This window comes from Pseudomonas sp. PDM28 (assembly GCF_019219115.1).
In the GTDB taxonomy this organism is placed as follows: Bacteria; Pseudomonadota; Gammaproteobacteria; order Pseudomonadales; family Pseudomonadaceae; genus Aquipseudomonas; species Aquipseudomonas laurylsulfatiphila.
In genome coordinates this window covers 112,920-169,503 of the sequence record NZ_JAHUWG010000012.1, presented here as the reverse complement: position 1 = coordinate 169,503, position 56,584 = coordinate 112,920, and the positions used below count along the sequence as shown (strand labels likewise).

The following is a 56,584-nucleotide window of genomic DNA, read 5'->3' as shown; positions in this document are numbered from 1 at the left end:
ACAGCAAGGTAAACAGCGGCACCGTCGCTACCGCCAATGCGGCGACGCCAGAAGCCACCCCTGTGTGCTCGGCAACACTGACTGCGCCATTGCCACAGGCGAGCAGCAACACGCCTATGACCCCGGCGGCTTTCCACTGTGCCCAGGTCGGTGTCGGCGCCCCGCGCCAGCGCAGGAAGGCGTACATCAAGGTCCCGGCAATGACGAAACGGATGCCGGCGAGCAGCAGCGGTGGCCAAAATTCCACACCGATGCGGATCACCAGGTAAGTCGAGCCCCAAATCACGTACAAGGCGAAAAAGGCAGCGATCAAAGGTAAGGGAAAGCGACGAAGGCCGGACATGGGGGGCAGCTCACAGGCAAGGACAAGTGAACGGCTATTCTAGAAAGGCTGGCGACGGAAAATAAGTTACAAAACCTGTTTAAAGCGCCAGTACACTTTTCAAAACACGGAGTTCAGCGCTATAAACCGTGTTTTCGAAAGTCGACCACTTTCAGGAGTCGCCCCATGGACAAATACGACCGCATGCTGCTCAGCGCCCTGCTGGAAAACGGTCGCGCGTCGTACGCCGACCTGGCGCGCAAGGTCAACCTGTCCGCCCCGGCGGTGGCCGAGCGCGTGGCCAAGCTCGAAGCCAGCGGCGTGATCACCGGCTATCAGGCGAAGGTCGACATGGCCAAGCTCGGCCTGCCGATCCAGTGCGTGATCGAACTGCGCCTGAACCAGCACGGCAACCAGAAGGCCTACGACGACCTGATCAAAATCCCGCAATTGACCGAATGCCATCGGGTGACCGGCGATCCGTGCGTGATCATGCAGGCCGCGGTGGGCTCGATGCCGGAGCTGGAAGAACTGATCAACCGGATCGCCACGTTCGGGTTCAGCAAGACGTCGATCGTGTTGTCCAGTGCGATAGAGAAGCGAGTGCCTTTGGGGCATATCGAAGGGAATGGCAGGCCTTGATCGAACGCAGAACCTGTAGGAGCGAGCCTGCTCGCGATGGTCGCCAACGATAACGCGGGAAACCTGACACCCCGCGCTGTTCTCGGGTTCATCGCGCGCAGGCTCGCTCCTACAGGGGAATTGTGGTGAGTTCGGGATCAGCGATAGCGCTTCAGATGTTCACCCACCTTCGCCGCCGGCACCTTCTGCAACTTGCACAGCAAGTCATGGGACAGCTCGCGCAGGCCATGCTTCTGGAGCAACTCTTCCTCCAGGTGCGCCGTCAGGTTGGCCGCCATCTCGGCATCGGCCATGGCCCGGTGAGCCTTGCCGGTGTGCGGCAGGTTGGCAAACGTGGTGAGGGTGCCGAGTTTGTGGTTCGGTGCGGCGGGCATCAGGCGGCGGGCCAACAGCAGCGAACAGGCGAAGTTCTGCAAGCGGGTGCGCTTGATTCGCCCGAGCTCGAAGTCCCAGAACTTCTGGTCGAACGCGGCGTTGTGCGCGAGCAAGGGTGTGGTGCCGACGAACTCATTCACTTCGTTCATCACCTGCTCCGCCGACGGCGCGGTGCGCAGCATGGCGTTGCTGATGCCGGTGAGCTGCTCGATGAAAGCCGGGACGCGCACGCCGGCATTCATCAGGCTTTGGTAACGCTCGACGATGCGCCCCTGTTCAAGGATCACCACGGCAATTTCCGTGGCCCGGCAGCTGCTGCTCGGGGAGATCCCGGTGGTTTCAAAGTCGATGACTGCGATGCGTTCCAAACCTGGTTCAACTCCGTAAAAATCAATTCTTGAGCAGCAACGCGCCTTCGATCGGCACGTAGCGGCTGGCGGCGCGGATCAGCGAGTTGGCCGTCAGCCCCGGTACGCCGTAGGCCACGGCTTGCACGCCATGCTTGCTGATGATGCGTTCGAGCAGCATGTCGAAATCGCCATCGCCAGAAGCCAGGACGATTTCATCGACATGGTCGGCGGCATCCATGATGTCGAGCGTGATGCCCACGTCCCAGTCACCCTTGGCCGAACCATCGCTGCGCTGGATGTACGGCTTGAGCTTCACGGTGAAACCGAGGTTGCGCAGGATCTGCTGGAACTGCTGCTGTTTGCTGTCGCCACGGTCGATGGCGTAGGCATAGGCTTCGACGATCTCGCCCTGCTGGCTGATATCAGCCCACAGCGCGGCATAGTTGAAGTGGCAACCATAAGCCTGACGCACGGTGTAGTAGAGGTTCTGGACATCGGCGAACACTGCGATTTTTTTCACCGGCTTTCCTCAAGGCTGAATCAGGCACCAGGCCCGAAAGGTCGCCCAGTATGCCAGCCCAGAGGATTGTTCCGCGAATAATCGGCTATGTGGCGAGGGAGCTTGCTCCCGTTGGGGTGCGAAGCAGCCCCGTTACTTTGGAGTCCGAGGGGGCCTGCTACGCAGTCCAACGGGAGCAAGCTCCCTCGCCACTGGGTGTCAGACGAAGGAATCGTCGTCGCCGCCGAAGAGCGAGTCATCGCTGTAGTCAGCGTCGCTGAAGCCGCCCTGATCGTTGCTCCAGGAATCATTGCCGGCCATGCGCTGGTCATCGCCCCAGCCATTGTTGCCCTGGTCGTTGACCTGGGCCGGCTCTTCCTTGATGACTTCGACGACTTCCGGTTGCTGATTGTGATGGAACAGGCTGCTGATGCCTTGAGCCAGCATCACGCCACCCGCCACGCCAGCGGCGGTTTTCAGTGCACCACCGAGGAAACTGCTGCCGGCCGCTGCCGGTGCTTGCTGCTGCGGGGCATAGCCCTGTTGTGGAAAATTCTGTTGCGGGCCACCGAAGTTCTGCTGTGGCGCTTGCGAACCGAACGACGAGCGTCCCGGTTCACGCCAGCCACCGCTCGATGGCGCCGAGCTCTGGGTCGGTGCCGGTTGTGGATCACGGGACGCGCCGCCAAAGATACTCGACAAAAAGCCACCGCTGCCCGACGCCGGAGCCGGGGTCGCCTGGGCCTTGGCCTGTTGCAGTTCGGCCTGCAATTGCTGGACTTGCCGGGTCAGTTGCTGGTTCTGCTCATCGAGGCTCTTGATCGCTGCCTCTTGCACCAGAATCGCCTGGGTCATGAAATATCCTGCCGCAGGCTGGCGCGTCAGGTGTTCCTTGATCCGCGCCTCGGCCTGGGCGTCGCGCGGGGCTGAGTCCGTTTCGGCCTGTTGCAGCCGGGAAAACAGTCCATCGATCAGGGTTTGTTCTTCGCTGTTCATGGCGACCTCGTAGATTGCCGGGAAAATCGTTGCCTTTATCCAATGAGGATAAGGTGCCCGACCTTAATGGAGGCTGAAACAAACTGTTTCAATGACCTTTACTGAACGTTTACGTTTGCGTCTCCCGGCACCTGATCGGTTAAAGTGGACCACTGCTTCCAACCTGCGATACCAACCGATGAATCCGTTAGATGTGCTGCGTGACTCCCTGTATTTCTTCAAGCGCAATCTGGGCCAGATCGTGCAGCTGTGCCTGCCGCTGGTCATTTTTGAGGCGTTGCTGCAGCAAGTGGTCGACCACTCCACGGAGCCGGACAGTTTCCCTGGCATCAGTGTGATTGTCGGCTTGCTGGTGTACCCGCTGTACACCGCCGCGCTGATCCTGTTTCTCGACGCCCGCAGCCGGGGCGAATCGCCGCGCAACCGCGACCTGCTGGCGATGGCGGCGAGTCTGTGGCCGCGTTTCGCCCTGCTGACGGCGCTCAATACCGTACTGATTCTGCTGGGCCTGTCGCTGTATTTCCTGCCGGGCATCTATCTGATGGTGACCCTGGCGTTTGGCGAATATCTGCTGGTGTTGCGCGGCATGGCGCCGCTGGCGGCCATGAAGGAAAGCCTGCGCATGACCCAAGGTCACTTCCTGCGCATCCTGCTGTGCATTCTGTGTGTGATGGGCCCGCTGTGGCTGCTCAAGGGGGCGACACTGGCGGTGTACCCTGAACCGCAGAACCCGGTGATCTCGTTGCTGATCGACAGCGCCCACAGTTTCCTGCAGCTGTTTACCAGCGTGGTGCTGTTCCGTTTGTTCATGCTGATCAACCCGTTGCCTGAGAGCAATGACAACTCGCTCTGACCTTGGGTGCGCCCATCGCTCTCGGGTATGCTCGGGAACAATTTTGCAACGCCAATAAGCCGAGCCATGACCCGTCTACTGCGCCACACCCTGCTGGGCCTGCTGATCGTGATCGGCCTGATCGCCGTGACGACCTACAGCCTGACCTGGCGCCCCGAAGCCAAAGAAGAGTTACCCGTGAGTTGCAGCGGCCAGGCCCCCGCCCTGGTCCCCGGGCAGGCGCTGAAAGTGATGACCTGGAACGTCCAGTACCTGGCCGGCAAGCGTTACGTGTTCTGGAATGACCTGGCCGCCGGTACCGACGAACGTCCCACAGCGGAAGACATGGCCTTCAGCCTCGACGAAGTGGCGCGGGTGATTCGCGACGAACAACCGGACATCGTGCTGTTGCAGGAGCTGGACGACGGCGCCAAGGCCAGCGATTACCAGCACCAGTTCAAACTGCTGCAGGAACGGCTCGCCGATTTGTACCCATGCAACGTCAGCGCCTTCGACTGGAAGGCCGACTTCGTACCGGACCCGCATATCTTCGGCAGCGTCGGCCGGCAACTGGCAACCCTGAGCCGCTACCGGATCGAACATGCCCAACGCCTGCAACTACCCGTTGTCTCGGGCAATCCGCTCAGCCGCCAATTCAACCCCAGAAACGCCTTGCTGGTGAGCTACTTGCCGTTGAGTGACGGTGGGCAGATGGCGGTGCTCAATACCCATCTGGAACGTGCGACACAAGCCGACAACACCTTGCAAAACCAGGTGAACGCCGTGGCCAGGACCCTCGATAAACTCGAAAGCCGTGGCACGCCGTGGTTGATCGGCGGGGATTTCAACCTGTTGCCGCTGGGTCAGTATCGACGCCTGTCCGATGCGCAACGCGCACCCTACTCCGCCGACAGCCCGTTGCACCTGCTGTGGGACAAATACCCGATGATCCCGACCAACAACGAAGCCAGCGGGATCGAGCGCGAGCGCTGGCTGACCCACTACCCGAACGATCCCGGGCTAAACGGCCCGGACCGGACCGTCGACTACCTGTTCTACAGTCCGCGGATAAAACGGGTGGAGGCCATGGTTCGGCAGGACGATACGTTGCGCATCTCCGATCACTTGCCGGTGATTGCGCGGTTCCTTCTACCCGCAACACCCTAGCCCCTCATTCAAGTCAGATGCAAAACCTGTGGGAGCGAGCTTGCTCGCGATGGCGTCGTGTCAGTCGACATCATTGTTGAATGACAAATCGCTATCGCGAGCAAGCTCGCTCCCACAGGGATGGTGCATGGGCTGGAATCAGGCTTAATGCACCTCCTCCAAATCATCATGCAGCAGCCCGAAGATCTCGCGCTTCATCTCGATGAATGAGCGCTCCATGACCATGTCCAGGTTGCGCGGTCGTTCGATCGGCACATCGAGGATCTGCTTGATCCGCCCCGGCCTGGCGCCCATGACGTAGACCCGGTCGCCGAGCAGAATCGCCTCGTCGATGTCGTGGGTCACGAACAACACGGTCTTCTTGCTGTTGCCCCACACCCGCAGCAACAACTGCTGCATTTGCAGGCGCGTCTGGCTATCGAGGGCGCCGAAGGGTTCGTCCATCAACAGGATCTGCGGGTCGTTGGCCAGCGCGCGGGCAATGGCGACGCGTTGCATCATCCCGCCGGACAACTGCTTGGCGTAGTTGTCGGCAAAGCCGCTCAGGCCCACTTCATTGACGTAGTAGTCGACAATATCCTTGCGCTGCGCCGCCGGCATGCCGCGCCGCTTGAGGCCGAACTCGACGTTCTGCCGCACGGTCAGCCACGGGAACAGCGTGTAGCTCTGGAACACCATGCCGCGATCCGCGCCGGGGCCCTCCACTTGTTGGCCGCCGACGTAGATCTCCCCCGACGTCGGTTCGGCCAGGCCGGCGGTGAGGTACAGCAGGCTCGATTTACCGCAACCCGACGGCCCCACCAGTACGGCAAATTGCTGGTCCGGCACCTCAAACGACACTTCTTCCAACGCGGTAAAGGTTCCGCCATCCGGCTTCTTGTAACGCAGGCTGACCTTGTCCACCTGCAGCCGAGGCGCGTTCACCGGGGCAGCCTGAGGGGCAACAAAACGATGAGTGGCGGCGGTTACTGAGCCCATGCGGTAATCCTCAGACGAAGGAAACGGAACAGTTGATCGGTGACCAGGCCCAGCAGGCCGATGATCGCGATGGCGAGGAAAATCACATCCACCTGGAAGCCGCGCATGGCCTTGAGGCTCAGGTAACCCAGGCCACTGGAGGCGGCGACCAGTTCAGCCACCACCAGGTAAGTCCAGGCCCAGCCCATGGTTACCCGCAGGGTGTCGAGCACGCCTGGCAGGGAAGCCGGGGCGATCACATGCAGCACCGCGTCACGACGGTTCGAACCGAGGGTATAGGAGGCGTTGATCAGGTCCTTGGAGATGCCTTTGGACACGTCCGCGATCATCACCAGTTGCTGGAAGAACACACCGAAAATGATCACCGAGACCCGCTGCTCCAGACCGATGCCGATCCACAGGATGAACAGCGGTACGAACGAAGTCACCGGCAGGTAGCGAATGAAGTTGACCATAGGCTCCAGGAACGCCTGGACGATGCGGAAGCTGCCCATCAACAATCCCAGTGGCACGGCCACCAGGGACGACACAATGAAACCGACCATCACCACTTCGACGCTGGCCCACACGTGCTGGCCGAGGGTGCCGTCGCGACCGAGGCGCACAGCGGCCTCGACCACCGCGCCCGGCGTCGGCAGGAACATGCCCGGCACCACACCGCCGTAGGACAACCCGGCCCAAAGGCCGACCAACAGCACCCAGGCCAGGCCGCTCGCGCTCCAGATCACCGAGACCGGCAAACCGGTCTTGGGCGTGATGCAGCGGCTCAGCCACGAATTGCGCTTGAACATGCAGCCTCCTAGAGCGGGGTGACGAAGCGGTTGTCGATCAGGTCGTCATTGCTGACGTTGTAGGGCTTGCCTTGCAGCTCGCTGGCGGTCTCGTTGGCCAGTTTGATCAGCGGTGCGCTGTCACCCGGCTTGCCCGGCGAACCCAGCAGTTTTTCGCTCATGGCCTGATCGTAGAAGCGCACGCCCTGGGCGGCCGCTTCCATTTCCTTCGGATCGGCCAGGTAACCGCCGACGCCCTTGGCCATGATTTTGTAGGCTTCCTGCGGATGATCCTTGGTGTACTGCACGGCTTTGTACAAACCGGCGACCAGCGCCTTGACGTCTTCCGGCTGTTTTTCGATGACGGAGCAGTTCAGTGCCACCACGTCGACGATCACCCCCGGTGTGCTGCTGCTGTCGATCAGCACCTTGCCCTGCTGCTTGTCGCGCACCATCGACAGGTGCGGCTCCCAGGTCACGGCAGCGGGTACACGACCGGCGATGAACGCGGTGGCGGCATCGTCGGCCGTCATGTTCTGCACGGTGATGTCGCTCATTTTCATGCCGTTCTTTTTCAGCAGATACGACAACCAGAACTGCGAGGTCGACCCTTCGTTGACCGCCACGGCCTTGCCTTTGAGTTCCTGCAAGCTCTTGACGTCCTTGCCTACCAGCACGCCGTCGCCACCATGGCTGTCGTCCAGCGCGGCCACGGCCTTGAAGCAGAATTGCGGACGGTACTTGAGCACCTCGTCGATGGTCGACGCCGAGCCGGACAATTCGCCGGAAGCTTGTGCGGCCATGTACATCGCCGCTTCTTCGACCACCGGCAATTCGACGGTCAAACCGTTTTCCTTGAAGTAGCCCAGGTCCTGGGCCAGGTACAGGGTGCCGTAGCCGACCCAGGTGGTATGACCGATGGACAGGGTGCCGGCCTGGGCGCTGGTGGCGACCGTCGCGGCGATGGCGGTGACCGCCAGTGGATGGACAACACGGGTAAGCAAGGACTTGATCATGGAGCACTCCCAAAGCTGTTGATTTAGTTTTGTCATGGGCAGTACGGCGAGCCCTGAATCGGCTGCAACCTGTGGTCTCTGAGGGACCCTTCGGCGGGCAGCATTCGGCGGGCTGGCGAGATCGATGTTGGCCCAAGGGCGGGATTAGGAAAATGAGGAAATATGTGGATGCGAACGATGAAAAAACTCGTTAGCGCGCACCGCCAAAAGGCGGCAATGGCGAGGATGCACAAGCTCAGTGCAAGACATGAAAAATGTGTTGAATCGGCCATAGCATTCGCGGGCAAGCCCGCTCCCACAGGTTATGTGTCGTGCCCAAAACGTGCGGCCGACACAAATCCTGTGGAAGCGGGCTTGCCCGCGAAGAGGCCCGCTAGAGCACTACAAAGTCAGAGCCGGCCGTATTCCTGCGCCGTTCGATCCACCGCTTTCAAAGTCTTGGCGATCAGTTCGTCAATCTCTTCACGGCTGGCAATCAACGCTGGCGCCATGATCATCCGGCCCAAGGTCGAGCGAATGATCACCCCCTCCTCAAAGCCAATCGTACGGCAGCGCCAGGCGATGTCGTTCTCATTGGCGAAGCGCTTGCGCGTGGATTTGTCTTCGGCCAGTTGCAGCGCCGCAACCATGCCGGTGCCCTGGATATCGCCCACCAGCGGGTGCTTGCCGAACACTTCGCGCAGGCACTGTTGCAGGTACGGACCGATGTCGTCCTTGACCCGCGTCACCACGCCTTCATCGCGCAGGGCCTTGAGGTTGGCAATCGCCACCGCCGCCGCCACCGGGTGCCCGGAATAGGTCAGGCCGTGGGCAAACACGCCGCCCTGCTCCACCAGCACCGAGGCCATTTTCTTCGACAGGATCAAGCCGCCCATGGGTATGTAACCCGAGGTCAGGCCCTTGGCGATGGACAGGGTGTCCGGCTCGAAACCGAAGTACTCGTGGGCGAACCATTCGCCGGTACGACCGAAGCCACCGATCACTTCATCGGCGCACAGCAGCACATCGTATTTGCGGCAGATGCGCTGGATTTCCGGCCAGTAGCTTTCCGGCGGAAAGATCATCCCGCCAGCGCCCTGGAAGGGTTCGGCGATGAAGCCTGCGACCTTGTCCGCCCCCAGTTCGAGAATCTTCGCTTCCAGTTGCTGTGCCGCGCGCAGGCCGAATTCGGCTGGCGTCAGGTTGCCTTCGTGAGCGAAGAAGTACGGCTCGTCGATGTGCTCGATGTCCGGAATCATGCCGCCCATTTCGTGCATGAATTTCATCCCGCCCAGCGCCGTCGCGGCCAGGGTCGAACCGTGGTAGCCGTTCCAACGGCCGATCATGATTTTCTTCTCGGGCTTGCCGAGCACCTGCCAGTAACGCCGCACCGTGCGGATCAACACCTCGTTGGCTTCGGAGCCGGAGTTAGTGTAGATCGCGTGGCTGTAGTGACCCGGCAGCAGGCTGAACAGCAGTTCGGACAGCTCGATCACCTGCGGGTGGGTGGTGTGGAAAAACATGTTGTAGTACGGCAGCTGCTCCAGTTGCTGGCTCGCCGCGGCCGCCAGGTCCTTGCGCCCGTAACCGAGGTTGGTGCACCACAGCCCGGACATGCCGTCGAGGTAACGGCGGCCATCGTTGTCCCACAGGTGCAGGCGCTCGCCACGGACCATCACCCGTGGTCCCTCGTCGTTGAGGGCTTTCTGATCGACGAACGCATGGATGTGGTGCGCAGCGTCGGCGGCCTGGTAGTCGCGGGTTTCACGTGGTGTGGTCATCGCCTGTTCTCCGTTTTGTTATCAGCGCAATTGAAACCAGGTGGTCTTCAACTGGGTGTATTTATCGAATGAATGCAGGGACAGGTCGCGGCCGAAACCGGACTGCTTGCCGCCGCCAAAAGGTACGGTCACGTCCAGTGCATCGACGCTGTTGACCGACACCGTGCCCGCTCGCAATTGTCGCGCCACGCGGTGGGCGCGGTTGAGGTCGTCGGTCCACAGCGAAGCCGCCAGACCGTAGACGCTGTCGTTGGCCAATTGCAATGCATGGGCCTCATCGTCGAACGCGGTGACGGCCAGAACCGGGCCAAATACTTCGTCGCGAAACAGCGGCATGTCCGGCGTCACGCCGGTAAAGATCGTCGGCTGGATGAAGTTGTCGGAGCCGTTGAAGATCGACTGCCGACCGCCACAAACCTTGGTCGCGCCCTGCTGCTCGGCCTGCTGGATGAACTTCATGATGTGCGCGGTCTGACGGCTGTCGACGATGGCACCGGCAGCGCTCGACGGGTCCAGCGGATCACCCGGCAACCAGCGTTCGGCCTGGGCCTTGAGGCGTTCTACAAACGCGTCATGAATCGAGCGCTGCACCAGCAAGCGCGAGTTGGCCGAGCAGACTTCGCCCTGATTGAAGAAGATGCCGAACGCGGCTTTTTCGGCCGCCAGGTCCAGGTCCTGACAATCGGCGAACACCAGGTTGGCGCTCTTGCCGCCGCACTCCAGCCACACCTGTTTCAGGTTCGACTGGGCCGAGTACTGCATGAAATATTTGCCGACTTCGGTGGAACCGGTGAACACCAGGCAATCGACGTCCGGGTGCAGGCCGAGGGCCTTGCCGGTTTGCTCGCCCAGGCCCGGCAGCACGTTCAACACACCCGCAGGCACACCGGCTTCAAGCGCCAGCTCCGCCAGACGCAAGGCCGAAAACGGTGACTGCTCGGCTGGCTTGAGAATCACCGAGTTACCCGCGGCCAGGGCCGGGGCGAGTTTCCACGCGGCCATGTCCAGCGGGAAATTCCACGGCACCACGGCAGCGACCACGCCAAGGGCTTCGCGGGTGATGGTCGCCAGCACGTTCTGCGCACTCGGTGCGACCTGATCGTAGAGTTTGTCGAGGCTCTCGGCGTACCAGCGGAACACCCCGGCGGCACCCGGCACATCGATGTTGTAGGCATCCGTGACGGGCTTGCCCATGTTCAAAGAATCGAGCAGCGCCAGTTCTTCACGGTTTTCGAGGATCAAGTCGGCCAGGCGCAGCAGCGCTTGTTTACGTTCGGTCGGCGAACGTGCCGACCAGGTGCCGGCTTCAAACACTTGCCGCGCATTGCGCACCGCCGCATTCACATCTTCCTCGCCACAGGCCGCGACATTGGCCAGGCATTGCCCGGTGGCGGGGTTGATCGCGGCGAAAGTCTGCCCCGATTGTGCCGCTCGGCGCTGGCCGTCAATTACGGCCTGGTCGGGAAACCGCAGGGAAGCGGCTGTGCGTTGCCAATACTCAAGCTCGAACACGTTCGGATGCTCCAGAGGACATTCTTGTGTATTGGATAGTCGCTCAGGCCCGAGCGGTGGAAAACCAGTAAAAATGTGTTCGCAGGCCAAGAAAAAACTACGTAGCCAATCTCCCTTCTGGCGCAGCATGTGGTTATTGTTCAACCACAACAAATCGCTACCCGAGCGGATAGGGGTGGCGCGCAAATTGCCTGGATGCCTGATTCGTTCTCCCCCGAGGTTTGCTGTGGCTGCCTACAATCTGCGTCAACTGAAATACTTCATCACCACCGTCGAGTGCGGCAGTGTCGCCGAGGCCTCGCGCAAGCTGTACATCGCCCAGCCGTCGATCTCCACGGCCATCAAAGGGCTGGAAGACAGCTTCGGTGTGCAACTGCTGATTCGCCATCACGCCCAGGGCGTGTCATTGACACCCAGCGGTGCACGCTTCTACCGCAAGGCCCAGGAACTGCTGCGCATGGCCAAGGAGTTCGAACAGAACGCCCTGGCCGACAACGATGTGGTGTCCGGGCAGATCGATATCGGCTGCTTCGAAACCGTCGCGCCGCTGTACCTGCCGCAATTGATCGCCGGGTTTTCGGCGTTGTACCCGGGAGTGGAAATTCGCATCCGCGACGGCGAGCAGCAAGAACTGGTGCAGGGCCTGACCTCTGGCGCCTTCGATCTGGCGATCCTCTATGAGCACGATCTCGACGGCACCATCGCAACCGAACCCTTGATGCCGGCGCAACGGCCTTACGCGCTGCTGCCGGCCGATCACCGTTTTGCCCAGCAGGCACAAGTCTCACTGCGGGACCTGTGCCTGGAGCCGATGATTCTTTTGGACGTGCAGCCGAGCCGGACCTATTTCGTCAGCCTGTTCGAAGAGCTGGACCTGACCCCGCGCATTGCCTTCAGCTCGCCATCGATCGAGATGGTGCGCGGCATGGTCGGACAAGGCTTCGGTTTCTCGATCCTGGTGACCAAGCCGCATTCGGAGTGCACCTACGACGGGCAGAAAGTGGTGTGCGTGGACATCGCCGAAGACGTCACCGGCTCAGGGCTGGTGGCGGCCTGGCTCAAGCGCGGGCAACTGACCAAACCGGCGCAGTTGTTTGCTGACTATTGCCGTGAACAACTGACCGCCAAGTCCGAAAACCCACAGTAACTTCTGTGGCGAGGGGGCTTGCCCCCGTTGGGTCGCGAAGCGGCCCCAAAACCTGTTACAGCGTTCTGTCAGATCCTCCGCATGCAATGTATTGCGACTGCTTCGCAGCCGAACGGGGGCAAGCCCCCTCGCCACAGAGTCCGGTGTTAACCGTTATTTACGCGGTTTGATCCGCGCAGTCGCTTCAGCCACCAGCGGATCATCCGGCCAGTAATGCTTCGGGTACCGCCCTTTCAAATCCTTCTTCACTTCGGCGTAGGTGCTGCGCCAGAAGTTCGCCAGGTCCTGCGTCACCTGCACCGGCCGCCGCGCCGGGGACAGCAGGTGCAGCTTGACCACTTGCCGCCCTCCGGCGATGCGCGGGGTTTCGGCCAGGCCGAACAACTCCTGTAGACGCACCGCCAGAATCGGCGGCTGTTCGCTGTAGTCCAGGCGAATCGACGATCCCGACGGCACGCTCAAATGATGCGGCGCCAACTCGTCCAGCCGCTGCGGCAGCGGCCACGGCAGCAGGTTGTGGACGATGCTCGACAGGTCCAGATTGGCGAAGTGACTGAGACGCGACACCTTGCCCAGATACGGCATCAGCCAGTGTTCCAGGCCTTTGAGCAACGCTGCATCGCTGACATCCGGCCATTCGCTCTCGCCTTTGCCGGCGAGGTCCAGTTGCCGCAACAACGCCACTCGAGCCTGCCACTGACGCAGCTCCGGCGTCCATGGCAACAGCTCCAGGCCTTTGCGCCGTACCAGATTCACCAGCGCCTGGCTGCGGGCGCTTTCGTCGAGGCCGGTGAGCGGTTCACGGCTGAGGATCAATTCGCCAACCTTGCGCTGACGTTCGGCCCGCAGCACACCTTCGCGCTCATCCCAATCCAGTTGATCGACGCAACGCACCTGCTCGGCCAGCACTGAGTCGAACAGCGCCGGATCGAAATCCGTCGCCAGGTAAATCCGCTCTTCACGTTGGCCCTGGCGACTACCCAGATCGGCGATCACCAGCCACGGCTGCTTCATCAGGCTGTCGGCCTCGGCGAACAGCGCGGCACGTCCGTTGGCCAAGCGATACTCCGCGCCACCGGCGCGCCGTTGTTGGGCGACGCGGTCGGGATAGGCCAGCGCCAGCAACGCACCGAGCCAGCGCGGGTGATCCGGATCGCTGACCGGCTCCGAGGCTTTACCGCGCAAGTAACCACGGTATTGTCGCGCCAGTTGCCGTGCGCGTTGCACGCCCCCCTGCGCGCCACGTGCGGCGCGCTCTTCGCCAGACAGCAATACCAGTCGGCTGTGCAAGTCCGCCCCGGCGCCACGCAAGATATCGCGTTCGCCGAGCAGTGCGGCGACGTCGCACGCCATTTCCGCCAGACCCAGTGCCTGGCCGCGCAACAGCAAATGCGCGATACGCGGATGGGCCGGCAGTTCGGCCATGGCCTGGCCGTGACGGGTCAGCGCTTCGCCGTCCAGTGCGCCCAGGCGTTCGAGCAGATCCTGGGCCTGTGCATAAGCGGCGGCCGGTGGCACGTCAAGCCACACCAGTTGCCCGGGTGTCACACCCCAGCGTCCCAATTGCAGGGCCAGCCCGGCAAGGTCCGCCGAGAGGATTTCCGCACCGCCATAAGCCGCCAGTTGCTCGTGCTGGTCCTGGGACCACAGGCGATAACAAACACCCGGTTCCAGACGCCCGGCCCGGCCCGCGCGCTGGGTCGCACTGGCCTTGGAAATGCGCTGGGTGTCGAGACGCGTCATGCCGCTGCCCGGGTCGAAACGCGGCACCCGCGCCAGCCCGGCATCGATCACCACGCGCACGCCGTCGATGGTCAAACTGGTTTCGGCGATGTTGGTGGCCAGCACCACTTTGCGCTTGCCCGGCGGCGCCGGATCGATCGCTGCCCGTTGCGCTGTCAGGTCCAGTTCACCGTGCAACGGACACAACAGAACCTGTGGGTTGTCACCCAAGGCATCGGCCAATTGCTGATGCACGCGGCGGATTTCCGCTTGCCCCGGCAGGAACACCAGCACGCTGCCAGTCTCGTCGTTCAAAGCTTCGAGGAGGGTCTGCACCAGGCGCGGCTCGATGAATTCACCGGCCTGGAACGGCCGGCCCCAGCGCATCGCCACCGGGTACATGCGCCCTTCGCTGCGCAGGATCGGTGCGTCGTCAAGCAACCCGGCCAAGCGTTCGCCTTCAAGCGTGGCGGACATCAAGAGGATTTTCAGCGGCTGGTCGTCACGGAACAGTTCGCGGCCATTGAGGCTCAGGGCCAAGGCCAGGTCAGCATCGAGGCTACGCTCGTGGAATTCGTCGAAGATCAGCAGGCCAACACCTTCGAGCGCCGGGTCATCCTGGAGGCGCCGGGTGAGGATGCCTTCGGTGACCACTTCGATTCGGGTATTGGGGCCGACCTTGCTGTCGAGGCGAATGCGATAGCCCACGGTTTCGCCGACCTTTTCCCCCAGCTCACTGGCCAGCCGCTCCGCCGCTGCCCGTGCGGCCAACCGGCGGGGTTCGAGCATCAGGATGGTCTGCCCGGCGAGCCATGGCTCGTTGAGCAAGGCCAAAGGCACGCGGGTGGTTTTACCAGCACCGGGCGGTGCTTCGAGCACGGCTTCGTGGCGTGTAGCGAGGGCTTCACGCAGGGCGGGTAAAACTTCATCGATCGGCAAAGAAATCATGCTGGCTCCAAAACAGAGGCGCGAGTATAACGGCGAACTGCCAGGCGTTCGTCAGGGTCTTAATTCATACCGACGACGTTTCGTTTTGAGATTACCCAGGAGATTTCATATGCGTGCTCCCTTTCGCCTGATTGGCGGTGTTCTGGTCGCAACCTTGCTGACTCAAGTGACCGCCTGCGGGTCGATTTTCTACCCCGACCGCCGTGGCCAGATCGAAGGCAAGATCGACCCGGCCATCGCCGCGCTCGATGCCGTGGGCCTGCTGTTCTACATCATCCCCGGCCTGATCGCGTTTGCCGTGGACTTTGCCACCGGCGCGATTTATTTCGAGCCGGGCAAGACCGCCCAGATCGATCCGCAAAAACTCAAGGACGCCATCGGCCCCGACGGCCAGGTCGATAACCGCAAGTTGCAGACTATTCTGGAAAGCGAGCTGGGCCGCAGCTTCCCGCTGGACGATCCACGCCTGATCCAGAGCAAAGGCAGCGCCCAGCAACTGGCGATGTTCGGCCTGCAACCGGCCGCGTAATCCCTACACGCGAAAGGACTCTTCAAGGAACGATGGCCACTATGACCTCCAGCTCCGAACACGCCCGCCTGCTGCGGCTGGCGACCCGTGCCTCGGTGGCGGTGGCGTGCACGTTGATCATCGCCAAAGCCATCGCCTGGTGGCTGAGCGGCTCGGTGAGCATGCTCGCCGGGCTTACCGACTCGACACTCGACGGCGTCACCTCATTGCTCAACCTGCTGGCGGTGCATTACGCCCTGCGCCCCGCCGACGATGATCATCGCTACGGGCACGGCAAGGCCGAGTCACTGGCGGGCATGGCCCAGGCGTTGTTCATTGGCGGCAGTGCGGTACTGATTGCGTTGCAGGCCTATGATCGGCTCAAACACCCCGAACCGGTCGGCGCGCCGTGGATCAGTATTGGCGTGATTGTGTTCTCCCTCGTACTGACCCTGGCGTTGTTGATGTTTCAACATCGGGTGGTCAAGGCCACCGGCTCCAACGCGGTGCGCGCCGACTCCCTGCACTACCGCTCGGACCTGCTGCTCAACGGCAGCATTCTGATCGCGCTGGTGTTGGCCGGGTTTGGCCTGCATCAGGTCGACCCCTGGTTCGGTCTGGGAATCGCCGCCTACATTCTGTGGAGCGCCGTGCAGATCGCCCGGGAGAGCTTTGCGGTATTGATGGATGAAGAACTGCCGCCGGAGGTCAGCCGGCACATGCTGGAATTGGCGTGCAGCGTGCCCGGCGTGCTGGGTGCCCATGACCTGCGCACGCGAATCTCCGGCAACCAGTGGTTTGTACAGTTGCATCTGGAGCTGCCGGGGGAACTGACGCTGTCAGTCGCCCACGGCATCAGTGATCAGGCTGCCGCGGCCATTCACGACGCCTACCCGCGAGCCGAAGTGCTGGTGCACGCCGACCCGCAGGAAGTGGTGAAAACCGCTCGGGCTCAGTAGTTCACCTGATAACCACGACTGCTCAGGCAACTGCCCTGGGCCTGTCGGTAGGCTTGCACCACCGACGGGTCTGGCTGGTAGGTGGCAGTGCGTGGATCGAAACCACTCTGCTGCACCGCGTATTGATAACACTCGAAACCATCGCGACTGACCTGCTCCGGCGATTGGCCGTTGGCCGGGTACGCTTCCACGTCATAACCATTGCTGGCGGCCAGGGGTGGCGACTGCGGCTGGCCAACCGGCGGCTCGACCACAACGTAATCCCGGGTGCTCTCCTCATAGGCGTAATACGAACCGGCCGCGAGGAACAGCAGCGCCCCGCCGATCCACACCTGCTCGGCATAATCAGGAAGGTAGCTGACGCGAATCCCGCGTGGCGGCTCTACCACCTCATAACGCGGACCCAGCGGGCGATACCAGTAGCCACCGGAATAGTAGTAATCCATGCCACGGTAAGGCACGCGGAAGTTACGTTCGGGGAAGCGGTCGATCACCTGGCCGGGGCGATACCTGGGACCTGGCCCCCAGCCGTTACCGTGTCCGCTTGGGCGTCCATCCCAGTGATTGTCATTGGTCGGCGCACCGATATAGCCCTTCCAGCGCTGATTGTAATCGTTGCGATGCGGTTGATCCTGGTAGTGCTGATCCTGGTAGTCACCGCGCCGCGGCGGCTGGGTCTGGCGCACGGTGTCCGGGCGCGGCTGGATCGGCATGTCAGTGGCCGGTGCCTGCGGCGGTGGCGGTGGTGAGCGAACCGGGCTGTTGAAATCCGGCGCTGGATGGGACTGCCTCTGGCTATTGTTCTGATGTTGATTCTGGCCGTTGTGCTCGTACCGGCGGTTGTCGTTGTTCTGCGCACGCGGCTCGTTCTGTGGCGGGCCGTTCTGCGGGCGTGGCTGGTTGTTGCCACCACGGCCCTGACTACCACCCCCCTGATGCCCATCCTGACCGTGCTGCCCGCCATCATGGCCACGGTTTTGCTGATCATCGGCCAGCGTTTGCGCAGTGACACTGACACACAACAAACCAACACCGGCCAAACGCCAGATGCGCGATTTCATGCTTATCCTCATTGCGGGTCAGGGCCTGTACGTAAGACTGGGAAAGCAGTGGCCGGTTCTGCGACAGGTTATCAGTCACGCAACTTATTTATTGAGGCCAGGAGGGTCAAATTCCACGCAAGAAAAAGGGGAGACCCGTCGGCCTCCCCTTGGAGAACTTCGTCCTGGCTCAACGCTTGTGGCGCCGGCTCACCTCACGCCGTCTTCTGGACAGTGTGTAGCTCGGGGGCCGGCACATCCCCGGTGGGGGTGGCGACCGCGGCGGGCCTGATTGGGCGAGCCGCACTGGACTGTTTGTCCGAGCAGTGATTCTGGTGATAAGAATAGGCCGTGAGCACCGACAGAGGATTGCGAAGATTGCTCAATTAAACATCACTTGCGCAATTTTTAACCCCGGATACATAATCTGCCGCAATAGTTACGACAAAGGACTGATTGATGAGCAAGCTCGATCGTTACGACCTGAGTATTTTGGCGGAATTGCAGCGCGACGCACGCATCTCCAACCAGGAGTTGGCCGAGCGCATCGGTCTGTCGCCTTCGCCGTGCTCGCGGCGGGTCAAGCAACTGGAAGACGACGGCTACATTTCCCGTCAGGTCGCCCTGCTCGACCGCAAAATGCTCGGCCTGAGCCTGACGGCCTACGTGCTGATCGGTATGGACCGTCATACGCCGGAACGTTTCGAGAACTTCGAAGCGGCCATTCGCACCTTGCCCCAAGTGCTCGAATGCAGCCTGGTGACGGGGATGGATGCCGACTATCAACTCAAGGTCGTGGTGCCGGACATGGATCACTACCAGAAACTGCTGCTCGGGCATCTGACCCGGATTGAAGGCGTGACCAGCGTGCGTTCAAGTTTTGTGCTGAACCAGGTACTCAACAGCACCGAACTGCCGCTGACTCATCTGCGCAGCTAAATACGCCATCGCTGGCAAGCCAGCTCCCACAGGTTTTGTGTTGACCTCAATTTTGTGAGCGACTCAAAACCTGTGGGAGCGTGGCTTGCCCGCGAAGAGGCCAGCACAGGCGACGAATGACTGCGACACACCGACGCAGGTCAATACTGCACGCAGCCAGCGAGGCGTATACTCCCCGCGCCCTTTTAGCCTCGCCCGCGCTGGAGATGTTCGATGGATCCTGCAGTCTTTGAAGAGTGGATGATGACCGGTCTGGTCACGATCCTGATCATTTTCATGGGTTTCATCGTCTGGGATCTGGCGAAGAAGTCCAAGGCCGGGCGCTTTGGCTCGTTCATCCTGTTCTTCGTCCTGGGCCTGGGCGTGGCCGCGTTCATCATCAAGAGCGTGGTGATCGGCCTGATCGAATCCGGCGCCTTATAAGCGCGCCGGTACTTCTTTCCACTGTCCCTGATCGAGCCCTTCGATCGTCCAGTCACCGATTCTGACCCGCACCAGGCGCAAGGTCGGCAAACCGACCGCAGCGGTCATGCGCCGCACCTGCCGATTGCGCCCTTCGCGAATCACCAACTCCAGCCAGCTGGTCGGCACGCTTTTGCGAAAGCGCACCGGCGGATTGCGCGGCCATAGCTCGGGCTCGTCCAGTTGTCGCGCCTCGGCGGGCAAGGTCATGCCGTCATTCAATTCGACGCCGTCACGCAGGCGCTGCAATTGCTCGGCGCTCGGCTCGCCTTCGACCTGCACCCAATAGGTCTTGGCCAATTTGTGCTTCGGGTCGGCGATTCGCGCCTGAAGCTGACCGTCGTTGGTCAGCAGCAACAAGCCTTCACTGTCGCGATCCAGCCGTCCGGCCGGATAGATTCCCGGTACATCGATGTAGTCCTTGAGCGTCGCGCGCCCTTCGCCGTCGCTGAATTGCGTCAGCACATCGAAGGGTTTGTTGAACAGGATCAGCTTCGGCTCGGCCGGTGGTGCCTTGGCGACACGGCGCGGGGCTGCAGGCGACGGTTTCGTGCCAGGGCGGCGGGAAACGGGACGTTGAGGAGGACGAGGCATGAGAAAGGAAACATCTAACGGTCAGGGCTGCCAATGCTAGTGCCCCAACCGTCAAATGACCATGACAACCGTTAGCGGAACGGTGGCTCGTCGAAGCTGCGCAGTTTGCGCGAGTGCAGTGAGTTGAGCTCGGTGCGCAACAGATCCACCGCTTCGATACCGATCTTCAAGTGCTGGCTGACCGCGCGCTCATAGAAGGCGTTGGCCGAGCCCGGCAACTTGATTTCGCTGTGCAGCGGTTTGTCCGAGACGCAGAGCAACGTGCCGTACGGCACCCGCAAACGATAACCCTGGGCGGCGATGGTGCCACTTTCCATGTCCACCGCCACGGCGCGGGACAGGTTGATCAGCGGCCTTTCCTGCGCCCAGCGCAGCTCCCAGTTACGGTCGTCGTAGGTCAGCACGGTGCCGGTGCGCAGGCGTTTTTTCAGCTCGTCACCCTTCTCGCCGGTGATGTTGGCCGCCGCCTGCTGAAGCGCCATCTGCACTTCGGCCAGGGCCGGAATCGGAATGTTCGGCGGCACGACCCGGTCGAGAATGCCGTCGCGGCGCATGTAGGCGTGGGCCAGCACGTAGTCGCCAATCGTCTGCGACTGACGCAGGCCGCCGCAGTGGCCGATCATCAGCCAGCAATGCGGGCGCAGAACGGCGAGGTGGTCGGTGATGTTCTTGGCGTTGGAGGGGCCGACACCGATGTTGACCAGGGTCACGCCGTGGCCGTCACTGGCGATCAGGTGATAGGCCGGCATCTGGTAACGGTGCCAGACCACGCCGGCGGCAATCGCCGAGGCTTCACCGTGATCCATGCTCTTTTCGATGATCACGTTACCCGGCAGCACCATGCGCACGAAGCGCGGGTCTTGGCGCAATTGTTCCAGGCCGTGGACGATGAACTGGTCGACATAGCGGTGGTAGTTGGTCAGCAGAATCCACGGCTGCACATGGCGCCAGTCGCTGCCGGTGTAATGCACCAGTCGGCGCAGGGAGAAATCCACCCGTGCGGCATCGAAAAGGGCCAGCGGCAGCGGATCGGTGTTTTCCCAGTCGTACAAACCGTCGGCAATGCCGTCGGTCGCGGCCGACAGGTCGGTACTCGGGAATACCCGCGCCAGCACGGCGGCGGTGACGCCGGAGCCTCCCAGTTCATCGCCCTGCTCGACCACATACGGATACGGGATGTTCTGCTGGCTGACACCGACTTCCACCGTCACGGTGAAGTCGTGCATCAACGGAACCAGTTGTTCCAGCAGGTACTTACGGAAAGCCGACGGATGGGTGACGGTGACGCTGTAGGTGCCCGGCAGCTGGACCTTGGCATAGGCACGGGTGGTCTGCGGGACTTCGCCCTGGCAAAGGTAGGTCAGGCGCAGCTCGGGATAACGGAACAACGCCCGCTGCTCGGCATCAGGCTCGACGCGGTCCTTGAGGTAACGCTTGAGCGCCTGACTCAGCGCGGTGGTTGCACGATTGTGCAAGAGTGCGAGCCGATCCACGGCTTGCTCGGCGGTTTGAACGACAATAAAAGCTTCGGTCACGATCAGCATCCTGTGTTCTGACTTGCAGACCTTCATCTTGCCTGCATCGTCGCTTCACGGGAACAGTGATTGCTACACAAACCCCGGGGCGCACCGCAGATCAAATGTGGGAGCGGGCTTGCTCGCGAAAGCGGTCTGTCAGTCACATCAACATTGAATGTGAAACCGCATTCGCGAGCAAGCCCGCTCCCACATTGGTCCAGTGGCGTCCTGCACCTGGGATCAGAAACCCTGCGGGGTCGATCGGGCGACAATCGCTTCCACGTCCAGGCCGCGTGACAACGCGCCGTACACTCGGCCGCCACCGTCCAGGCGACTGGCGATGAAGGCATCACTGACCACCGAATTCCCGGCTTCCAGCAGCAACTTGGCCTGCAATCCCAAGGCGATGTCTTCAGTCAGTTGCCGGGCGCGGTACTGAATGTCGCTGGTGTCCTTGAAGGCTGCCTGCAATTGCTGGATGTGCGCGGCAAGGCGCTTGTCGCCATGGCCATCGCCCAACTCGCTGAACAGTGCATCGAGCACGCCCGGCTCTTTCGACAGGGCACGCAGCACGTCCAGGCACTGCACGTTGCCGGAACCTTCCCACGTCGAGTTCACCGGCGCCTCGCGGTAAAGCCGCGGCAAAATGCTGTCTTCGACATAACCCGCGCCGCCCATGCATTCGGCCGCTTCGTTGATCATGGCCGGCGCCCGCTTGCAGATCCAGTACTTGCCCACCGCCGTTACCAACCGGGCGAACCTGGCTTCCTGCGAGTCGTCCAGATGATCCAGCGCCCGGCCCATACGCAGGCTCAAGGCCAGGGCGGCTTCGCTTTCCAGCGCCAGATCCGCCAGCACGTTCTGCATCAATGGCTGCTCGCTGAGCAATTTGCCGCCGACCGAACGATGAGCACAATGATGACTGGCCTGGGTCAGCGCCTGACGCATCAGCGAACTGGAACCGACCATGCAATCGAAGCGGGTCATGGCGACCATCTCGATGATCGTCGGAACGCCACGCCCCTCTTCACCGATCATCCACGCCAGTGCGCCGCGAAACTCCACTTCGCTCGAAGCGTTGGAGCAATTGCCGAGCTTGTTCTTCAAGCGCTGGATGTAGAACTGATTGCGTGTGTCGTCCGGGCGATGGCGCGGCAGCAGGAAACAGGTCAGGCCCTTGTCGGTCTGCGCCAGTGTCAGGAAGGCGTCGCACATCGGTGCCGAGCAAAACCATTTGTGCCCCACCAACTCATAGGCCTGGCCCGGACCGCTGGCTCCAACCGGATACGCCTTGGTGGTATTGGCCCGCACATCGGTGCCGCCCTGCTTCTCGGTCATGGCCATGCCGATGGTGACCCCGGCCTTGTGGGCCATGCCGACGTTGCGCGGGTCGTATTCGGTAGCGAGGATTTTCGGCAACCACTTTTGCGCCAGGTCCGGTTGCAGACGCATGGCCGGAACGCTGGCGAAGGTCATGGTCAACGGGCAGCCACTGCCGGCTTCGGCCTGGCTGTGCAGATACGACATGCTGGCGCGGGCCACATGAGCGCCGTCCTGCGGGTGCGCCCAGGGCAACGACGTCAGGCCGTGCTCGACTGCCGTGCGCATCAGTTGGTGATAGGCCGGATGAAATTCCACCAGATCGATGCGATGACCAAAGCGGTCATGACTGTTGAACACCGGCTTGTTCTGATTGGCGAGGAACCCGGCTTCCATCAACGGACCACCGGCCAGCGCGCCGTAAGCATCGATCCGCGATTCGGCCCAACCGGCCCCGAACCGCCGCGACCATTCCTGCAACGGCAGGTCGATGCGGTAAAGGTTGGCGCCGTCCAGTGACGGTGGCTGGTTGGTGACTTCGTGGGTTTCGGCAAACTGATGCAGGTTCATGACTGGGCTCCTTTGGTCGGCCAAGGGACTTCAGTTAAGCACCGCCCCTCAGCCGAACAAAGTGTCATATCCGCCTAACTGTCGGCGCTTTCGCCCTGTTGCGAGCAGAGCACCCGACGGTAGAGCGCGGCCTGCAAGTCTTCGAATTTCACCGGTTTGCTCAGGTAATCGATCAACGCGCCGGTCGGGCAGCGTTCACGGCCCCCCCCCAGGGCGATCATGAACAGCGGCAGCTCGGCATAGCCCGGCAACGCGCGGATCTGGCAGCACAGCGACTCACCGTCCTGACGCGGCAACTGACAATCGACCAGCACCGCGTCAAACACTTCGCGTTGCAGGAGATCGAGGGCGATATCGGCTCCGTCGGCCGTACGCACGCGGAAACCCAGCTTGAGCAACATGCCGCGCATCACCAACTGGCTGATGCTGTTGTCATCCACCAACAACACGGCACAATCCTGCGGCAGGCGCAGGCGCGGAAAATCCCGGGGCATCAATGGCGCCAGCGGGCGTTCGACCACCGACAGCCCGACTTCCACATCCAGCTGAAACCGGCTGCCGCGTCCTGGCTCGGAGCGATGCGTCAGGCGTCCACCGAGCAATTCGACCAACTGCCGGCAAATCGCCAGGCCAACACCCAGGCCACCGTATTCACGGGTCATCGAGCCGTCGAGCTGGAAGAACCGTTGATACATCGTGGCCTCTCCCAGATCGGTGAAGCCAATACCCGTATCGATTACCGCGAAGGTCAACGCCAGCCGGTCGGGCTCAACGGCCTTGCCGGTCACCCGCAAGGCCAGGCCGCCGACCCGGGTGAACTTGATGGCGTTGTCCAGCAGACACTCCAGGCATTGCGCGATCTTGGTGTTGTCGCCGTGCAAGCGATCCGGCACGCCGGATGCGACGTCGACCTTGAAGTCCAGCGACTTGCTCGAAGCGTTGCCCTCGAACTGCGTGCGCAGTGCCTCGACCATGCGGCGCAAGCTGAAAGTGTCGGCCGAGGTCTGGAGTTTGCCGGCCTGCAGTTCGGTGAGGGTCAGGATACCGTTGACCATGCGCATCATGTCCCGCGCCGACCCCGAAGCCGTCTGCTGATACTGCTCAAGCTCCGGGTCCATTTCGACCGTCTGCATCAATTCCAGTGAACCGATCACACCGTTCATGGGCGTGCGCAGTTCGTGGGTCAGGGTGGCCAGGAATTCGTCCTTGAGCTTGTTACTGCGAGCCAGTTGCTGGTTGAGGATTTCAAGCTTCTGGCCGGCGTCGAGCAGCGTCTGCGCCTGCTGCTCGCGCATGTCGTTAATGCGGTCGGCCAGTGCCAGGGACAACAACGCCACTTCGATGGCCGAGCCGATCTGGCTGGAGTACATGGTCAGGAACACATTCGGCAGGTATCCCAGCACCATCAACGTATTGACGATACCGCCGAGCAAAAACGCCGACCAGGCAATGATGAAATACCGCGCAACGCGCAGCCCCCGCAGCCAGGCAAAGATCCCGGCGGCAAAAATCACCACCGTGAACGTCAGCGCCAGGGCCGTGGCAAGGCGCAACGCCAGGGCGTAGCTGGTCATTAAAGACAGGCCGACCACCAGCGCACCGAAGGCAACCAGCGCCAGCAACAAGCGGTCGAGCCAGCGACTGTGGGTAGCCATTTGCAGGAAGCTGCGGGCGAACTGACTGCCGAACAGCCCCGCGCAGCCGATGAAAAACGGCGTCGCGGCGTTGGCCCACCAAGGGTTGTCCGGCCAGAAATACTGCACAGCCGCGCCGTTGACCGACAGCTGATACAAGCCGAACGAAGCGATATAGAAGATGTAGTAGAGGTAACTGGTGTCGCGCACGCTGAGGTAGATGAACAGGTTGTAGACCAGCATCCCCAGCAACACGCCGTAGATCAGCCCCAATACGTAGAGGCGCACGGGCTGCTCTTCGAGGTAGGCGGTGCTCGACCACAAGGTTACCGGTGCCTGGATCGAACCTTCGCTTTGCAAGCGCAGGAATACGGTTTCAGCCTGCTCGGGTTTGAACGTCAGGTCGAATAGATAGTTGTTCTGACGAATCTCGCGGCTGGCGAAAGGCAAGGCATCGCCGGTCTGCCTGACCAACTGATAGTTGCCGGCCGCATCGGGCAAATAGAGATCGAGATGATCGAGGGGTGGATAGGCCAGTTCCAGCAGCCAGGTCCGTTGCGCCGCCGGATCGGTCGGGCGGTAATGCAGGTCGATTTTCAGCCAGAACACCGAGCGCGAGTAGCCGGCGTTGAGTGTGTCTTTGTTGTGTGCCTTGAAGTTGCCGGCCGCCGCTTGCGCGCGGATATCCGCGATGGTCGCCTGACCACCTGCGTCCTCGTAGACCTGCAGGGTTCGGCCCAAGGGGAGGCTTTGAGTGAGCTCATCAAACTCGACGGCGCCTGCCAGGAGGGGCAAACACAACAGCAACATCAGCAAATAGCGCATTGAAGCCCCAGCGTGGCCTGTCCGGTTCTGTCAGGAAGCCCCCCATTCCTTTTGAGCAGACGTAAAACCGGTATCACCTGTTATTGGTTTGGATCCACTCTAGCATAGCCGTTGATGGCCATTAAACACCATTGAAATTTTTCATGAAAAGGCTCTAGGACGGGCGTTCCGGCGAAGGCTTTTTTGAGATAGAGCTGTTTGTTTTGGGCAAAAAATCAAAAGATCGCAGCCTTCGGCAGCTCCTACAGGTTTGCGTCGATCCGCCCTTCTTGCAGGGGCTGCCGAAGGCTGCGATCTTTTGCCTTTTTCTACGTCTCACACCGAAGTGCACGCACACCCGAAAAACGTTGTTTGGTGGTAAGCTCGCGCACCATGAATATCTACAGCTCTCGCCCCGTTGTCCTCTGTCTCTCCGGCCACGACCCAAGTGGTGGCGCCGGCTTGCAGGCAGATATCGAAGCCCTGCTCGCCCAGGGTTGCCATGCGGCTCCGGCCGTCACCGCCCTGACCGTGCAAGACACCGTCAATGTCACTGACTTCCGCGTCCTCGACCGTGAGTGGGTACTGGCCCAGGCCAATGCCGTGCTCAACGATTCCGAAGTCGCGGCGGTCAAACTGGGCATGCTCGGTTCCCTGGAAATGGTCGACACCGTGGTCGAACTGCTTTCGGCGCACCCGCATTTGCCAGTGGTCTGCGACCCGGTGCTGCGTGCCGGCGGCGGTGGACGCCTGGGCAAGGACGAAGTCGGCTACGCCATGCGCGAACGCCTGCTGCCCTTGTCGATCATTGCCACTCCCAACCTTCCCGAAGCCCGGATCCTCGCCGAACTGCCCGAAGGCACCGCGGACGAGTGCGCTGAAAAACTCCTGCCGTTCGTCAAACACCTGCTGATCACCGGCGGCCATGGCGACGAAACCGAAATCCACAATCGCCTGTACAGCCGCGACGGCCTGCGCGAGACCTTTACCTGCCAGCGCCTGCCTGGCAGTTATCACGGTTCCGGCTGCACCCTGGCCAGCGCGCTAGCCGGTCGTCTGGCCCAGGGTGAAAACCTCGCCAGCGCTGTGCAGACAGCGCTTAACTACACTTGGCGCACCCTGCGTGACGCCGAGCAGTTGGGCAAAGGCCAGTTTGTGCCGCGCCGCCTGCCGCTGGATTTCTGTTCGTAACTTCCATTTGTAATGCGGTGAGGCTTGTCCGATGAAACTACGTGGCCTGTACGCCATTACCGACAGCCATTTGCTGGACGGTAAGTTGCTCAAGTACGTGGAGGCGGCGCTGGAAGGCGGCGTCACCTTGCTGCAGTACCGCGACAAAAGCAGCGACGAGGCCCGCCGCCTGCGTGAGGCCGAAGCCTTGCGCGAGCTGTGCGAACGCTACAAGACCCACCTGATCATCAACGATGATGCCGAACTGGCCGCGCGCCTCAATGTGGGCGTGCACCTGGGCCAGACCGATGGCCCACTGTCACCGACCCGCGCTCTGCTCGGTTCCAAAGCCATTATCGGCTCGACTTGCCATGCGCAGCTCGAACTGGCCGAACAGGCCGCCAAAGAAGGCGCCAGTTATGTTGCCTTCGGCCGCTTCTTCAACTCCAACACCAAACCCGGCGCACCGACCTGCAGCCTCGAACTGCTCGACCAGGCGCGCAAGCAACTGCACCTGCCAATCTGCGCGATCGGCGGCATCAACCTGGACAACGCCGCCCCGCTGGTGGCCCATGGGGTCGATCTGCTGGCCGTGGTGCATGGCCTGTTCGGCGCCGAGAGCACGGCTGAAGTCACCCGCCGTGCCCGCGCCTTTAACGAATTACTTAAAATCTGAGAGCCCGATCATGTCTCGTTCCGAAACGCTGTTTGCCAATGCCCAGAAACACATTCCCGGTGGCGTGAACTCTCCGGTTCGCGCGTTCAAGAGCGTCGGCGGCACGCCGTTGTTCTTCAAGCACGCCGAAGGCGCCTACGTCACCGACGAAGACAACAAGCGCTATGTGGATTACGTCGGTTCGTGGGGCCCGATGATCCTCGGCCACAGCCACCCGGATGTGCTGGACGCGGTGCGCAAGCAGCTGGAGCACGGCCTGTCCTACGGCGCGCCGACCGAGATGGAAACGCAGATGGCCGACCTGGTCTGCTCTCTCGTGCCGTCGATGGAAATGGTGCGCATGGTCAGCTCCGGCACCGAAGCGACCATGAGCGCCATTCGCCTGGCCCGAGGCTTCACTGGCCGCGACAGCATCATCAAGTTCGAAGGCTGCTACCACGGTCACTCCGACAGCCTGCTGGTCAAGGCCGGCTCGGGCGCACTGACCCAGGGCGTACCGAGTTCGGCCGGCGTACCGGCAGCGTTCGCCAAACATACCCTGACCCTGCCGTTCAACGACATCGACGCCGTTGAAGCCATGCTCGCCGAAGTCGGCCAGGACGTGGCCTGCATCATCGTCGAGCCAGTGGCCGGCAACATGAACTGCGTGCCGCCGGCACCGGGTTTCCTCGAAGGCCTGCGGACCCTGTGCGACAAGTACGGTGTGGTACTGATTTTCGACGAAGTGATGACCGGTTTCCGCGTCGCCCTCGGCGGTGCCCAGGCGTACTACGGCGTGACGCCGGACCTGACTACCTTCGGCAAGATCATCGGTGGCGGCATGCCGGTCGGCTGCTTCGGTGGCAAGCGTGAAATCATGCAGCGCATCGCCCCGCTGGGCCCGGTCTACCAGGCCGGTACGCTGTCCGGTAACCCGCTGGCGATGGCCGCCGGCCTGACCACCCTGCGCCTGATCAGCCGTCCGGGCTTCCACGCCGAGCTGACCGACTACACCACTCGCCTGCTCGACGGCCTGCAACAGCGCGCCGATGCGGCGGGCATTCCGTTCGTGACCACACAAGCCGGCGGCATGTTCGGCCTGTACTTCAGCGGCGCCGACGACATCGTCACTTTCGATGACGTGATGGCCAGTGACGCAGCCCTGTTCGGCCGCTTCTTCCACCTGATGCTCGAAGGTGGCGTGTACCTGGCACCGAGTGCCTTCGAAGCCGGTTTCACTTCGATCGCCCACGGCGAAGCCGAACTGAAACTGACCCTGGACGCCGCCGAGCGTGCCTTCGCAGCCTTGAAATAACTCTGTAGCGCTGACGTTGGCCATTGCCAGCGTCAGCTTTTACCTACACGCCCGCCTTCATTCCTACACTTTCAGCAAAAATCCTCCGCAAAACGGGAGATATATTTCCCGCGCAGCAGAAAAACGAGTAAAGACTTTGTAAGGTTGGCCCTGCTTATTTCATAATGCGCGCTTATTGGATCCCTCGATGGGTCCGCGCGCCCTTCAGAGGTAAGTCGATTCCCATGAACCGCACCGGCCGCACCCTTGCACTGGGCTGCCTGTTGCTTCTTCAGCCCCTGCTCGCGCACGCACAAGCAGGCGGCAACTCGTTGTTGATCCCAGCGATGGGTCGCTGCACCCTCAATACCCAGCCGCAAGACCTGGAACAGGCGATCGCCGCCTGCCAGAAAGCGTCGGATGAAGGGGATGCGCAAGCGCAATACGAGTTGGGTGAGTTCTACTACGAAGGCAAAAACGCACCGCGCGATCTCAATCAAGCCCTGAGCTATTTCGAAAAGGCCTCGCTGCAAGGCCACGCACAGGCGCAATTCAAGCTCGGTACCATGTTCTTCCACGGCGAAGGCGTACCGGCCAATAACGTTCAGGCGTATATCCTGCTGAAGATGGCGGCCGTCAACGGTGCCGAAGATGCACTGGACACCGCTGATGAAGTCACCGAAAAAATGCCCCGCGAAGAACTGGAGGTTGCTACCCAGGTGCTCGGGCAAATCTTCCGTAAATATTTGATGGAATTGCAGAGTGCCGATGGGCGTACGCCTTTTGCGCCGCTTCCCTGATTTTTGCGTGATCTGACTGGCCCCATCGCGAGCAAGCTCGCTCCCACAGTTAACCGAGTTTTCTCATGGAAATACGGTCAAATGTGGGAGCGAGCTTGCTCGCGATAGGGGCGACTCGATCTTGAGGCTTACTTCTCAGGCATCGGCATCGGAAACGGCATGACATTGCCGACCGCGCCGCGGGCTTCGCTGATTTTCGGTGTCCCCAGACGCTCGACCTCGTCGATACGCACAATAGAATGCATCGGCACAAAACTGCGCACCACGCCTTCGAACTGAGCCTTGAGCTTTTCTTCGCTCGGATCGACGACCACTTGCGTGCGCTCGCCAAAGACGAACTCTTCCACTTCCAGAAAGCCCCACAGATCACTTTGATAGATCTGCTTGGCGTACATTTCGAACACCTGGCCCTGATTGAGGAAAATCACCTTGTAGATTGGAGCTTCACGTTTGGTCATGGTGGGCGGGTAACACATCGAGGGATAAAAAAGAGGGCGCAAACTATAGCATAGCCGCCGGACGCGCAGCGGTAGGAACCTGGGTTCATGTTCCCTATAATGCGCGGTTCTTTGAATCACGTGATGACTCTATCCATGGCCAAGAAGCTTTACATCGAAACCCACGGTTGCCAGATGAACGAGTACGACAGCTCGCGCATGGTCGATCTGCTGGGCGAACACCAGGCCCTGGAAGTCACCGCGCGCGCTGAAGACGCCGACGTCATCCTGCTCAACACCTGCTCGATCCGCGAACGGGCGCAGGACCGCGTCTACTCCCAGCTCGGGCGCTGGCGCGAACTGAAGCTGGCCAACCCGGACATGGTGATCGCCGTCGGCGGTTGCGTGGCCAGCCAGGAAGGCGCGGCCATCCGCGATCGCGCACCGTACGTCGACGTGGTGTTCGGCCCGCAAACCCTGCACCGCCTGCCGGAAATGATCGACGCTGCGCGCATCACCAGACTGCCGCAAGTCGACGTCTCGTTCCCGGAAATCGAAAAGTTCGACCATTTGCCCGAGCCGCGCATCGACGGCCCGAGCGCTTACGTGTCGGTGATGGAAGGCTGCAGCAAGTACTGCACGTTCTGCGTGGTGCCCTACACCCGCGGCGAAGAAGTCAGCCGGCCGTTCGACGACGTGATTGCCGAGATCATTCACCTGGCCGAAAACGGCGTGCGCGAAGTGACACTGCTGGGGCAGAACGTCAACGGTTATCGCGGCCTCACCCATGACGGGCGCCTGGCGGATCTGGCCGAGCTGATCCGCGTGGTTGCCGCCGTCGATGGCATCGACCGCATCCGCTACACCACGTCGCATCCACTGGAGTTCTCCGACAGCCTGATCCAGGCCCACGCCGATGTGCCGGAACTGGTCAAGCACCTGCACTTGCCAGTGCAGTCGGGCTCGGACCGTATCCTCGCCGCGATGAAGCGCAACCACACCGCGCTGGAATACAAATCCAAACTGCGCAAGCTGCGCGCCGCCGTGCCGGGCATCTGCATCAGCTCGGACTTCATCGTCGGTTTCCCGGGCGAGACCGAGAAAGACTTCGAGCAAACCATGAAGCTGATTGCCGACGTCGGTTTCGACTTTTCCTACTCGTTCGTCTATAGCCAACGCCCGGGAACTCCGGCCGCCGACCTGGCCGATGACACGCCGGAAGAACTGAAAAAAGAGCGTCTGAATGCCCTGCAACATCGCCTGAACCAGCAAGGTTTCGAGATCAGCCGACAAATGGTCGGTTCGATCCAGCGGATCCTGGTGACCGATTACTCGAAAAAAGACCCGGGCGAGCTGCAAGGCCGGACCGAGAATAACCGTATCGTCAACTTCCGCTGCGACAATCCGACCCTGATCGGCCAGTTCACGGACGTGCACATCGATGCCGCGCAGCCTCACTCACTGCGGGGTTCGCTGATCCAGTAACACCGAATATCCCTGTGGGAGCGGGCTTGCTCGCGAAGGCGGTCTGTCAGCACCAATAATGTCGACTGACACTCCGTCTTCGCGAGCAAGCCCGCTCCCACAGGTACAGCGCCAGAGGCGGGAATCGGGTTGCCTCATTTAAGAGCTTTCGCACCCGCGCCACTGGCGTTATCCTTGATTTCATCTCAATTGCCCCAGGGCGGCTAAATACGACCTTGAACGCACCCATAGAACCACATCGTTTCATCCTCGAGCCTTTTGAAGCTCGCCGCTTCGCCAATCTGTGCGGGCAATTCGACGAGCATTTGCGCTTGATCGAACAACGCCTGACCATCGAGATCCGCAATCGCGGCAACCAGTTCGAGCTGATCGGCGAGCCCAAACACACCACCTCCGCGGAAAACCTCCTGCGCCGCCTGTACCGGGAAACCAAGGGTACCGAGCTGTCGCCGGACATGGTGCACCTGTTCCTGCAGGAATCTGCCGTGGAACAGCTGGACAACCACTCCCCCGCCGAACCGTCCGTGGCGCTGCGCACCAAGAAAGGCATGATTCGCCCCCGCGGCTTGAATCAGCTGCGCTATGTGAAGGAAATCCTCGGTAACGACATCAACTTCGGCATCGGTCCAGCCGGTACCGGCAAGACCTATCTGGCCGTTGCCTGCGCGGTGGATGCACTGGAGCGCGAGCAGATTCGCCGTATCCTGCTGGTGCGCCCGGCGGTCGAAGCGGGTGAAAAACTCGGCTTCCTGCCCGGCGACCTGTCGCAGAAAATCGACCCGTACCTGCGCCCGCTCTACGACGCACTCTACGAAATGCTCGGCTTCGAATACGTCGCCAAGCTGATCGAGCGCCAGGTGATCGAAGTCGCGCCACTGGCTTACATGCGCGGCCGCACGCTGAACAACAGCTTCATCATTCTTGACGAAAGCCAGAACACCACGGTCGAGCAAATGAAGATGTTCCTGACCCGGATCGGCTTCGGCTCCACCGCCGTCATCACCGGGGACATCACCCAGGTCGACCTGCCACGCGGCACCAAGTCCGGCCTGCACCATGTGATTGAAGTGCTCAAGGAAGTGCCGGGGATCAGCTTCACCCATTTCCAGCCCAAGGACGTCGTGCGCCATCCGCTGGTACAGCGCATCGTTGAAGCCTACGAGCGCTTCGAAACCCGTGCGGCCGATGATGCAGCCGCCAAGGATAGCCGCCGCGATGCTTGAGCTTGACCTGCAAATCGCTACCCAAGCCCCTGCCCCCAGCGAAGCCGAGTTCCGCCAGTGGTGCGAACTGGCTTTGCGCCAGCGCAGCGCCGACTCGGAAATGACCATTCGCCTGGTCGACGAAGCCGAAGGACGCGAGCTGAACCACACCTGGCGGCAAAAGGATTACGCAACTAACGTCTTGTCATTCCCGGCCGATGTGCCGGATGAGTTCCTCGACATTCCGCTGCTGGGCGATCTGGTGATCTGCGTAGCGGTGGTCGAGCGTGAAGCCGCCGAACAAGGCAAGCAACTCAAGGCCCATTGGGCACACCTGGTGATTCACGGCTGCTTGCATCTGCTTGGTTACGACCATATTGATGACGACGAAGCCGAGGAGATGGAAGCACTGGAACGAACGTTGCTTGCAGAATTGGGCTTTCCCGATCCGTACGCGGACGACGAAACCGATTTATCCCCCACAGAAACAACAAAGGATTCAGAGTAATCGCTATGAGCGAAGATCGATCGAGCAACGGGCAGAAGTCATGGCTGGGTAAGCTCACCCAGGCTTTTGCCCACGAGCCGAAAAACCGCCAGGAGCTTTTGGAGCTGCTGCGCGATGCACACCAGAACAAACTGTTGGACAGCGAAGCGCTGGCCATCGTCGAAGGCGCCATCCAGGTGGCTGACTTGCAGGTGCGGGACATCATGGTCCCGCGCTCGCAAATGGTCAGCATCAAGGCGAACCAGACACCCCGCGAGTTCCTGCCTGCCGTGGTCGACTCGGCCCACTCGCGCTACCCGGTCATCGGCGAAAGCCACGATGACGTGATGGGCGTGCTGCTGGCCAAGGACTTGCTGCCGTTGATCCTCAAGGAGAACGGCGACAGCTTCAACATCAAGGATCTGCTGCGTCCAGCCACCTTCGTGCCGGAATCCAAGCGCCTTAACGTGCTTCTGCGCGAGTTTCGCGCCAACCACAACCACATGGCCATCGTCATCGACGAGTACGGTGGCGTGGCAGGCCTGGTCACCATCGAAGACGTGCTGGAGCAAATCGTCGGCGACATCGAAGACGAACACGACGTCGAAGAAGACAGCTACATCAAGCCGCTGCCAAGCGGTGATTTCCTGATCAAGGCCCTGACGCCGATCGAGAACTTCAACGAGTTTTTCGACAGCGAGTTCTCCGACGATGAATTCGACACCGTTGGCGGACTGGTGATGAGTGCGTTCGGGCACCTGCCAAAACGCAACGAAATCACTGAAATCGGCCCATACCGCTTCCGCATCCTGAACGCCGACAGCCGTCGGATTCACTTGCTTCGCCTGACGCCCATTGCTCGCTAAGGATTGAAATGCGCTGGACAACCCGCCCCGGCTGGCCCGGTAACCTGCTGGCCGTGGCGGCCGGTGCAATCACCACCCTGGCCCTGGCGCCGTTCGATATCTGGCCACTGGCACTGCTCGCCGTCGGCCTGTTCTATGCCGGCCTGCGCGAACTGAGCCCACGTCAAGCCTTGGGTCGCGGCTGGTGTTTCGGTTTCGGCCTGTTCGGTGCCGGCACCAGCTGGATCTACTACAGCATTCACCACTTCGGCGGCGCTTCGGTGTTGCTGGCCGGGTTCCTGATGCTGCTTTTCACGGCGGCGATTGCCTGGTTCTTTGCCCTGCCCGCCTGGATTTGGGCGCGCTGGCTGCGCCGCAATGAGGCGCCGCTGGCCGACGCCCTGGCCTTCGCTGCGCTGTGGGTCGCCCAGGAAGCCTTCCGCGGCTGGTTCCTGACCGGTTTCCCGTGGCTGTATTCCGGTTACAGCCAGCTCGATGGCCCGCTGGCCGGGCTCGCACCCCTCGGCGGGATGTGGCTGATTTCCTTTACCCTGGCACTGACGGCCGCGTTGATCTACAACGGCTTGCGCCTGGTTCGCACGGGACGCAAGGGCTTCATCGCTGCCGGTGTATTGCTGCTGGTCGGCCCATGGCTGGTCGGCATGGCGCTCAAGCACCACGCCTGGACCAGCCCTTCGGGCCCGCCACTGAGCGTCGCCGCCATTCAGGGCAACATCGAACAAAGCATGAAGTGGGATCCGGCGCAGCTCAACGCACAGTTGGCGCAGTACCGCGACATGAGCTTCAGCTCCAAACGCGTCGATTTGCTCATCTGGCCGGAAACGGCGATCCCGGTGCTCAAGGAGTCCGCCGAGGGCTACCTGAACATGATGGGCAACTTCGCGGCCGAACGTAAATCGGCATTGATTACCGGCGTCCCGGTCCGCATGGAGGTACGCCACGAGAAGCGTTTCTTCAATGGCATCACCGTGACCGGTGAAGGCGACGGCACTTACCTGAAGCAAAAACTGGTGCCCTTTGGTGAATATGTCCCCTTGCAGGACATCCTGCGCGGACTGATCGCCTTCTTCGACCTGCCAATGTCGGACTTCGCTCGCGGCCCCTCTGACCAACCGCTACTGCAAGCCAAGGGTTATCAGATCGCGCCGTTCATCTGCTATGAAGTGGTTTATCCGGAGTTCGCCGCCAGCCTCGCCGCCCGCAGCGACCTGTTGCTGACCATCAGCAACGACACTTGGTTCGGCACCTCCATCGGCCCTCTGCAACACCTGCAGATGGCACAGATGCGCGCGCTGGAAGCCGGCCGCTGGATGATCCGCGCCACCAACAACGGCGTGTCCGGCCTGATCAACCCGTTCGGTCAGATTACCGATCAGATCCCGCAGTTCGAACGCGGCATCCTGTATGGCGAAGTGGTGCCGATGCACAACCTGACGCCGTACCTGGAATGGCGTTCATGGCCATTACTCATAGTCTGCGTGTTGTTGTTTGGCTGGGCGCTGATTGCCAGCCGGATGGCCAAGACTGTCTAGAAAAGATCGCAGCCTGCGGCAGCTCCTACATTTGGAATGTATTCCCCTGTAGGAGCTGCCGCAGGCTGCGATCTTTTGATCTTCATCGGTAAAACAACGAATAACCGACCTGCCCCACCGCCTCGTTCATCAACTGTCCGTTCTGCCAGATCGCCTTGAACTCCGGCATCCAGCCGCCCAGCGGCCGCGCGTTATCGCCGCCTAGAAACCCTACCGGCGCTGGCACCACCTCAAAACCGGCCTTGCGAAAACTCCAGGCCGCCCGTGGCATATGCCAGGCCTGAGTCACGAGCACCACACGCTTGATGCCCTGGGGAAGCAACACCTCGGCGCTGAACTGCGCATTTTCCCAGGTCGTGCGGCTGCGCCCTTCCTGCCAGCGCACGCTCAAGCCAAAATCGTCACGCAAGGCGTCAGCCATCATCTGCGCCTCGCTGGGCGGTGTGCCGTAATGCAGGCCGCCGCTGGTCAGTACCGGTAATCCGGAAGCCTTGGCCAGCCGCGCGGCAAAGCGCTGGCGCTCCAGACCGACGCCCGTGGGCTGGTCGGCGCCCCAGGCCACGTCACCGCGCTCACGCCCCGAACCGAGGACCACAATCGCATCCGCACGCTGCCCCAGGACTGCCCATTCACTGCGGGCAAGCGGCGGCTCCCGCTCGAGCAGGCCGGCACTCCACTGCACGACCACCGGCAGGCTCATCAGCCAGAAACCACCCAGGCCCAGAGCAAAGCACGCACCGGCAAGCCTCGGCCTTGAGCGGCGCAACCACCAGGCGAGCAAAAGCAGCAGCAATAGAATGCCGGGTGGCAATAGAAGTTGTTTTACGAAATAACGGAACGGCATCGAGCATCTCCTGGAGATGCCCGAAGCCTAAGTGGGTTGGCGCAATGCGACAATCAATATGGAAGGAATATGCTTCAAAAATTCAAGGAGCATGGCACCGTGTTCTATTTGAACTGCAAAGACCGGACCTTTACCGCGTCTCTGCCGGGAACCTTGTCCTTGAGCCAGATGATTTTGGCTGAACGTGGTGCGTCGAGCTGCTTTACCGCTTCTGACAAGCATCCGTGCGTCTCACGTTCACTGCGATCCAGATACGCCTTGACCAGTGCAAACTCTGCGGCACTCAGGCCGCGCAGTTCCAGCTCCAGAGGGCGTTCGTCGCGCAACCGGCCAGCGGTCCTTGCCGCTTCCAGGGCCAAGGCCAAACGATCGATCAGCCTTTCGTATAGCTCCGGTTTTGTAGCTTTTTGCTGTGACTCAACCATCCCTCACCTCATTGGAAGATATGACCTACTCCCCAGTTAGAGCTTAGCTTCCATGAACAAACCGGCTGAACGCCGCGACCAACGGCCCTCGCAGCGGTTTTCGCAGGACGTGCGGCAGCAATCAGGGTTTCCCTCGGTAGAGCGCGGTCATGTATGCTACGGCGCTTCCTGTAACTCCACTTCCAGCTCGGCTGGACTCCGAAAACGCCAATGAGGCGGCTTCAACGTCCAGCGTTGCATTGAAGAGGATTAGGCCACCCCTATTCAGTTCAAAAGTAGCCATGCACGAACAATATCAGCCCCGTGAAATCGAAGCCGCCGCCCAGTCGTTCTGGGACGAGCAAAAGTCCTTTGAAGTCAGTGAACAGCCAGGCAAGGAGACTTACTACTGCCTGTCGATGTTCCCTTACCCCAGCGGCAAGCTACACATGGGGCACGTGCGCAACTACACCATCGGCGACGTGATCTCCCGCTACCAGCGCATGCAGGGCAAGAATGTTCTGCAACCGATGGGTTGGGACGCCTTCGGCATGCCGGCGGAAAACGCCGCGATGAAGAACAACGTGGCGCCCGCCAAGTGGACCTACGAAAACATCGCCTACATGAAAAGCCAGCTGCGCAGCCTGGGCCTGGCGGTGGACTGGTCGCGCGAAGTGACCACCTGCAAGCCCGATTACTACCGCTGGGAACAATGGCTGTTCACTCGCCTGTTCGAAAAAGGTGTGATCTACAAGAAAAGCGGCACCGTGAACTGGGACCCGGTCGACCAGACCGTCCTGGCCAACGAACAGGTGATCGACGGTCGCGGCTGGCGTTCGGGCGCGCTGATCGAGAAGCGCGAAATCCCGATGTACTACTTCAAGATCACCGCCTACGCGGATGAACTGCTGGAGAGCCTCGACGAACTGACTGGCTGGCCTGAACAGGTCAAGACCATGCAGCGCAACTGGATCGGTAAATCCCGCGGTATGGAAGTGCAGTTCCCGTACAACGTCGACTCCATCGGCGAAGCCGGTGCACTGAAAGTCTTCACCACCCGTCCGGACACCCTGATGGGCGCGACTTACGTCGCCGTGGCCGCAGAGCACCACTTGGCCACCCTGGCCGCACAGAACAATCCCGAGCTGCAAGCGTTCATCGCTGAATGCAAGGGCGGCAGCGTGGCTGAAGCCGACGTCGCCACCCAGGAGAAAAAAGGCCTTCCGACCGGCCTCTTCGTCGAGCACCCATTGACCGGCGAAAAGCTGCCGGTATGGGTCGCCAACTATGTGCTGATGCATTACGGCGACGGCGCGGTGATGGCGGTTCCGGCCCACGACGAGCGCGATTTCGAATTCGCCCACAAATACAACCTGCCGGTCAAATCGGTCGTGCGCACCAGTTCCGGTGAGACCAACCCCGCACCATGGCAAGACGCCTACGGCGAGCACGGCACCCTGATCAATTCCGGCGAGTTCGATGGCCTCGACTTCGCGGGCGCCTTCGACGCCATCGAAGTCGCGCTGATCAAGAAAGAACTGGGCGCCTCGCGTACCCAGTTCCGCCTGCGCGACTGGGGCATCAGCCGTCAGCGCTACTGGGGCTGCCCGATCCCGATCATCCACTGCACCACCTGCGGTGACGTGCCGGTACCGGAAGATCAACTGCCGGTCGTGCTGCCGGAAGACGTGGTGCCGGATGGCGCCGGTTCGCCACTGGCGCGCATGCCCGAGTTCTACGAGTGCACCTGCCCTAAATGCGGCGCACCTGCCAAGCGTGAAACCGACACCATGGACACCTTCGTCGAGTCCTCGTGGTACTACGCCCGCTACGCCTCGCCACACTTTGAGGGCGGCCTGGTGGAAAAATCGGCGGCCGACCACTGGCTGCCGGTTGACCAGTACATCGGCGGTATCGAACACGCGATTCTTCACCTGCTGTACGCGCGCTTCTTCCACAAGCTGATGCGCGACGAAGGCCTGGTGAGCTCCAACGAGCCGTTCAAGAACCTGCTGACCCAGGGCATGGTGATCGCCGAGACTTACTATCGCCGCGAAGCCAATGGCGCCTACACCTGGTTCAACCCGGCGGACGTCGAGCTCGAGCGTGACAGCAAGGCCAAGGTCATCAGCGCCAAATTGAAAGCTGACGGCCTGCCGGTGGAAATCGGCGGCACCGAGAAGATGGCCAAGTCGAAGAACAACGGCGTCGACCCACAGTCGATGATTGACCAGTTCGGTGCAGACACCTGCCGCCTGTTCATGATGTTCGCCTCGCCACCTGACATGAGCGCGGAATGGTCCGACTCCGGCGTAGAGGGCTCGCACCGATTCCTCAAGCGCGTCTGGCGTCTGGCTCAAGCACACGTCACTCAGGGCCTGCCGGGCAAACTCGACGTCGCCAACCTGAATGACGAGCAGAAAGCCGTTCGTCGCTCGATCCACCTGGCCATCAAGCAGGCCAGCCAGGACGTCGGCCAGAACCACAAATTCAACACCGCCATCGCCCAGGTGATGACGCTGATGAACGTGCTGGAGAAGGCCGCACAAGGCACCGAACAGGATCGCGCGCTGGTTCAGGAAGGCCTGGAAACCGTGACTCTGCTGCTCGCACCGATCACGCCGCACATCAGCCACGAGCTGTGGCATCGACTGGGCCACGCTGACCCTGTGATCGACGCTGGCTGGCCGGTGGTGGATGACAGCGCTTTGGTACAGGACAGCCTGCAACTGGTGATTCAGGTCAACGGCAAGCTGCGTGGTCACATCGAAATGCCGGCCAGTGCCAGCCGTGAAGAAGTCGAAGCCGCCGCTCGTGCCAACGAAAACGTCCTGCGCTTCGTCGACGGTCTGACCATTCGTAAAGTGATCGTAGTGCCCGGGAAACTGGTCAATATCGTCGCCAGCTAATTGGATCAGGCGCCAGGTGAGCCTGGCGCCGAGTAAAACCTTTCGGGCCGCTTGATCGGCCCACATGGTTTCAAGGGGAGCAACAACATGATCAAACGCAATTTGCTGGTGATGGGCCTCGCGGTTCTGCTGAGCGCCTGCGGTTTCCAGCTGCGCGGCACCGGCACCAACCAACTGGCGATCAAGGAACTCGACCTGAGCGCCCGTAACGCTTATGGCGAAACCGTGACCCAGTTGCGTCGGGTACTGGAAGGTAGCGGCGTCAAAGTCTATACCGGCGCACCGTACAAACTGGTGCTGACCAATGAGCAGGAAAGCCAGCGCATCCTCAGCTACGCAGGCGCCAGCAGTACCGGCGAGTACCAGATCACCACCGTGCTGAGCTACGACATCCGTGGTCGCGGTGATCTGCCATTGTTGAGCGACAAGCTTGAAGTGCAGAAAGTCTTTATGCACGACGGCAGCAACCTGGTGGGGTCCGACCAGGAAGCCCAAACAGCCCGTGCAGAAGGCCGCCGGGAACTGGTTCAACGCATGATGCTGCGTCTGGAACAACTGAGCCCGGACCAACTGGACAAATTGCAGCAAACTGCCGAAGCCAAGGCCAAGGCTGACGCCGCGGCACTGGAAGCGGCAAAAAAGGCTGAAGCGGAAACCCCGCGCCAGTCGCCTGTCGAACTGCCGCAGCAGTAAGACTTACGGGGCGCTCAGGCGCCCCGTTCGCCCTCTCTTATGAAGCTCGCCCCCGCCCAACTCGCCAAACACCTGCAAGGCGCCCTTGCGCCCGTCTACATCATCAGCGGCGATGATCCGCTGCTGTGTCAGGAAGCGGCCGACGCCATCCGTACGGCTGCCCGTCAGCAAGGATTCGATGAACGCCAGGTGTTTGCCGCCGACGCCAATTTCGACTGGGGGACCTTGCTGCAAGCCGGTGCCAGCATGTCGTTGTTCGCCGAAAAGCGCCTGCTGGAGCTGCGCCTGCCTTCCGGCAAGCCCGGCGACAAAGGGGCTGCCGCGCTTATCGAGTATTGCTCGCGCCCGGCCGACGACACCGTGCTGCTGATCAGCTTGCCGAAACTCGATGGCAGCGCACAGAAAACCAAGTGGGGCAAAGCGCTGGTCGAAGGACAGCAGACCCAGTTCGTGCAGATCTGGCCAGTCGATGTCGCCCAGTTGCCCAGCTGGATCCGCCAACGCCTGTCCCAGGCCGGGCTATCCGCCAGCCAGGACGCTGTTGAGCTGATCGCAGCACGGGTCGAGGGCAACCTGCTGGCCGCCGCTCAGGAAATCGAAAAGCTCAAACTGATGGCCGAAGGGGGTCAGATCACCGTTGAAACCGTGCAGGCAGCGGTGGCCGACAGTGCGCGCTTCGACGTCTTTGGCCTGACCGATGGGGTGCTCAATGGTGAAGCGGCCCACGCGTTGCGTATGCTCGAAGGCTTGCGCGGCGAAGGCGTCGAGCCGCCGGTGATTCTCTGGGCCCTGGCCCGGGAGCTGCGCCTGCTGGCCAATATTTCCCTGCAATACAGCCAGGGAACGCCGCTGGACAAGGCCTTCAGCCAGGCCAAACCTCCGGTCTGGGACAAACGTAAACCGTTGATGAGCAAAGCCCTGCAACGCTACTCGGCACAACGCTGGGCGCAACTGCTGCTGGAAGCGCAACGCATCGACGCGCAGATCAAGGGCCAGGCGGCGGGTTCGCCGTGGATGAGCTTGAGCCGGTTGACGTTGTTGATGGCCGGCCAGAGATTGTCGTTGCCCGCCGAATAAATCAAAAGATCGCAGCCTTCAGATGAACGCAATCCCCTGTAGGAGCTGCCGCAGGCTGCGATCTTTTGATCTTTCTTCCCACAAAACCCACCGCCCTCTGCCCTATAGACAGAACCCCGACTTCGGCAGATTATTTCCCCCGCAACCCCCACCTACCCGTGAGACCCGATCATGAGCAAAAAGCCATCGAAGCATGGCCCCAACAAGGCCAAGTCCATCATCGCCCAGCCATTGTTCCGCAGCCGCCAGGAACGTCCAGCCAAGGGCAAAGGCAGTTACCGCCGCGAAGCCTTCCAGTCTGACAACTGGAAGGCTTCTTACTTTCTGGCGGCGTAAAGCAGAACACCCCTTCAACATGTTAAGGTCTGTACCTGATTCGTACTCCCTGGACCCGTGCATGCCCTTTTGTCTTCCCCGTCGTTGGCACCTACGCCAATTGATCGCTGCCTCCAGCCTTGTTTTGCTTGTCGCCTGTGCGGAAAAACCGACCGCAGCCGACGCTCAGCCGCTTCAGACGCTTCCTGTCGCCACCGCCCCGGCGGTTGTTCCGCCTGTGGTTCCGACGGGTGAGAACCTCGACATCCAGCCAACCCAGACATTCGCCGAATGGCAGGCAGGTTTCCGCAAGGATGCCCTGGCCGCGGGTATCCGCGCCGATCTGTTTGATCGCGCTTTCGCCAATGTCAGCTTCGACCCCAGTGTGATTAGTGCCGACCGCAGCCAACCGGAATTCGCAAAGCCGGTGTGGGAATACCTCGATGGCGCCTTGTCGCCGCTGCGGGTACGTAAAGGCCAGTCGTTGATCAACCAGTACGCGGACACCCTGCAAAGCATCGAGCAGCGTTACGGCGTTGATCGTCAGGCCTTGGTGGCCGTGTGGGGCATGGAAAGCAACTTTGGCCAGTTCCAGGGCAACAAGTCGGTAATCAACTCGCTGGCGACCCTGGCCTACGAAGGCCGTCGCCCAGGTTTCGCCCACGCGCAATTGATTGCCGCCCTGCAAATCCTGCAACAAGGCGATATCGAGCCCGAGAAGATGCTGGGATCCTGGGCCGGCGCCATGGGCCAGACCCAGTTCATCCCGACCACCTACAACACCCATGCCGTGGACTTCGATGGTGACGGGCGTCGCGATATCTGGAGCAGCTCGGCCGACGCCCTGGCGTCTACCGCGCACTACCTGCAGAGTTCTGGCTGGCAGAGAGGCCAGCCATGGGGTTTTGAAGTCCAGCTGCCGAGCGGGTTCAACTACCTGCTGGCCGACGGCACGATTCGCAAGAGCGTCGCTGAATGGCGGCAATTGGGCATTACCCTGCCCAACGGTGGCCAGGTCCCGGCCGGCTCCGAGCAATTGTCAGCTGCCCTACTGCTGCCGGCCGGTTACCGTGGCCCGGCGTTCCTGGTGCTCGATAACTTTCGGGCGATCCTCAAGTACAACAACTCGTCGTCCTACGCCCTGGGCGTGAGCCTGTTGTCCGAACGCTTCAATGGTGCGGGCTTGATCAGTGGCACGTGGCCAAAGGATGACCTGCCACTGAGCCGTACCGAGCGGATCGAGCTGCAAAACCTGTTGAGCGCGCAAAACTACGACGCCGGCACCGCCGACGGGATTATTGGCGCGAACACCCGCAAGGCGATCCGCAGCGCCCAGCAGTCGTTTGGCTGGCCAGCGGATGGGTATCCGACGCACAAGTTGCTGGAAGGGTTGCGTAGCCGCTAGTTAGCTGTATGGCTGAAACCGCTTTCGCGAGCAAGCCCGCTCCCACATTGATGTTGTGGCGCTCACAGATCAAATGTGGGAGCGGGCTTGCTCGCGAAGACTGACCCTCAGTCGGCAGATCTCTACGATCTAATCACCACATCCTGCTCCAACATCAATTCCTGATTCCCCGCATCCAGCCTGACCAACGCCCCCATGGGCAGCGTCAGATTCGGATCGCAATGCCCGCTTCGCCACCCGGACAACACCGGAATCTTCAATGGCGCGAAGGTCTGCTTGAGCAACCTGTCCAGCGCGGCCACCTCTACCCCCGCCACATCCCCGACCAACACGCCGCGCAGCTTGTGCAACGTGCCCGCCAGCCGCAGTTGGGTCAGTAACCGGTCGATGCGATACAACGGCTCGTTGATGTCCTCGATTAACAGAATGACGCCCTCGGCATCAATCTCGTAAGGCGTGCCCATGGTCGCGGCGATCATGGCCAGATTGCCTCCGAGCAAGCGCCCATGGGCGACGCCCGACTCGATCGTGGTCAGCGGGTAGGCCACCGGATGCGCCAGCACCGAGCCCGCCCTCACCTGCCCGCGCAGCATGTTGAAAAAGGAAGACTCCGTTGGTATTTGCTTGCCACCCAGCAGGTCGGCATTGAGCAATGGACCATGAAATGTCACGAAGCCGGCATAACGACTGATCGCCAAATGCAGGGCAGTGATGTCGCTGTAGCCGATGAACGGCTTGGCATGGTCGCGTAGCAATTGGAAATCGATGCGATCAAGCAACCGGGGCGTGCCGTAACCTCCGCGCAGACAGATGATGGCATCGACTTCACGATCCGCGAACGCAGCGTGCAAGTCATTGAGCCGCACGTCGTCGCTGCCGGCCAGGTAGCCGTCTTTCTCGTAGACCCCGGGAAACACTTTCAGTGAGTAACCTCGGGCACACATCCATTGCACCGCCTTATCGGTATCCAGCGTCGCGGGACCGGCGGGTGCGATAACACCGATCATGCCTTCCGACGGCAGTGCCGGGACGGGAGCATGGGGGCAAAGGGTGTGGGTCGGTCGAGCGGTCATTCGTGAATCTCCCTGCGTGAACTCGTCAGCACACAGTAGTCAGGAACGGGGACAAACTGAAGAGGGCCAGTTGCCCCGCAGGTTGCGGGAAAAAGCAGCCAGCGCCGTAGGCCAGGCAAAAAAACGCCCGCAAGGCTGAACACCGTGCGGGCGTTTTTCATTTCCGTGCGTAGATCAGGACGACATCAGCTCGGCCTTGACCAGCTTGGCCTGCTCGTCGGCGTGATACGAGGAGCGTACCAACGGACCCGAGGCAACGTTCTTGAAGCCCATCTTGTAGCCTTCCTCGGCGAACCAGGCGAAGGTGTCCGGGTGCACGAAGCGTTGCACCGGCAAGTGACTGCGGGACGGTTGCAGGTACTGGCCCAGGGTCAGCATGTCGATGTCGTGTTCGCGCATGCGCTTCATGACTTCGATGACTTCTTCGTCGGTCTCGCCCAGGCCCAGCATCAGCCCGGACTTGGTCGGAATGTGCGGCATCATCTGCTTGAAGCGTTGCAGCAGGGTCAGCGACCACTGGTAGTCCGAACCCGGACGCGCAGCCTTGTACAGGCGCGGCACGGTTTCCAGGTTGTGGTTGAACACATCCGGCGGCTCGGCGGCAGTGATTTCCAGGGCGATGTCCATGCGGCCACGGTAGTCCGGAACCAGGGTTTCGAGCTGCACGTTCGGCGACAGCTTGCGGATTTCGCGGATGCAGTCGGCAAAGTGCTGGGCGCCACCGTCGCGCAGGTCGTCGCGGTCCACCGAGGTGATCACCACGTACTTCAGGCGCAGGTCGGCGATGGCGATGGCCAGGCTTTCCGGTTCGTTGACGTCCAGTGGCTTCGGACGGCCGTGGCCGACGTCGCAGAACGGGCAACGACGGGTGCAGATGTCACCCATGATCATGAAGGTCGCGGTGCCGCCCGAGAAGCACTCGCCCAGGTTCGGGCAGGACGCTTCTTCGCACACGCTGTGCAGCTTGTGTTTGCGCAGCAGGGCCTTGATGCGGTCGACTTCCGGCGAAACCGGGATGCGCACACGAATCCAGTCCGGCTTCTTCGGCAGTTCGGTGGTCGGAATGATCTTCACCGGGATGCGTGCAACCTTTTCGGCGCCGCGCAGCTTGACGCCGGCTTCAACCTTGGGACGCGGGGCCGGGCGCTCGGTGACATCGAGCGTCGGGATCATGGTTTGCACTGCATCAGTAGTCATATCAGTCGATTCCGCCCGTGAGGGTCGTCTGCTCAGCATAGTCGAGGTGTTTGACGAGCTGCGCGCGCAGCCGGGCACTTACCTCGGCAAATTCAATCGATCCTGCGTGATCGCTCAGCTGGGTCATCGCCAGCCCGGCGTAGCCGCAGGGATTAATCCGTCGAAACGGTTCCAGGTTCATGTCCACGTTCAAGGCCAGGCCATGAAAGGAACAGCCGTGGCGGATCCGCAGACCCAGGGAGGCGATTTTCGCCCCATCGACGTAGACACCCGGTGCATCGGGCTTGGCCGCGGCGGTGACACCGTAACTGGCCAGCAGCTCGATCAGGCATTGCTCCATCCGGCTGACCAGATCGCGCACGCCAAACCCGAGCCTGCGTACGTCCAGCAGCAGATAAGCCACCAACTGGCCAGGGCCGTGGTAGGTCACCTGCCCCCCACGGTCGACCTGCACCACCGGAATGTCACCGGGAAGCAGCAGGTGTTCGGCCTTGCCGGCCTGGCCCTGGGTGAACACCGCCGGGTGCTCCACCAGCCAGACCTCGTCGGCAACATCGGTGCCGCGTTCGTTGGTGAAGCGTTGCATGGCATGCCAGACCGGCTCGTAAGCCATCTGGCCGAGCTCGCGAAAGCCCAGCGTGCCGGACATCACAACACCATGTGCACGAAACCGGTGGCGCGCAGTTCGCTGTTGATGTTGTACAGCTGGTCCTGGTCGGTCGCGACGATGTGCAACTGAATGGTGGTGTATTTGCCATTGCTGCTCTGGCGCTCGTCAATACGCTCGTCGTTGATCTTGGCGTGCTTGCTGACGATGTCGATGATTCTGTCCTTGTTGCCCACACCCGTGTCGCTGATCACCTTGACTGGATAATCAGTGGCAGGGAATTCGATCTTTGGCGCCTTTACTTCGGTATCGGTCATGGCGTAACGGCCTCGTAAGCGTAAGCCGTGGCGACGGCAAAGCCCCGCGCCGGATCAGCACGGGGCCCTGCAGGAGCACACTATCAGTTGAACAAGCCGTAGAAGAATAGACGGATGCTATCCCACATGCGACGGAAGATACCACCCTCTTCGACGCCATCCAGAGCGATCAGGTCGGCGCTGTGCACCACCTTGTCTTCCAGTTTGACTTCGACTTTACCAATCACGTCACCCTTGGCGATTGGCGCAACCAGTTGAGGGTTCATGGTCATGCTGGCGGCAAGCTTTTTCAGCTGGCCTTTTGGCAGGGTCATGGTCAGGTCTTCAGCCAGACCGGCCTTGACCTGGTTGGTGGCGCCTTTCCAGACCGGAGCCTGAGCCAGTTCGGTACCCTTCTGGTAGAAAGTCTGGGTTTCGAAGAAACGGAAACCGTAGGTCAGCAGCTTCTGGGTTTCGGCGGCACGGGCCACTTCGCTGTTGGTGCCGAACACCACGGCGATCAGGCGCATGCCATCACGTACGGCCGAGGACACCATGCAGTAGCCGGCTTCGTCGGTGTGGCCGGTCTTCAGGCCATCGACAGTCTTGTCGCGCCACAGCAGCAGGTTACGGTTGGGTTGCTTGATGCCGTTCCAGAAGAACTCTTTCTGCGAGTAGATCGCGTAGTGAGCCGGGTCTTCGTGGATGATCGCACGGGCCAGCACAGCCATGTCGTGAGCCGACGAATAGTGCTCAGGGTTCGGCAGACCGGTCGGGTTCATGAAGTGGGTATTGGTCATGCCCAGATCGGCCACGGTCTTGTTCATCAGGTCGGCGAAGGCGTCTTCGCTGCCGGCGATGTGCTCGGAGAGCGCGACGCTGGCGTCGTTGCCCGACTGGATGATGATGCCGTGCAGCAGGTCGCTGACGGTGACTTGCGAACCCACCTTGATGAACATCCGCGAACCACCGGTGCGCCAGGCGTTCTCGCTGACGGTCACCGGGTCGTTTTCACCGATCTGGCCACGACGGATTTCCAGGGTCGCAATGTACGCGGTCATCAGCTTGGTCAGGCTGGCCGGTGGCAGACGCTGGTCACCGTTGTTCTCGACCAGCACGTTGCCGCTGCTGGCATCCATGAGCACGTAGGCCTTGGCGGCCAATTGTGGTGGCGACGGCATCATCTCGGCCGCGAAAGCGGCAGGTGAGAGGAGCAGCGGGACTAACAGGAACAGGCGTTTGGCAAAGGTGGTGATGTTCATCCGTCTCTCGAAATCGCTAATGGAAACTGCCCAAGGGCAAAACTAATCAGATGACTTTCTAACGAGTCATCGCGTGTTCAGTTGCTCACTCTGTAACCCTTGCCGGGCTTTTGTTCTTCAACGAGCCAACAACCTGATTCACCCCCCAATCGCTGGTGAATCGTCAATCAAGTTCTACGTGTTGCTTATTCCGTGACCACACTTGGCGAACCAAGGTTGGCCAGGCGCACACTGTTCTGCACCTGGGCAATTTCACCCGGAGAACCGATCGGCCCCAGGCGAACCCGATGCAGGGTCTGCTGATTGCGCACGATCGAGCTGATGAACACCGGAGCGCTCACCATCCCGCTGAGCTTGGATCTCAGGAGCTCTGCAGCGTCCGGGTTGGCGAACGCGCCCACCTGCAGATACTGGCCAGAGGCTGGTACAGAAGCGTTTTTTTTTGCATCGAGCTGAACCGGCACTACCGCAGCGGCGTGTTGCTGCGGCGGAGGTGTCCATTGCTCGACGGTGCCGGCCGAAGCCGTGATCACCGGGGCGCTATTCTGCGCGACTTTCGGTTCGTTGAGCATTAATGGTGCCGGACGGCCTTTGGCCGCCCAATACGCCTGTGGATCAATGCCTTCGACCTTGACCCGCGCCGTGCCGGTTTCGGCGTAACCGAGTTTCTTCGCGGCAGCGTAGGACAAGTCGATGATCCGGTCCGAGTAGAACGGACCGCGGTCGTTGACTCGCAGGATCACGCTCTTGTTGTTGTCCAGGTTGGTCACCCGGACGTAACTCGGCAGTGGCAATGTCTTGTGCGCGGCACTCATGCCGTACAGGTCATACACTTCGCCGTTGGCGGTGTTCTGACCGTGGAACTTGGTGCCGTACCAGGACGCCGTACCCGACTGCACGTAGGTCTTGGATTCCTGCAACGGGAAGTAAGTCTTCCCCAGCACGGTGTATGGGTTGGCCTTGTACGGGCCGGTGTGCAGGGTCGGCGTGGCGTCCGGGATACGCGAAACATCGACGTCCCACCATGGCGCGCCATCCTTGTGGGCGCGGTTGATGTCCAGCCCCGGCGTCGTGCGCACGGTGGTGGTGGGCTTCTGGGCCGGCGCACGGCTGGTCGAACAACTGGCGACCAGCACTGCCAGCGCGGCGCATGCCATCAGCTTCAGGGGTTTATTGATAGGCAATGCCCGCATTACTTGACGCCCCGTGCTTGGACCAGCTGTTCAGACAGTTGATGTACGGCCATGGCGTACATCACGCTGCGGTTATATCGCGTGATCGCGTAAAAATTCTTCAGGCCCATCCAGTACTCGGGGCCATTGTCGCCTTCCAGGCGGAAAGCAGTAACCGGCATATCATCGCGCAGCGCATCATGACTTGACCACCCCAGGGCTCGCAACTCCCCGACGGTTTTCGTCGGTTCGATGCCTGCGGTCAAACCTTCGTCAACCTGATCGCCACGGACATCGGCGCGGCTGACCACCGGTTCGCCGGCGACCCAGCCATGACGCTTGAAGTAACTGGCGACACTGCCAATGGCATCGTCCGGGTTGGTCCAGATGTTGATATGGCCATCACCGTCGAAATCCACCGCGTAGGCGCGGAAACTACTCGGCATAAATTGCGGCAAGCCCATTGCGCCAGCGTAGGAGCCTTTGAGCGTCAACGGATCGACCTGCTCTTCGCGGGCCAGCAGCAGGAACTCACGCAATTCCTTGCGGAAAAACTCGGCACGGGGAGGATAGTCGAAACCCAACGTCGACAAGGCATCGATCACCCGGAAATTTCCGGTATTGCGGCCGAAAAAGGTTTCAACGCCGATGATCGAGACAATCACCTGGGCCGGCACGCCGTATTCCTGCTCGGCACGGGCCAGCACCGCTTCGTGCTGACGCCAGAAGTCCACCCCACGGGCTATGCGCGCGTCGGTGATGAACATCGGGCGATACTCGCTCCACTGCTTGACCCGTTCGGCGGGTTTCGAAATGGCGTCCAGAATCGACTGCTTGCGCTCGGCTTCGCGGAACACGCCCATCAATTGTTCGCCGGCGAAACCGTAGTCACGGGTCATTTCACCGACGAATTCGGCCACCTGGGGTGAGCCTTCGTAGTCGCCGGCCAACGCTTCCTGCACGCTGCCAAGGATGCTTACCAGGCCGACCCATGGCGCAAATCGAGTCGCCCAGCCACGCATTACTTGCATTGAAAATTTCACCTTATTCAAACCTGCGCGATCCACTTGCGATGGGTATGGATCGACATCAAAACCCCAAACGCTGACAGCAGCGTCACCAGCGAAGTTCCTCCGTAGCTAATGAACGGCAACGGCACCCCCACCACCGGCAACAGGCCACTGACCATACCGATGTTGACGAAAACATAAACAAAAAACGTCATGGTCAGGCTGCCCGCGAGCAACTTGCCGAACAATGTCTGCGCCTGGGCGGTAATCACCAGGCCACGCCCGATCAATAGCAGGTAGATCAGCAGCAGCGCGCAGATCCCTACCAGGCCGAACTCTTCACCCAATACCGCAATGATGAAGTCGGTATGGCTTTCCGGCAGGAAGTCCAGGTGCGACTGGGTGCCCAGCAACCAACCCTTGCCGAACACACCACCGGAGCCGATGGCGGCCTTGGACTGGATGATGTTCCAGCCCGTACCGAGCGGATCGCTCTCCGGGTCGAGGAATGTCAGGATTCGCTGCTTCTGGTAGTCGTGCATGATGAAGAACCACATGGCAACCGCCACGGGCACGGCGGCAGCCAGCACGCTGAGGATCCAGCGCCAGCGCAAGCCCCCCATGAACAGCACGAAAGCGCCGCCGGCCAGGATCAGCAGCGAAGTGCCGAGGTCCGGTTGCCGCACGATGAGAATGAACGGGATGCCGATCAGCATCAGACTGATGCCGACATGCTTGAGCTGCGGCGGCAAAGTGCGCTTGGACAGGTACCAGGCGATGGTTGCCGGCATCAGGATCTTCATGAATTCCGAAGGCTGGAAGCGAATCACGCCGGGAATATTGATCCAGCGCGTGGCGCCCATGGCGTTGTGCCCCATGACATCCACCACGACCAGCAAGAGCACGCCGATTACATAGCCGACCGGCACCCAGCGGGCCATGAAGCGCGGCTCGAACTGAGCGATGACGATCATCGACACCAGGCCGATGCCGAACGAAGTGGCCTGTTTGGCCAGCAGGTCCCAGCTCTTGCCGCTGGCCGAATACAGCACGAACAGACTGCCGGCGGCCAGGGTCAGCAGCAAAATCAGCAACACGCCATCGATGTGCATGCGTTGCAGCAGCGTCGCGCGACGACGCATCACATCCTCACTGGAGAGCATGCGATCAAAATTATTCATCACGGGCCGTGGCCTCCGCGCTAGTAGGGCTGGCGTATTCGGCTTTGAGACGGCCGTCCTGGTCCAGCAGCCAGGCGTCCATCACCTGACGCACCACGGGAGCTGCGACGCCGGAGCCGGACTCACCGTTCTCGACCATCACCGACACCACGATTTGCGGGTCGTCCGCCGGCGCGAAGCCAACGAACAAGGCGTGGTCTCGATGGCGCTCCTGAACCTTGGAACGGTCGTATTTCTCGCCCTGCTTGATCGCGACCACCTGGGCCGTACCACTCTTGCCGGCGATCCGGTATTGCGCGCCGATCGAAGCCTTGCGCGCCGTACCGCGGGCGCCGTGCATGACCTGCTGCATGCCGTGGTTGACCTTGGTCCAGTCAGAAGGGTCGCGCAGGATGATGTCCGGCATCGGGTTCTCATCCACCGGTTTCTCGCCTTCGATGGTCTTGGCCAGGTGCGGACGGTTCCAGATGCCTTTGTTGGCGACCAGCGCCGTGGCCTGGGCCAGTTGCAGCGGAGTCGACTGCATGTAGCCCTGGCCGATCCCGAGGATCAGCGTTTCCCCCGGGAACCACGCCTGGCGGCGGGTCGCTCGCTTCCATTCGCGGGTCGGCATCAGACCCGGCGATTCTTCGAACATGTCCAGAGACACCTTCTGTCCGATGCCGAACTTGCTCAGGTACGACGACAACCGATCGATTCCAAGCTTGTGGGCCAGGTCGTAGAAGTAGGTGTCATTGGAACGCATGATCGCCGTGTCGAGATCGACAAAGCCGTCACCGGTACGGTTCCAGTTGCGGTACTTGTGGTCGTAGTTGGGCAGCATGTAGTAACCGGGGTCGAACACACGGGTCGACGCCGTCACCACGCCGGAGTCCAGGCCAGCAATCGCCACCGCAGGCTTGATGGTCGAGCCCGGCGGGTACAGACCGCGCAGTACGCGGTTGAACAGCGGCCGGTCGATGGAATCGCGCAGCTCGGAATAGGCTTTGGAGCTGATGCCGGTGACGAACAGGTTCGGATCGAAGCTCGGCTGGCTGACCATTGCCAGCACCTCGCCGGTTTTCGGGTTCAGGGCCACCACCGCACCACGACGACCGCCGAGCGCGGCTTCGGCGGCTTCCTGCAATTTGATGTCCAGACTCAGGACGATATCCTTGCCGGAAACCGGTTCGGTACGTTTGAGCACACGCAATACGCGGCCCCGAGCATTGGTCTCGACTTCCTCGTAACCCACCTGACCGTGCAGTTCCGGCTCGTAGAAACGCTCGATGCCGGTTTTGCCGATCTGATGGGTGCCGCTGTAGCTGACCGGGTCCAGCGTCTTGAGCTCTTTCTCGTTGATCCGCCCCATGTAACCCACGGAGTGCGCGAAGTGCGCGCCCTGGGGATAGTGGCGAACCAATTGCGCGACCACTTCTACCCCGGGCAGGCGGAACTGGTTCACCGCGATCCGCGCGATCTGCTCTTCGGTCAGCTCGAACAGGATCGGCACCGGCTCGAACGGCCTACGTCCCTGGCGCATGCGCTTCTCGAAGACCACCCGGTCCTCGGGCGTCAGTTCCAGTACTTCGACGATCACGTCGAGCACCTGCTGCCAGTCGCCGGACCGCTCGCGGGTCATGCTCAGGCTGAAGCTGGGCCGGTTATCGGCGATCACCACGCCATTGCGATCGAAAATCAAGCCACGGGTTGGCGGAATCGGCTGCACATGGACGCGGTTGTTTTCCGACAGGGTCGAGTGGTACTCGTACTGGATCACCTGCAGGAAATACAGGCGCGCAATCAGCACGCCAATCAGCGCCACCACTGCAATGGCCCCGAACACGACGCGGCCACGCACCAGACGGGCGTCTTTTTCGTGGTCCTTGATGCGGATCGGCTGGGTCATGAGGGCGCAGAACTACTTGTGGTAAGGGTGACCGGACAGCACGGTCCAGGCACGGTACAACTGTTCGCCGATCAGAATCCGCACCAGCGGGTGCGGCAAGGTCAGCGGCGACAACGACCAGCGTTGGTCGGCCCGGGCACAGACTTCCGGCGCCAGCCCTTCGGGGCCGCCGACCATGAAGTTGACGGTGCGCGAGTCCAGCCGCCAGCGATCGAGCTCGACCGCCAGTTGCTCGGTGCTCCAGGGCTTGCCGTGGACTTCGAGGGTGACAACGCGCTCGTTCGGCCCGACCTTGGCCAGCATGGCTTCGCCTTCCTGACGGATGAAGCGGGCCACGTCGGCGTTCTTGCCACGGGTATTGAGCGGTATTTCCACCAGTTCCAGCGCCAGCTCGGACGGAAGACGCTTGGCATATTCATGCCAGCCTTCTTCCACCCACTTGGGCATGCGTGAACCGACGGCGATCAGTCGCAGTCGCACAGCGGTCCCTTATTCCTGGTCTTTGTTGAGCTTGTTGAAGTGCTCGTGACCAACTTCAGGGCTGTGGTGCTTGCCATCGGCCGCACGGCTCTGCTCGGCACCTTTCCACAGGCGTTCCAGGTCGTAGAACTGACGGGCGTTGGAGGTCATCATGTGAACGATCACGTCGTCCATGTCCAGCAGCACCCAGTCGCTGTCGCCCTTGCCTTCTTCACCCAGCGGCTTGATGCCCAGGGCTTTGACGGCCTCGCGAACCTTGTCCAGCATCGCGCCGATCTGGCGGTTGGAGGTACCGGTGGCGATGATCATGTAGTCAGTGATGCTCTGCTTGTCGCGAACATCAATCACCAGCACGTCCTGGGCCTTGACGTCTTCCAGGGCGGCTACGGCGATCTTGACCAGCTCGTCGCCTTTAGGCGGCTCGGCGGCGAGGACCTTTTCCGGCAGCGGGGCGCTCTTGAATGTGCCTTTGCGTTTTACTTTGCTTTCGTTGTTGCTCGTCATATAAAACTCGTTTTGCTCGTTTGTTCGGGCGCTTCAATACACGTTGTTGCCACGTGCCTTGAGGCACTCCTATTCAGTTCGACGCACGGTAGAGCCCGTGCGCATCGATGTAGGCCAGGACCGCGTCGGGCACCAGGTAACGTACCGACTTACCGCTGGCCAGCAGTTGACGGATCTGGGTGGCGGATACCGCGAGCGGTGTCTGCCAGACGAATGCAATCTGTCCGCTCGGCCCTTTGAGGGCCAGCGGGTCGCTCACCGAGCGCGCTGCCAGCAGGTTGCGCAAGGCATCCGGCGGTTCGCTGTCGGCATCCGGGCGTTGCAACACCAGGATATGGCAATGCTGGAGCAACTCTTCCCAGCGGTGCCAAGTGGGCAGGCCGCAAAAAGCGTCCCAGCCCAAAAGCAGAAAAACCTGGTCGGACACGGCCAGTTCGGCGCGCATCAGTTCCAGGGTATCAATGGTGTAGGACGGTTTGTCCCGCTGCAATTCGCGGGCGTCCACCACCAACGGCGCCACACCGGCCACCGCGCACTCGACCATCGCCAGACGGTCTTTTGCCGACACCTGCGGCGTGTCCCGATGGGGCGGCCTGGCACTGGGTGTCAGGCGCAGCTCATCGAGCGCCAGGGTTTCGGCGACTTCCAGTGCTCCGCGCAAATGGCCGATGTGCACCGGGTCGAACGTTCCGCCCAGCACGCCAATGCGGCGAGGCGCTGGCTCGCTGACGGTGTCCGGGGCTGACGGGTCGAAGTCGCCCAAGTCAGACCGGCTCCTGTCCACGCAGTTGCCCGTCGCCGACCACGATGTACTTCTCGCAGGTCAGCCCTTCGAGGCCCACCGGGCCACGGGCGTGCAGCTTATCAGTAGAAATGCCGATCTCGGCACCCAATCCGTATTCGAAGCCATCGGCGAAGCATGTCGGGGTGTTGATCATCACCGACGACGAGTCGACTTCAGCCACGAAACGCCGGGTGTCGCCCTGGTGTTCGCTGACAATCGAATCGGTATGGTGAGAGCCGTAACGATTGATGTGCTCGATGGCCTGCTCCAGGCCGTCGACCACGCGGATCGACAGAATCGGCGCCAGGTACTCGGTGCTCCAGTCTTCCTCGGTCGCCGGTACGGCATCGATGATCGCCCGGGTACGCTCGCAACCGCGCAACTCGACGCCTTTTTCGCGGAACTGGGCGGCCATCGCCGGCAGGAAATCCTTGGCGACGGATTGATCCACCAGCAGCGTTTCCATGGCACCGCAGATGCCGTAACGGTAAGTCTTGGCGTTGAACGCGATGCGCTGGGCCTTGGCCAAGTCGGCGTGCTCACTCACGTAAACGTGGCAGATGCCGTCCAGGTGCTTGATCACCGGTACGCGGGCGTCACGGCTGACGCGCTCGATCAGGCCACGGCCGCCACGGGGCACGATGACATCGACGTATTCAGGCATGGTGATCAGCGCGCCGACGGCAGCGCGATCCGTGGTTTCGACCACTTGCACCACAGCGGCCGGCAGATCGGCCTCGGCCAGGCCGCGCTGGATGCAGGCGGCAATGGCTCGATTGGAATGAATGGCCTCGGAACCGCCACGCAGGATGGTCGCGTTGCCGGACTTCAGGCACAGGCTGGCGGCATCGATGGTCACGTTCGGTCGAGACTCGTAGATGATTCCGATCACGCCCAGTGGTACGCGCATCTTGCCGACCTGAATACCGGACGGACGGAAACTCATGTCGCGGATCGCGCCGACCGGGTCCGGCAGGGCCGCCACCTGGCGCAGACCGACGATCATGCCGTCGATACGCGCCGGGGTCAGCGCCAGACGCTCAAGGAGGGCCGGCTCCAGACCATTGGCGCGACCGGCGGCCAAATCCAGCTCATTGGCCGCCGTCAGCTCGGCGCGGGCCGCGTCCAGCGCATTGGCGGCGGCCTGCAGGGCGCGGTTTTTCTGCGCGGTGCTGGCACGGCCGATCACGCGGGAGGCTTCGCGGGCAGCGCGACCCAGGCGGGTCATGTAGTCAAGAACGGACTCAGTCATGGTCTGGCGTGGTCTTTGATAAGGTCTTGGTAAAGTGTAAAGCGGCAGATTATAGCTGTCGCGTCCCGGGACTAACAGCGGTGACGGGCGGATGGTCGAAATGGAGGGGTATTTGCCGACGTTCAGCCGGGATTAAGCTGCAAATTGTTATCATCACGACTCATTCAGCCCTGACAAATGCCGGCCATCATGTCCAATCTGACTGTTCGAGCGTCCGCCATGAGCCTGCCCGCGGGCCTCCCGGATGCGTTTTTCGACCGTGACGCGCAAATTCTGGCCCGGGACTTACTGGGCAAAGTCATTCGCCATCGAGTGGGCGACCTGTGGCTCAGCGCCCGGATCATCGAGACCGAAGCCTATTACTGCGCGGAAAAAGGCAGCCACGCATCCCTCGGCTACACAGAAAAGCGTAAGGCTTTGTTTCTGGATGGCGGCCACATCTATATGTATTACGCCCGGGGCGGCGATTCACTCAATTTCAGCGCCCAGGGTCCCGGCAACGCCGTGCTGATCAAGTCCGCCTATCCGTGGGTCGATGAACTGAGCGGGCCGGCCAGCCTGGCACAGATGCTGTTGAACAATCCCGATGCCCAGGGCCACCCCCGCCCGTCGCAAAAGCTCTGCGCCGGGCAAACCTTGCTCTGCAAGGCGCTGGGCCTGAAAGTGCCGGTGTGGGACGCCAAACGCTTCGACCATGAAGTGCTGCTGGTAGAGCACGTGGGCCAGACGCCCGCCCATATCATCCAGACCACGCGCCTGGGCATCCCCCACGGACGCGATGAACACCTGATGTACCGTTTCGTCGACGGAGCCTACGCGGCTTACTGCACGCGCAACCCGCTGCGTCGGGGGCAAGTCGAAGGTCGCGATTATTTTGTGCTGTCCTGACTTGCCCGGATTTGAAGTAAAAGTGAGTCTCT

The 56,584-nt window shown here is 61.4% G+C and carries 54 protein-coding genes (1 of these 54 running past the window's edge); 23 read left to right on the top strand and 31 right to left on the bottom strand.

What is annotated here, in order from left to right:
* On the bottom strand, nt 1-343 hold the 5' portion of the coding sequence (gene yedA / locus KW841_RS25970) for a drug/metabolite exporter YedA (RefSeq protein WP_218480263.1). Its footprint begins 587 nt before the window's first position; the window shows 343 of its 930 coding nt (coding positions 1-343); it begins with the start codon at nt 341-343; the stop codon falls past the left edge of the window.
* A gap of 165 nt (nt 344-508) precedes the next feature.
* On the opposite strand from yedA, the gene KW841_RS25965 reads away from it, so the two are divergent.
* Nucleotides 509-964 carry an Lrp/AsnC family transcriptional regulator gene (locus tag KW841_RS25965; protein ID WP_218480262.1) on the top strand — a complete coding sequence of 152 codons (456 nt, stop codon included), beginning with the start codon at nt 509-511 and terminating at the stop codon, nt 962-964.
* Nucleotides 965-1,101: 137 nt separating this feature from the next.
* Here KW841_RS25965 and KW841_RS25960 read toward each other — a convergent pair whose 3' ends face one another.
* From KW841_RS25960 to KW841_RS25950, 3 genes are all read right to left on the bottom strand, one after another.
* Entirely contained in the window at nt 1,102-1,707 is a 606-nt protein-coding gene (locus KW841_RS25960; RefSeq protein ID WP_007975805.1) for a PolC-type DNA polymerase III, read from the bottom strand.
* Between the two features lie 22 nt (nt 1,708-1,729).
* Nucleotides 1,730-2,209 carry an NYN domain-containing protein gene (locus KW841_RS25955; protein ID WP_015096943.1) on the bottom strand — a complete coding sequence of 160 codons (480 nt, stop codon included), beginning with the start codon at nt 2,207-2,209 and terminating at the stop codon, nt 1,730-1,732.
* Between the two features lie 198 nt (nt 2,210-2,407).
* On the bottom strand, nt 2,408-3,184 hold the full coding sequence (locus KW841_RS25950) for a DUF2076 domain-containing protein (protein WP_218480261.1): 777 nt from the start codon (nt 3,182-3,184) through the stop codon (nt 2,408-2,410).
* Between the two features lie 178 nt (nt 3,185-3,362).
* On the opposite strand from KW841_RS25950, the gene KW841_RS25945 reads away from it, so the two are divergent.
* Nucleotides 3,363-4,037: a YciC family protein gene (locus KW841_RS25945; protein ID WP_007975811.1), complete on the top strand. Its 675-nt coding sequence runs from the start codon at nt 3,363-3,365 to the stop codon at nt 4,035-4,037.
* Nucleotides 4,038-4,103: 66 nt separating this feature from the next.
* The gene (locus tag KW841_RS25940; RefSeq protein ID WP_218480260.1) at nt 4,104-5,183 is read left to right on the top strand and encodes an endonuclease/exonuclease/phosphatase family protein; all 1,080 of its coding nucleotides are present in this window, start codon (nt 4,104-4,106) and stop codon (nt 5,181-5,183) included.
* Nucleotides 5,184-5,327: 144 nt separating this feature from the next.
* Here KW841_RS25940 and KW841_RS25935 read toward each other — a convergent pair whose 3' ends face one another.
* The 5 genes from KW841_RS25935 to KW841_RS25915 all read right to left on the bottom strand — a co-directional run bounded on the left by KW841_RS25935 (nt 5,328) and on the right by KW841_RS25915 (nt 11,219).
* Nucleotides 5,328-6,161 carry an ABC transporter ATP-binding protein gene (locus tag KW841_RS25935; RefSeq protein ID WP_007975815.1) on the bottom strand — a complete coding sequence of 278 codons (834 nt, stop codon included), beginning with the start codon at nt 6,159-6,161 and terminating at the stop codon, nt 5,328-5,330.
* A complete protein-coding gene (locus tag KW841_RS25930; protein WP_007975817.1) occupies nt 6,149-6,952 on the bottom strand; it encodes an ABC transporter permease in 804 nt (267 codons plus the stop codon). The genes KW841_RS25935 and KW841_RS25930 overlap by 13 nt, the downstream gene beginning before the upstream one ends.
* A gap of 8 nt (nt 6,953-6,960) precedes the next feature.
* Nucleotides 6,961-7,947, bottom strand: coding sequence for an ABC transporter substrate-binding protein (locus tag KW841_RS25925; RefSeq protein WP_102700954.1), 987 nt, complete (start codon nt 7,945-7,947; stop codon nt 6,961-6,963).
* A 389-nt stretch (nt 7,948-8,336) separates the two neighbouring features.
* Nucleotides 8,337-9,707, bottom strand: a complete 1,371-nt coding sequence (locus KW841_RS25920; protein WP_007975821.1) for an aspartate aminotransferase family protein — start codon at nt 9,705-9,707, stop codon at nt 8,337-8,339.
* A gap of 21 nt (nt 9,708-9,728) precedes the next feature.
* Nucleotides 9,729-11,219, bottom strand: a complete 1,491-nt coding sequence (locus KW841_RS25915) for an aldehyde dehydrogenase (RefSeq protein WP_218480259.1) — start codon at nt 11,217-11,219, stop codon at nt 9,729-9,731.
* Nucleotides 11,220-11,445: 226 nt separating this feature from the next.
* On the opposite strand from KW841_RS25915, the gene KW841_RS25910 reads away from it, so the two are divergent.
* Nucleotides 11,446-12,366 (top strand): LysR substrate-binding domain-containing protein, encoded by a 921-nt coding sequence (locus KW841_RS25910; protein WP_218480258.1) that lies wholly within the window; start codon nt 11,446-11,448, stop codon nt 12,364-12,366.
* A gap of 153 nt (nt 12,367-12,519) precedes the next feature.
* Here KW841_RS25910 and hrpB read toward each other — a convergent pair whose 3' ends face one another.
* The gene (gene hrpB / locus KW841_RS25905; protein WP_218480257.1) at nt 12,520-15,036 is read right to left on the bottom strand and encodes an ATP-dependent helicase HrpB; all 2,517 of its coding nucleotides are present in this window, start codon (nt 15,034-15,036) and stop codon (nt 12,520-12,522) included.
* Between the two features lie 109 nt (nt 15,037-15,145).
* Between hrpB and KW841_RS25900 the strand changes: the two genes are divergently transcribed.
* The gene (locus KW841_RS25900) at nt 15,146-15,565 is read left to right on the top strand and encodes a polyribonucleotide nucleotidyltransferase (protein WP_218480256.1); all 420 of its coding nucleotides are present in this window, start codon (nt 15,146-15,148) and stop codon (nt 15,563-15,565) included.
* Nucleotides 15,566-15,606: 41 nt separating this feature from the next.
* Nucleotides 15,607-16,503, top strand: a complete 897-nt coding sequence (locus KW841_RS25895) for a cation diffusion facilitator family transporter (protein ID WP_218480255.1) — start codon at nt 15,607-15,609, stop codon at nt 16,501-16,503.
* Here the strand turns inward: KW841_RS25895 and KW841_RS25890 are convergent.
* The gene (locus KW841_RS25890; protein ID WP_218480254.1) at nt 16,497-17,564 is read right to left on the bottom strand and encodes a DUF6515 family protein; all 1,068 of its coding nucleotides are present in this window, start codon (nt 17,562-17,564) and stop codon (nt 16,497-16,499) included. The two genes, KW841_RS25895 and KW841_RS25890, sit on opposite strands and share 7 nt — an antisense overlap.
* Before the next feature lie 438 nt (nt 17,565-18,002).
* Between KW841_RS25890 and KW841_RS25885 the strand changes: the two genes are divergently transcribed.
* A complete protein-coding gene (locus KW841_RS25885; RefSeq protein WP_007937367.1) occupies nt 18,003-18,482 on the top strand; it encodes an Lrp/AsnC family transcriptional regulator in 480 nt (159 codons plus the stop codon).
* Nucleotides 18,483-18,695: 213 nt separating this feature from the next.
* Nucleotides 18,696-18,905: a DUF2788 domain-containing protein gene (locus KW841_RS25880; protein ID WP_007975837.1), complete on the top strand. Its 210-nt coding sequence runs from the start codon at nt 18,696-18,698 to the stop codon at nt 18,903-18,905.
* On the opposite strand, the gene KW841_RS25875 is transcribed toward KW841_RS25880, so the two are convergent.
* The 4 genes from KW841_RS25875 to KW841_RS25860 all read right to left on the bottom strand — a co-directional run bounded on the left by KW841_RS25875 (nt 18,900) and on the right by KW841_RS25860 (nt 25,404).
* Nucleotides 18,900-19,538: a pseudouridine synthase gene (locus tag KW841_RS25875; protein WP_256357957.1), complete on the bottom strand. Its 639-nt coding sequence runs from the start codon at nt 19,536-19,538 to the stop codon at nt 18,900-18,902. The two genes, KW841_RS25880 and KW841_RS25875, sit on opposite strands and share 6 nt — an antisense overlap.
* A gap of 71 nt (nt 19,539-19,609) precedes the next feature.
* Nucleotides 19,610-21,109 (bottom strand): AMP nucleosidase, encoded by a 1,500-nt coding sequence (gene amn, locus KW841_RS25870; RefSeq protein ID WP_177325105.1) that lies wholly within the window; start codon nt 21,107-21,109, stop codon nt 19,610-19,612.
* Nucleotides 21,110-21,295: 186 nt separating this feature from the next.
* Entirely contained in the window at nt 21,296-22,945 is a 1,650-nt protein-coding gene (locus tag KW841_RS25865; RefSeq protein ID WP_218480253.1) for an acyl-CoA dehydrogenase family protein, read from the bottom strand.
* Between the two features lie 74 nt (nt 22,946-23,019).
* Complete coding sequence (locus KW841_RS25860; protein ID WP_218480252.1) at nt 23,020-25,404, bottom strand: hybrid sensor histidine kinase/response regulator; 2,385 nt, start codon at nt 25,402-25,404, stop codon at nt 23,020-23,022.
* A gap of 372 nt (nt 25,405-25,776) precedes the next feature.
* Here KW841_RS25860 and KW841_RS25855 point away from each other — a divergent pair, with 372 nt between their 5' ends.
* From KW841_RS25855 to KW841_RS25840, 4 genes are all read left to right on the top strand, one after another.
* Nucleotides 25,777-26,574: a hydroxymethylpyrimidine/phosphomethylpyrimidine kinase gene (locus KW841_RS25855; RefSeq protein WP_057713171.1), complete on the top strand. Its 798-nt coding sequence runs from the start codon at nt 25,777-25,779 to the stop codon at nt 26,572-26,574.
* 31 nt (nt 26,575-26,605) lie between these two features.
* Complete coding sequence (gene thiE / locus KW841_RS25850) at nt 26,606-27,229, top strand: thiamine phosphate synthase (protein WP_218480251.1); 624 nt, start codon at nt 26,606-26,608, stop codon at nt 27,227-27,229.
* Between the two features lie 10 nt (nt 27,230-27,239).
* Entirely contained in the window at nt 27,240-28,523 is a 1,284-nt protein-coding gene (gene hemL / locus KW841_RS25845; RefSeq protein ID WP_218480250.1) for a glutamate-1-semialdehyde 2,1-aminomutase, read from the top strand.
* A 224-nt stretch (nt 28,524-28,747) separates the two neighbouring features.
* The gene (locus KW841_RS25840) at nt 28,748-29,302 is read left to right on the top strand and encodes a tetratricopeptide repeat protein (RefSeq protein ID WP_007975852.1); all 555 of its coding nucleotides are present in this window, start codon (nt 28,748-28,750) and stop codon (nt 29,300-29,302) included.
* Nucleotides 29,303-29,430: 128 nt separating this feature from the next.
* Here the strand turns inward: KW841_RS25840 and KW841_RS25835 are convergent, their stop codons facing one another.
* Nucleotides 29,431-29,760, bottom strand: coding sequence for a DUF1820 family protein (locus KW841_RS25835; protein WP_003185742.1), 330 nt, complete (start codon nt 29,758-29,760; stop codon nt 29,431-29,433).
* 135 nt (nt 29,761-29,895) lie between these two features.
* Between KW841_RS25835 and miaB the strand changes: the two genes are divergently transcribed.
* The 5 genes from miaB (at nt 29,896) to lnt (ending at nt 35,311) form a co-directional block, all read left to right on the top strand.
* On the top strand, nt 29,896-31,224 hold the full coding sequence (gene miaB, locus KW841_RS25830; RefSeq protein ID WP_218480249.1) for a tRNA (N6-isopentenyl adenosine(37)-C2)-methylthiotransferase MiaB: 1,329 nt from the start codon (nt 29,896-29,898) through the stop codon (nt 31,222-31,224).
* A 215-nt stretch (nt 31,225-31,439) separates the two neighbouring features.
* On the top strand, nt 31,440-32,447 hold the full coding sequence (locus tag KW841_RS25825) for a PhoH family protein (RefSeq protein WP_015096962.1): 1,008 nt from the start codon (nt 31,440-31,442) through the stop codon (nt 32,445-32,447).
* A complete protein-coding gene (ybeY, locus tag KW841_RS25820; RefSeq protein WP_015096963.1) occupies nt 32,440-32,934 on the top strand; it encodes an rRNA maturation RNase YbeY in 495 nt (164 codons plus the stop codon). The genes KW841_RS25825 and ybeY overlap by 8 nt, the downstream gene beginning before the upstream one ends.
* Nucleotides 32,935-32,939: 5 nt before the next feature.
* Complete coding sequence (locus tag KW841_RS25815) at nt 32,940-33,779, top strand: HlyC/CorC family transporter (protein WP_007975860.1); 840 nt, start codon at nt 32,940-32,942, stop codon at nt 33,777-33,779.
* An 8-nt stretch (nt 33,780-33,787) separates the two neighbouring features.
* Complete coding sequence (gene lnt, locus KW841_RS25810; protein WP_218480248.1) at nt 33,788-35,311, top strand: apolipoprotein N-acyltransferase; 1,524 nt, start codon at nt 33,788-33,790, stop codon at nt 35,309-35,311.
* Between the two features lie 82 nt (nt 35,312-35,393).
* Here the strand turns inward: lnt and KW841_RS25805 are convergent, their stop codons facing one another.
* Together KW841_RS25805 and KW841_RS25800 are read right to left on the bottom strand one after the other, a co-directional pair.
* Entirely contained in the window at nt 35,394-36,155 is a 762-nt protein-coding gene (locus KW841_RS25805) for a YdcF family protein (RefSeq protein WP_218480247.1), read from the bottom strand.
* A 104-nt stretch (nt 36,156-36,259) separates the two neighbouring features.
* Nucleotides 36,260-36,580 carry a hypothetical protein gene (locus KW841_RS25800; RefSeq protein ID WP_007975866.1) on the bottom strand — a complete coding sequence of 107 codons (321 nt, stop codon included), beginning with the start codon at nt 36,578-36,580 and terminating at the stop codon, nt 36,260-36,262.
* Nucleotides 36,581-36,861: 281 nt separating this feature from the next.
* Here KW841_RS25800 and leuS point away from each other — a divergent pair, with 281 nt between their 5' ends.
* From leuS to KW841_RS25775, 5 genes are all read left to right on the top strand, one after another.
* Nucleotides 36,862-39,468: a leucine--tRNA ligase gene (leuS, locus tag KW841_RS25795; protein ID WP_218480246.1), complete on the top strand. Its 2,607-nt coding sequence runs from the start codon at nt 36,862-36,864 to the stop codon at nt 39,466-39,468.
* Between the two features lie 87 nt (nt 39,469-39,555).
* Nucleotides 39,556-40,161: an LPS assembly lipoprotein LptE gene (gene lptE, locus KW841_RS25790; RefSeq protein WP_116581889.1), complete on the top strand. Its 606-nt coding sequence runs from the start codon at nt 39,556-39,558 to the stop codon at nt 40,159-40,161.
* A 39-nt stretch (nt 40,162-40,200) separates the two neighbouring features.
* Nucleotides 40,201-41,238 carry a DNA polymerase III subunit delta gene (gene holA, locus KW841_RS25785; RefSeq protein WP_218480245.1) on the top strand — a complete coding sequence of 346 codons (1,038 nt, stop codon included), beginning with the start codon at nt 40,201-40,203 and terminating at the stop codon, nt 41,236-41,238.
* A gap of 171 nt (nt 41,239-41,409) precedes the next feature.
* Nucleotides 41,410-41,574: an alternative ribosome rescue factor ArfA gene (gene arfA / locus KW841_RS25780; protein WP_218480244.1), complete on the top strand. Its 165-nt coding sequence runs from the start codon at nt 41,410-41,412 to the stop codon at nt 41,572-41,574.
* A 61-nt stretch (nt 41,575-41,635) separates the two neighbouring features.
* Nucleotides 41,636-42,958 carry a lytic murein transglycosylase gene (locus KW841_RS25775; protein WP_218480243.1) on the top strand — a complete coding sequence of 441 codons (1,323 nt, stop codon included), beginning with the start codon at nt 41,636-41,638 and terminating at the stop codon, nt 42,956-42,958.
* Between the two features lie 122 nt (nt 42,959-43,080).
* On the opposite strand, the gene KW841_RS25770 is transcribed toward KW841_RS25775, so the two are convergent.
* The 13 genes from KW841_RS25770 to KW841_RS25710 form a co-directional block, all read right to left on the bottom strand.
* The gene (locus KW841_RS25770) at nt 43,081-44,031 is read right to left on the bottom strand and encodes an LD-carboxypeptidase (RefSeq protein WP_218480242.1); all 951 of its coding nucleotides are present in this window, start codon (nt 44,029-44,031) and stop codon (nt 43,081-43,083) included.
* A 174-nt stretch (nt 44,032-44,205) separates the two neighbouring features.
* Entirely contained in the window at nt 44,206-45,204 is a 999-nt protein-coding gene (lipA, locus tag KW841_RS25765; protein WP_162130289.1) for a lipoyl synthase, read from the bottom strand.
* A gap of 25 nt (nt 45,205-45,229) precedes the next feature.
* Entirely contained in the window at nt 45,230-45,877 is a 648-nt protein-coding gene (gene lipB, locus KW841_RS25760) for a lipoyl(octanoyl) transferase LipB (RefSeq protein WP_007975880.1), read from the bottom strand.
* Nucleotides 45,877-46,152, bottom strand: a complete 276-nt coding sequence (locus tag KW841_RS25755) for a DUF493 domain-containing protein (RefSeq protein ID WP_007975882.1) — start codon at nt 46,150-46,152, stop codon at nt 45,877-45,879. The genes lipB and KW841_RS25755 overlap by 1 nt, the downstream gene beginning before the upstream one ends.
* Before the next feature lie 83 nt (nt 46,153-46,235).
* Nucleotides 46,236-47,393 (bottom strand): D-alanyl-D-alanine carboxypeptidase family protein, encoded by a 1,158-nt coding sequence (locus tag KW841_RS25750; RefSeq protein ID WP_007975884.1) that lies wholly within the window; start codon nt 47,391-47,393, stop codon nt 46,236-46,238.
* A gap of 185 nt (nt 47,394-47,578) precedes the next feature.
* Nucleotides 47,579-48,586, bottom strand: a complete 1,008-nt coding sequence (locus tag KW841_RS25745; protein WP_218480241.1) for a septal ring lytic transglycosylase RlpA family protein — start codon at nt 48,584-48,586, stop codon at nt 47,579-47,581.
* Nucleotides 48,586-49,596 carry a lytic murein transglycosylase B gene (mltB, locus tag KW841_RS25740; protein WP_104451328.1) on the bottom strand — a complete coding sequence of 337 codons (1,011 nt, stop codon included), beginning with the start codon at nt 49,594-49,596 and terminating at the stop codon, nt 48,586-48,588. Before mltB ends, KW841_RS25745 begins: the two co-directional genes overlap by 1 nt.
* A gap of 17 nt (nt 49,597-49,613) precedes the next feature.
* Complete coding sequence (rodA, locus tag KW841_RS25735) at nt 49,614-50,717, bottom strand: rod shape-determining protein RodA (RefSeq protein ID WP_050549215.1); 1,104 nt, start codon at nt 50,715-50,717, stop codon at nt 49,614-49,616.
* A 31-nt stretch (nt 50,718-50,748) separates the two neighbouring features.
* Complete coding sequence (gene mrdA / locus KW841_RS25730; protein ID WP_007975894.1) at nt 50,749-52,644, bottom strand: penicillin-binding protein 2; 1,896 nt, start codon at nt 52,642-52,644, stop codon at nt 50,749-50,751.
* Between the two features lie 12 nt (nt 52,645-52,656).
* On the bottom strand, nt 52,657-53,124 hold the full coding sequence (rlmH, locus tag KW841_RS25725) for a 23S rRNA (pseudouridine(1915)-N(3))-methyltransferase RlmH (protein ID WP_007937439.1): 468 nt from the start codon (nt 53,122-53,124) through the stop codon (nt 52,657-52,659).
* A 9-nt stretch (nt 53,125-53,133) separates the two neighbouring features.
* Nucleotides 53,134-53,628 (bottom strand): ribosome silencing factor, encoded by a 495-nt coding sequence (rsfS, locus tag KW841_RS25720; protein ID WP_007975896.1) that lies wholly within the window; start codon nt 53,626-53,628, stop codon nt 53,134-53,136.
* A gap of 73 nt (nt 53,629-53,701) precedes the next feature.
* Entirely contained in the window at nt 53,702-54,391 is a 690-nt protein-coding gene (gene nadD, locus KW841_RS25715; RefSeq protein ID WP_218480240.1) for a nicotinate-nucleotide adenylyltransferase, read from the bottom strand.
* A gap of 1 nt (nt 54,392) precedes the next feature.
* Nucleotides 54,393-55,664: a glutamate-5-semialdehyde dehydrogenase gene (locus KW841_RS25710; protein WP_218480239.1), complete on the bottom strand. Its 1,272-nt coding sequence runs from the start codon at nt 55,662-55,664 to the stop codon at nt 54,393-54,395.
* A 177-nt stretch (nt 55,665-55,841) separates the two neighbouring features.
* On the opposite strand from KW841_RS25710, the gene KW841_RS25705 reads away from it, so the two are divergent.
* Entirely contained in the window at nt 55,842-56,552 is a 711-nt protein-coding gene (locus tag KW841_RS25705) for a DNA-3-methyladenine glycosylase (RefSeq protein WP_177323534.1), read from the top strand.
* Nucleotides 56,553-56,584 lie beyond the last annotated feature (32 nt).

Excerpts from the sequence above, each read along its gene's own strand:
- KW841_RS25965 (WP_218480262.1), top strand. The coding sequence starts at position 509 with ATGGACAAATACGACCGCATGCTGCTCAGCGCCCTGCTGGAAAACGGT.
- KW841_RS25950 (WP_218480261.1), bottom strand. The coding sequence starts at position 3,184 with ATGAACAGCGAAGAACAAACCCTGATCGATGGACTGTTTTCCCGGCTG.
- KW841_RS25945 (WP_007975811.1), top strand. The coding sequence starts at position 3,363 with ATGAATCCGTTAGATGTGCTGCGTGACTCCCTGTATTTCTTCAAGCGC.
- KW841_RS25940 (WP_218480260.1), top strand. The coding sequence starts at position 4,104 with ATGACCCGTCTACTGCGCCACACCCTGCTGGGCCTGCTGATCGTGATC.
- KW841_RS25935 (WP_007975815.1), bottom strand. The coding sequence starts at position 6,161 with ATGGGCTCAGTAACCGCCGCCACTCATCGTTTTGTTGCCCCTCAGGCT.
- KW841_RS25930 (WP_007975817.1), bottom strand. The coding sequence starts at position 6,952 with ATGTTCAAGCGCAATTCGTGGCTGAGCCGCTGCATCACGCCCAAGACC.
- KW841_RS25925 (WP_102700954.1), bottom strand. The coding sequence starts at position 7,947 with ATGATCAAGTCCTTGCTTACCCGTGTTGTCCATCCACTGGCGGTCACC.
- KW841_RS25920 (WP_007975821.1), bottom strand. The coding sequence starts at position 9,707 with ATGACCACACCACGTGAAACCCGCGACTACCAGGCCGCCGACGCTGCG.
- hrpB (WP_218480257.1), bottom strand. The coding sequence starts at position 15,036 with ATGATTTCTTTGCCGATCGATGAAGTTTTACCCGCCCTGCGTGAAGCC.
- KW841_RS25900 (WP_218480256.1), top strand. The coding sequence starts at position 15,146 with ATGCGTGCTCCCTTTCGCCTGATTGGCGGTGTTCTGGTCGCAACCTTG.
- KW841_RS25895 (WP_218480255.1), top strand. The coding sequence starts at position 15,607 with ATGACCTCCAGCTCCGAACACGCCCGCCTGCTGCGGCTGGCGACCCGT.
- KW841_RS25890 (WP_218480254.1), bottom strand. The coding sequence starts at position 17,564 with ATGAAATCGCGCATCTGGCGTTTGGCCGGTGTTGGTTTGTTGTGTGTC.
- KW841_RS25885 (WP_007937367.1), top strand. The coding sequence starts at position 18,003 with ATGAGCAAGCTCGATCGTTACGACCTGAGTATTTTGGCGGAATTGCAG.
- KW841_RS25880 (WP_007975837.1), top strand. The coding sequence starts at position 18,696 with ATGGATCCTGCAGTCTTTGAAGAGTGGATGATGACCGGTCTGGTCACG.
- KW841_RS25875 (WP_256357957.1), bottom strand. The coding sequence starts at position 19,538 with ATGCCTCGTCCTCCTCAACGTCCCGTTTCCCGCCGCCCTGGCACGAAA.
- amn (WP_177325105.1), bottom strand. The coding sequence starts at position 21,109 with ATGAAGGTCTGCAAGTCAGAACACAGGATGCTGATCGTGACCGAAGCT.
- KW841_RS25865 (WP_218480253.1), bottom strand. The coding sequence starts at position 22,945 with ATGAACCTGCATCAGTTTGCCGAAACCCACGAAGTCACCAACCAGCCA.
- KW841_RS25860 (WP_218480252.1), bottom strand. The coding sequence starts at position 25,404 with ATGCGCTATTTGCTGATGTTGCTGTTGTGTTTGCCCCTCCTGGCAGGC.
- KW841_RS25855 (WP_057713171.1), top strand. The coding sequence starts at position 25,777 with ATGAATATCTACAGCTCTCGCCCCGTTGTCCTCTGTCTCTCCGGCCAC.
- thiE (WP_218480251.1), top strand. The coding sequence starts at position 26,606 with ATGAAACTACGTGGCCTGTACGCCATTACCGACAGCCATTTGCTGGAC.
- hemL (WP_218480250.1), top strand. The coding sequence starts at position 27,240 with ATGTCTCGTTCCGAAACGCTGTTTGCCAATGCCCAGAAACACATTCCC.
- KW841_RS25840 (WP_007975852.1), top strand. The coding sequence starts at position 28,748 with ATGAACCGCACCGGCCGCACCCTTGCACTGGGCTGCCTGTTGCTTCTT.
- KW841_RS25835 (WP_003185742.1), bottom strand. The coding sequence starts at position 29,760 with ATGACCAAACGTGAAGCTCCAATCTACAAGGTGATTTTCCTCAATCAG.
- miaB (WP_218480249.1), top strand. The coding sequence starts at position 29,896 with ATGGCCAAGAAGCTTTACATCGAAACCCACGGTTGCCAGATGAACGAG.
- ybeY (WP_015096963.1), top strand. The coding sequence starts at position 32,440 with ATGCTTGAGCTTGACCTGCAAATCGCTACCCAAGCCCCTGCCCCCAGC.
- KW841_RS25815 (WP_007975860.1), top strand. The coding sequence starts at position 32,940 with ATGAGCGAAGATCGATCGAGCAACGGGCAGAAGTCATGGCTGGGTAAG.
- lnt (WP_218480248.1), top strand. The coding sequence starts at position 33,788 with ATGCGCTGGACAACCCGCCCCGGCTGGCCCGGTAACCTGCTGGCCGTG.
- KW841_RS25805 (WP_218480247.1), bottom strand. The coding sequence starts at position 36,155 with ATGCCGTTCCGTTATTTCGTAAAACAACTTCTATTGCCACCCGGCATT.
- KW841_RS25800 (WP_007975866.1), bottom strand. The coding sequence starts at position 36,580 with ATGGTTGAGTCACAGCAAAAAGCTACAAAACCGGAGCTATACGAAAGG.
- leuS (WP_218480246.1), top strand. The coding sequence starts at position 36,862 with ATGCACGAACAATATCAGCCCCGTGAAATCGAAGCCGCCGCCCAGTCG.
- lptE (WP_116581889.1), top strand. The coding sequence starts at position 39,556 with ATGATCAAACGCAATTTGCTGGTGATGGGCCTCGCGGTTCTGCTGAGC.
- holA (WP_218480245.1), top strand. The coding sequence starts at position 40,201 with ATGAAGCTCGCCCCCGCCCAACTCGCCAAACACCTGCAAGGCGCCCTT.
- arfA (WP_218480244.1), top strand. The coding sequence starts at position 41,410 with ATGAGCAAAAAGCCATCGAAGCATGGCCCCAACAAGGCCAAGTCCATC.
- KW841_RS25775 (WP_218480243.1), top strand. The coding sequence starts at position 41,636 with ATGCCCTTTTGTCTTCCCCGTCGTTGGCACCTACGCCAATTGATCGCT.
- KW841_RS25770 (WP_218480242.1), bottom strand. The coding sequence starts at position 44,031 with ATGACCGCTCGACCGACCCACACCCTTTGCCCCCATGCTCCCGTCCCG.
- lipA (WP_162130289.1), bottom strand. The coding sequence starts at position 45,204 with ATGATCCCGACGCTCGATGTCACCGAGCGCCCGGCCCCGCGTCCCAAG.
- lipB (WP_007975880.1), bottom strand. The coding sequence starts at position 45,877 with ATGTCCGGCACGCTGGGCTTTCGCGAGCTCGGCCAGATGGCTTACGAG.
- KW841_RS25755 (WP_007975882.1), bottom strand. The coding sequence starts at position 46,152 with ATGACCGATACCGAAGTAAAGGCGCCAAAGATCGAATTCCCTGCCACT.
- KW841_RS25750 (WP_007975884.1), bottom strand. The coding sequence starts at position 47,393 with ATGAACATCACCACCTTTGCCAAACGCCTGTTCCTGTTAGTCCCGCTG.
- KW841_RS25745 (WP_218480241.1), bottom strand. The coding sequence starts at position 48,586 with ATGCGGGCATTGCCTATCAATAAACCCCTGAAGCTGATGGCATGCGCC.
- mltB (WP_104451328.1), bottom strand. The coding sequence starts at position 49,596 with ATGCAAGTAATGCGTGGCTGGGCGACTCGATTTGCGCCATGGGTCGGC.
- rodA (WP_050549215.1), bottom strand. The coding sequence starts at position 50,717 with ATGCGTCGTCGCGCGACGCTGCTGCAACGCATGCACATCGATGGCGTG.
- mrdA (WP_007975894.1), bottom strand. The coding sequence starts at position 52,644 with ATGACCCAGCCGATCCGCATCAAGGACCACGAAAAAGACGCCCGTCTG.
- rsfS (WP_007975896.1), bottom strand. The coding sequence starts at position 53,628 with ATGACGAGCAACAACGAAAGCAAAGTAAAACGCAAAGGCACATTCAAG.
- KW841_RS25710 (WP_218480239.1), bottom strand. The coding sequence starts at position 55,664 with ATGACTGAGTCCGTTCTTGACTACATGACCCGCCTGGGTCGCGCTGCC.
- KW841_RS25705 (WP_177323534.1), top strand. The coding sequence starts at position 55,842 with ATGCCGGCCATCATGTCCAATCTGACTGTTCGAGCGTCCGCCATGAGC.